Genomic DNA, 55939 nt, shown 5'->3' on the forward strand with positions numbered 1-55939 from the left:
AGCAGATGATGTACCTCAGCTCCGATCTGCACCTGAGCGGCGACCTCAAACTCGACGAGCTGCGCTCCGGCGGAACGAACGTCACCTACGACGACAGCAAACTGCACCTGGCCACCCTTGCCACGGGGTTGGCCCGGCGGCGTCCCGAGCTGCGCGTCAACGCGGTCGCCCCCGGCTGGGTACCCACGCTCATGGGAGTTCACAACGGCCCTCACGCCCCGACAACCTCCGCGAGAGCTACATGACCCAGGTTCTTCTGACCGAAGACACCTACCCGGGAGGCCAGGTCACCGGGCAATTCCTCTTCCAGAGAAAACCGGAGGACCGCGTTCACCCCACCGTGTACGACGAGGCGGCGCAGGACGCCCTGGTCTCCGCCTTCACCGAACGCACGGGGGTACCGCTCAGCTGAGCGCGATCCAACCCCTGCAGAAGAAGACGTCCCTGTCCGGCCTCTGCCGCATGGACTCCTGTTCCCCAGCGAGATGGGGTCCGCGGCTGCGGATTCCCCGAACCTTCCCGAGAGGATCGACTTCACATGCGCTCCACCACACGCACCCGCCTCGGCAGGCTGGCGGCGGCGTCCCTCGCCGTCGCTGTGACGCTCATCGTGGCCCCCGCGACTCCCGCGCAGGCCCACCACGGATTCGACGACTTCGACACCGACCGCCTCTACTACATCTCGGGCACCGTCTCGGAGGTCCGCTGGGGCGACCCACATTCCTTCTTCAATCTCACTCTGGAAAGCGACCGCCCCGCGGACACGCCCGAACTGGCTCTGCCCGAGCAGCTTCAGGCCCCCGAAGACAGCGGCCCGATCAACGATGCCCCGTCGTACAGCGGCTCCCATGACGAGCTGGAGGTCGTCATCGCACCGCCGGCCTACACGGGACGGTGGGGTCTCGACCGCCCGCTCGCCGACGGCGAACGGGTCGAAGCGGTCGGCTACATCGGCAGGAGTCACGACGACGAGTTCCGTCCCGTCGTCTTCTGGTACGGCAACGGACAGCCGGTCAACCAGGTGCTCGGCAGCGAACTGCCGGCGCGGCCGCTGCCGGTCCCGTACCCCGACAGCGACGCGTCGACAGCCGACCGGAACCAGGATGCGACAGCTGCTGGGGAGAACTCCGACGGTACGTCGCCGATTCTGGTGTGGGGCACAGCCGGCATCGTCCTGCTGCTCGGCGTGGTGGGCGGAACGCTGTACCTGCGCTCACGCTCGCGCCGAGCGTGAGAGCGCTAGTCATGGACGACGTCTTCTCCTGGCTCCAGGATGGCCCGCTCGCCGAAGCCATCCGTGGCACGGCGTACCTGTATCCGGTGCTCGGGAGCCTCCACATCCTGGGTATCGCCCTGCTCATCGGCCCGGCTGCGGCCTTCGACCTTCGGCTGCTGGGGCTCGGGCAGCAGAAGTTGCCGGTGACTACCGTGGCCGGCTATCTCCTCCCGCTGTCCCGCTTCGGATTTGTGATAGCGGCCGTCACCGGCGTACTCATGTTCCTGCCAGGCGCGAGCGTCATGGCGGAACGTGGCAGCGCTCCGTTCAAGCTCGGCCTCCTGCTGATCGCCGGTCTGAACGTCCTGATCTTCCACCGGCGCACCTTCCGCAGTGTGTTCGACTGGGACCTGGGCAAGCCATCGCCTGCGGCCGCCCGAACCGCCGCGGTCGTCTCCCTGACGTCGTGGGCGGGTGTCACGGTCGCTGGCAGCCTTCTGGCCTACACATAACCGCGGCGCCCCGTGGCCCGGCACGAACCTGAAGTAAGAAGTCCTGGGCTTCGAAGGCGCCATCCCCCGACCACACCGAAGGCAAGTCCAGCCAATGACGCTGCGCGCGATCAGGACGCCGCTCTATCGGCCACACCACGTCTCCTGGCACACACGACGGATTCTCGACAGGACGAGCACCCCGCAACGCGAACAAATCAATAGCCCGATACGGTGCTCAACAACATCCTGGCCGAAAGGTACAACTCCATCGTGGCCACAGCGCACGACACCAGTGGCCTCGCCCGATGGCTCCAAGACCAGCCCAACCCTCGCCGCCGCGGCCTCAAGACGCCCCCGCCAGCACAAAGACGTCTACGGTTCGCCTTCTACGGCCGCGTTTCCACCGCCAACCACCAAGATCCCGTCGCCTCACACCAGTGGCAGCGCGAGGCCGCCACCCAGGCCATCGGCACCGCCGGCGTCATCGTGTGCGACTACTTCGACATCGGCTGTTCCCGTAGCCTCCCCTGGCACGACCGCCCTCAGGCCAGCCGCCTACTCGATGCCATCCGCAACCCGGAGCGCGAGTTCGACGCGATCATCGTCGGAGAATCCGACCGCGCCTTCAGCGGCAACCAACTTCAGCAACTCCTCCCCACCCTGACCCATAGCAACATCACACTCTGGCTCCCGGAACTCGGAGGCCCTCTCGACCCCGGCAACCCCACCCACAGAGCGCTCATCGCCCTCCTCGGCAACGACGCCCGCCGCGAGGTCCTGCGCGCCCGGCACCGAACCCTCACAGCGATGCGCGCTCTCGCCCGCGACGAAGGCCGGTTCCTCGGTGGCCGTCCGCCCTACGGCTACCACCTGGCCGACGCGGACCGCACCCCAACCCGGCACACGCCCGCTGGGGACGACGCCTCCAGCGCCTCGAACCCGACCCGGCCACCGCCCCGCACGTCCGCTGGATCTTCACCCAGCGCCTCGCCGGGAACAGCCCCGCCACGATCGCGGCCATGCTCACCCACCGCGGCGTCGCCTGCCCCTCCGCAGCCGACCCGGCCGTAACCCGCATCGCAACGGCAAGAGCTGGGCGACACGGGCGGTGGACGGCATCCTGGCAAATCCGCGCTACACCGGACGGCAGGTGTGGGACCGGCAGAAGATCCTCCACCATGAGACCCGGCCCGGCGGCGGTGACACCGGCGGAACGACCACCCGGCGGGCCAGCACCAAGGATCAGTGGGTGATCTCCGGTGTACTGGCACATCCGGCCCTGATCGACGAGGCGACTTTCGTCGCGGCACAACAGATCTCCTCCCTCGCTGTGCCAGCCGACGGGCAGGAACGTCACTACCTGATAACCGGTCTCATCATCTGCGATGTCTGCGAGCGCCGAGCGGAACCGCTGTGGGTACACGGCAAAGCCGCGTACCGCTGCCGGCACGGCTACCGAACCGCTCGTCCCGCCAACTCGCCACTGCCGTTCTACGCGCGCGAAGATGCACTGTTGGCCGCGGCCGCCAGCGAATTGGAGAGGGTGACCGGTGATGCCCAGACGCTATGGGACCGTGTGGCCTTGTCCGGCTTCCTGCGGGCACGGCAGGTGACATTGCGCTGTTCACGCGACATTGTCGCGCTGGTCGGACCTTTGCCTGAAAACGTACAGCTCGTCATTCCGGACGTCATCGGAATCAGCAGCGCAGATCTGGCAGGCGTGACAGGGGATGCGGGAGGCAACCCGATAGGCTTTGGTCGCATCCCGCCACCGAGAATAGGCCGCCCGACAAAAAGAAGACCTCGCCGTATAACGGCGAGGTCGTTCACTAAAAGAAATTTATAACCCCGTAGGGGTTAACGTGTCCGAGGGGGACTTGAACCCCCACGCCCGATAAAGGGCACTAGCACCTCAAGCTAGCGCGTCTGCCATTCCGCCACCCGGACCTGCTCCGTACAGCTTAGCGGGACCGTAACCCTGGCTTTCACCTGGGTTTTGGCTGCCCTCTCAGCGGCACGGACAGAACTATATACGGCCCCCGACCCGGGTCGAAGCGGGGGCCGGTCGTTACCGGGGGTGTGGCGCCGAGCGGGGGAAACAGGGAGCATGGCGGACGTGTCTCGGTCCCCTCTCACCCCCGCCATCGAACGTGCGCGTGCCCTGATCGCGTCCGGTGAGCTGGAGCCGGCTCAGGTGCTGCTGGAGCGGGCCGTCGAGCTGGGGCGGGAAAACCTGGGGGAGGACGAACCGGACGTTCTCACCGCTCAGCGGGAGCTCGCGGGGGTCTTCCTGCGGTCGGACGATCCGATGGCGGCCCGGCGCATGCTGGAGGACGCGTACGCGGCGGGGCAGTGGCGGCTCGGCGACGGCGATCCGCTCATGCTGCACATCTCTTACGATCTCGGGGTCGTCGCGCAGGAGCTGGGCAACCGGCACGAGGCGCGGAAGGCGTTCGGCCGGGTGGCCGCCAACGGGCCTGCGGCCCTCGGCGAGGGCCATGAGTTCGTGGTCCGGGCGCGGTCCTACCTGGGTGAGGATCCTTCCGGAGCTACCGTACGGCCGGAGCCCTCGCCCATCCAGCCGACGCCGACTCCCCGCGTGGTGACCACGCCGCCGCCGGTGACCCCGGTCGCTGATCCGCCGCCCGTGGCCCCCGTGCCTTCGCCCCTGCCGCCGGTCGCCGACGTGCCTCCGCCGGTGAGTCCGGTAGTAGACGTCATGCCGGTCGTCGCGCAGGACACCGGAATCGGCCCGGTGCTGAATCCGGTGCCGCAAGGGTCGGCTGTCGAGGCGGGCGCCCGGGCTGCTCTGGAGCTGCCGACCGATGTGCTTCCGGTCACCCGGCCGGCTCCGGTGCAGCGTGCTGAGACGACGTTCGTCGCGCAGCCGGAGGTGACGCAGCAGCGGTCCGGCGGTCCGTGGGACGCCGCCCCCGCGTTGCCGGAGCAGCGACCGGCCCTCGTCGAGCGGCAGGCCCTCCCGTCTCAGCCCGACCACCAGGGGCACACCCGGACCCACGGTGCCGCGCAGACCGGCTATCCGCCCGTTCAGCAAGGCGCGCAAACCGGCTATCCGCCCGTTCAGCAAGGCGCGCAAACCGGCTATCCGCCCGTTCAGCAAGGCGCGCAAACCGGCTATCCGCCCGTTCAGCAAGGCGGGGAGACCGGCTATCCGCCCGTTCAGCACAGTGGGCAGGACGGCTATCCGCCTGTCCAGGACGTGGGTTACGGGGCCGGGCAGAGCGCCTATCAGGGCGGATACGGCACTGTGGATAACCCGCACGCCGCCCACCAGGGTGAATATCCGCCACCGCACCACGGGACCGGGCACAGCACCGGGTGGCCGACGTCACCTCAGAGGGAATCGGGGGCGGGTGAACCGTACCGAAGGAAGGGTCGTGGTCCTGCCGTTGGTCTGACCGTTGTCGCGACGCTGGTCGCGCTGGTCGCGGTGGCCGCCCTCGTGGTGGTGCTGATCGGCCGGGAGGGTGACAAGCCGCCGACGCCGGTGGCCACCGCCTCGGCGAACGTGCCGCAGCTGGCGGGGGATCCGCCGACCGGGGTGAAGCTGAAGGATCGGGGCGCGTCGATCGATCTGAGCTGGCGTGACCCGAGTGACGGCAAGGCGCCATTCATGATCACGATGGCCCGCGACGGACAGCAGCACAAACCGGTCGCGCAGGTCGGCCTGGGCCGGACCAAGACGACCGTGTCGGGGCTGAATCCCAAGCTGGAGTACTGTTTCGCAGTCGTGGCCGTCTATTCGTCCGACAGGTATGCGAGCTCGAACCAGGTGTGCCTCGGACGGGGCTGACTTATCCACAGGCCGCGGGACACGGGTATCGACGGGGACCCCCGTTTCGCTATGGTGGCCAGCGTCCTTGAGGCGCCGACACGGGGAGGGCAGCCACAGTGACCAGCACTGACGCCACGACACCGGGGCGTAGGGGGCGGATGCCCAGCCGCGGCCAGATGGTGACGATGGCTACGGTGGCCGCGCTCGTGGCGGGTCTCGGGCTCACCGTTCGCGGCCTCGGCGCCGCCGACGACGCGCTGGCCAGCTTCGACGCCGCGTCCTGGGTGTGGAGCAAGGGGGCCGGCGAGCTGGCCCGGCTCAACGGGGTGAGCGCCCGCATCGACACCCGGGCCGACGTGCCACAGGCGCTACGGCATCAGGTGCAGGTCAGTCAGAGCGACCGATTCGTGCTGCTGCGTGACGTCAACACCGGCTCCATCGCCTCGATGGACCTCACCGACCTGCGGGTCTTCTGGAACGCGCCGTCCCAGCCGGGCATCGGGGTGAGCGTCGCCCTGCACGGCGACGACGCGTTCGTGGTGGATGCGGTGCAGGGCAAGGTTCAGCAGGTCGACCCGGCGAGCGTGCAGCCGGTGGGGGAGCCGTTGCAGTTCCCGCCGGGCATCAGCGGTGGCGTCTTCGACGGCGCGGGCCGACTATGGATCGCCGTGCCCAGCGAGGGCACCGTGACCGCGATCCAGGCCGCTGAGGCCGGGGCGTCGCGGCTGCGCACCGATCCGGTCGCCGCGCCCAGCCACGACCTCGCGGTCACCGCTCTGGACAAGGGCATCGCGGTGCTCGACCGGACGACGAACGCGCTGGTCCGGGTGGACGAGAAGGGCGCGGGCCAGCCGACCACGCTGCCGCTGAGCTCGCCGGGTGAGCTGCCGCCGCGCTCCGAGGGCGACGTGATCGCGGTGACCGTGCCGGACGAGCGGCGCGTCTACACCGTCACCGCCACCGGCGTGCGTGACGTCACCATCCCCGATGCGGGGGGCGAGCTTCGGCCGGCGGTCACCTACGACGGCTATCTGTATGTGCCGGAGAACGACGGCACGGTGCACGTCTTCGACGCCGAGGGCCGGCAGAAGCAGCCGATCGACATCGACCGGCCCGGCGGTGACCTGGAGCTGGAGGTGCGGGAGAACCGGCTGTTCATCAACGCGCCGGGCTCCTCGACCGCGCGGGTCGTCGACGACAACCACGAGGTCCACAGCGTCGACAAGTATGACGACAACGTCCTCGGTGGGGATCCGCCGCCGGTCAAGGCGCCGCCCGCCCCGCCAAAACAGGAGAAGCCGAAGAAGCCGCAGGCCGACAAGCCGGGCGCCCCGCGCAGTGTGCGGGCCGCGGCCGGGAACGCCGAGGTCCGGGTCTCCTGGCAGTCGGCGCCGGACAACGGCGCCGCGATCGGCAAGTACGTGGTGGCCGGCGCGGGCCGCACCTTCCAGGTCGGCGCCGACCAGCGGTCACTGGTGGTCGACGGGCTGACCAACGGCGAGAAATACCGGTTCGAGGTGCACGCGGTCAACCGCAAGGGTGACGGGCCGGGCCGCAGCAGCAACGAGGTCATGCCGACGGCCGAGGTCCCGGACCCGGCGGGCACGCCGGTGGCCGAGGCGAAACCGGACGGGACGATCGCGCTCACCTGGCCGGCCGCGAACGGGCAGGGCCACGACATCGCGCGGTACGCGGTGACGGCCGTGACCGAGGGCGGCACCTCCCCGATCGGTGAGGCGACCGGCACCGAGCTGACCATCGCCGCCAACCAGGTCGAGTTCGGCAAGGCGTATGCGTTCACGGTCGTCGCGATCAACGACATCGGCGCCGGGTCGAAGGCGTCGGCGGTCAGCAACAGCGTCGTTCCGTTCGCCGCCCCGGGCGCCCCGGAGAACCTGGCGGCGGCGACCGTCGCCGGGCAGGCCGGTGCGGTCTCCGTGACGTGGACGGCGCCGCCGGACAACGGGCGGCCGATCACGAAGTACGTGGTGAAGTCCGGCGACAAGGAGACCGAGGTCACCGCGACCGCGACCACTCTCACCGGGCTCGGCAACGGCGCGACGGTGCAGGTCACGGTGACGGCTGTCAACGAGGCCGGTCCCGGGACGGCGGCGACCGCGACGGCGCGCACCGTGGCGGCTCCCACGGTGACCGTCACCGGGGTGGACCCGACCTACAACACGGCGAAGGTGACGTTCACGGTCAACAACGGGGGTGGCACGACCACGTGCACGCTCGCCGTGTCCGGCGGCGGCAAGGGCTCCACCGGCAGCTGTTCGTCGCTGAACGCGACCGGGCTGAAGCCGAGCACGAGCTACACGTTCACGGTCACCGCCAAGAACGCGGCCGGCACCGTCTCCAAGCCGACGGCTAAGGCGACCGACGCCCTCTACGGCACCGCCACCTGTATCAACGGTGACGACGGCGACCAGAAGACGTACTGCAACAAAGACGTCGACGGTCGTAACGGCAACGAGATCTTCAAGGTCACCCGGCAGGACGACGGTCAGCAGGCCGGCTGGGTGAAGAACGGCACGAGGCTGAAGACGTATTGCAAGAAGACCGGTGAAGAGGTCTTCGCGTTCGTCTACAACAAGAACAAGAAGAGCACGTGGTGGATCCAGGTGGATTACGAGGGCAAGACGTACATCCCGTGGGCGTGGCTGAACCTCGACGGCGGGGACGACCTGGCGGACCTGTCGACGTGCTGACTCCCGCCCACATCCAGGGTTTCGCCGACGTGGCCGGCGAGCTCGCCGCCCGCATCGGCACCGTCGTGCTCGGCAAGCCCGAGGTCGTCCGGCTGACGCTGACCGCCATGTTCGCCCAGGGGCACGTGCTGCTCGAGGACGTGCCCGGAGTCGGCAAGACCACCCTGGCCCGCGCGTTGGCGGCGTCCATCCGCGGGCAGTGGCGGCGCATCCAGTTCACTCCCGACCTGCTGCCCTCCGACGTGTCCGGGGTGACCGTCTTCAACCAGGCCAACCGCGGGTTCGAGTTCCATCCGGGGCCGGTCTTCGCCAACCTGGTGATCGCCGACGAGATCAACCGGGCGTCGCCGAAGACCCAGTCGGCGCTGCTCGAGGTGATGGAGGAACGCCGCGTCACCGTGGACGGCGTGCCGCACCCGGTGCCGCAGCCGTTCCTCGTCGTCGCCACCCAGAACCCGGTCGAGATGGACGGCACCTACCGTCTGCCCGAGGCGCAGCTCGACCGCTTCCTGGTCAAACTGTCCGTCGGCTATCCGTCCGAGGACGTCGAGATCGAGGTGCTGCGCGGTGCGGCGGTCCGGTCACCGGACACCCTCGAACCGGTCACCGACACCGCCATGATCGGCGAGATGACACGGATGGTCGCGGCCGTTCACATCGCCGATCCCCTCTACGCGTACGCCGTGCGCCTGGCCGCCGCCACCCGCAACCACCCGCAGGTCCGTGTCGGGGTCAGCCCCCGCGGCGTGATCGCGCTGACCCGGGCCGTCTCGGCGTACGCGCTGATCAACGGCCGTGGCTACGTCCTGCCGGAGGACTTCAAGGACCTGGTCGAGCCGGTCTTCGCCCACCGCGTGCTGCTCTCCGCCGACGCTCAGCTCCGTGGCGTGACCCCGGCCGAGGTCCTCGCCGACGCGCTGCGCTCGGTGCCCGTCCCGCTGCCCGACCAGCACGTCCCGGCCTGATCCGGTGCGCCGCCCCGCCACCACACGTTCCGGGCTCACCGGCCGCGGTATCGGCCTGATCGCCGCGGCGGTCCTGCTCCTCGGCGGCGGTTTCCGGTACGGGTATCCGGATCTGGCGCTGCTCGGAGCGGCCGCGGGCATCGCGGTTCTCGCCGCGGTGGTGTTCGCGTTGTGGCGGCCGCGTCTCGGCGTCACTCGCGTGGCCGATCCGGATCGGGTCGCCCGTGGCGAGCCGGCGAACGTCACGCTCACGATCAGCAACACCAGCCGGATGCGGGCGGCCACCCTGGTCGCCACCGACCGGTGCGGTTCGGCCTCGGTCGAGGTGCCGCTGCTGCGGTTGCGGGCCGGCCACGACACCGTCGAGAGCTATCCGGTGCCCACCCACCGGCGCGGGCTCGTGCCGATCGGGCCGCTGCACGTCACCCGTCGTGACCCGCTCGGGCTGATCACCCTGGCCCGCGGCTACGGCGAGACGATCGTCGTGCGGGTCCACCCGAAGGTGCATCCGCTGCGTGCCACCCCGGCCGGGCTCACCCGTAGTCTGGACGGCAACGTCGACAAGGTGCCCCACGGGTCGGTCGCCTTCGACACGCTGCGTGAATACGTGCCGGGTGACGAGCTGCGGCGGGTGCACTGGCGCAGCAGCGCCAAAGTGGGCGAGCTGATGGTGCGCGAGCAGCTCGACACCGCGGAGCCGACGATCGTGGTGCTCCTCGACGACCGGGCCGCCGCCCATCACGGCGACAGCTTCGAGGACGCCTGTGAGGCCGCCGCGTCGATCGTGGTCGCGGCCGTCCGTGAGGATCTGCCGGTCAGCCTGCACCTCGTCGGGGGCAGCGCGACCGGGCCGCACCTCGACGTGCTCACCGAGGCGGCACTCGGCGACGGGGATCTCGCGGCCACCCTGCGCCGGCTGCGTGCGCAGAAGATCGGGGACACTCTGATCTTCCTGACCGGGCCCGGTGGGCGTGACGACCTCGGCGCCGTCAGTGGGCTGCGTAGCGCGTACCCCATCGCTCTCGCCGGGATCCTCGGCGACCGTGACTCGTCGCCGGCTGCGGCCACCGACCGCCTGCTGGTGATCGAGGCCGCCGACGGCGCCGAGTTCGCCGCCGCGTGGGACGGGATGCGCGGATGGTGACCCTGGACTCGTTGCCCGGTCACCGCACCGGCGGGGGTGCGTCATGGGCGTGACCGCATCGGTGCGCCGGGCCGTCGTCCCGGTGGCGCTCGCCGGGATGCTGGTGCTGGCCGGGGCCGTTCTCGGGCGCATCTACGCGGACGATCTGATGTTCCGGCTCGCGGCGGGCGCGGCGGCCGGGTCGGTCGGCGCCGGGGTCGCGATGCGGCGCCTGCCGTCGTGGGCCGTCGCGCCGATCTCCACCGTGCTCCTCGGCGGCTATCTGACGCTCGCCCTGCACCTCGCCGCCGGGCCCGCCGGACTGTCCGTCACGGTGGCCCGCGACGCCCTCGGCAACGGGATCCCACGCCTGCTCACCGCCATGATCCCGGTCGAGACCGCACCGGACACCGTGGTCGTCGCGGTCGCCGCGATCTGGATCGCCGGGCTCGCCGCCACCGAGGTCGCGGTGCGCAGCGGGCGGGTGCTGCTCGGCTGCGTGCCACCGGTGGCGGTGTATGCCGCGGCGCTCTACGTCGTCGGGCCCAACGCGTCGGCGGCGACCACGTTCACGCTGGCCCTCGCCGGGCTGGTGGTGGCCGCTCTCGCCGCGGCCTCCGGAACCGGTGCGGGCACGCCCGCGGTCGTGCGGGCGCGGGCGGTGGGTGGCGCCGTCGCCGGCCTGGTGGTGCTGCTCGCCGTGATCGCGGCGGCCGGACCATGGATCGGCGGTCGCGTCACCACGACACCGGTCGACCCTCGGCGGTACGTGCAGCCGCCCCGCGTGGACAGCCTGGACGAGAGCCCGCTGAACCGGATCTCCGGATGGGCCCTCGATCCGAGACAGCCGCTCCTGGAGTTCCACCCCGGCGACCCCGCAGCCGTCCCCACACCGGCCCCCTCGGCTTCCGCGTCGGGAAGACCCGCACCGGGGAAATCCGCGCCGGCGGGACCCGCCGCATCGGTGCCGAGCGTGCGGCTGCGCCTCGCGGTCCTCTCCGACTACGACGGGGTCACCTGGAAGGTCGGCGGCGTCTACCGCAACGCCGGCCGGGTGCTGCCGTCGCCCGATGTGCCCGCCGGAACCCGCGTCACCGAGGCCCAGCAGCAGATCACCATCACCGGGCTGACCGGGCGGCTGCTTCCGGCCGTGCCCACGCCGACACGGATCACCGGGGCACGGGTCGCCTTCGACGCGGCCAGCGGCACCCTGATCCGGCCCGAGGGACTCGCCGAAGGACTGCACTACACGGCCGTGTCCCAGGTGCAGAACCCGGATCTCAACCAGCTGCCGATCGCCAACGTGCCGTCCGGTGACGCGGTCCAGCGCTTTCTGGCGATCACCGCCGACACCCCCGACCAGGTGGAGAAACTCGCCGAGCATCTCTCCGAGGGCAACGGCGCGCCGTACGACCGGGCCGTCGCCATCGAGACGTTCCTCGCCGAGCACTACCAGCACGTCGCCGACGCCCCCAGCGGGCACGCCTATCCCAACCTGCGGCACTTCCTGTTCGGCCGGCGGGACATCGGCGGGCAGAAGGGCACGTCGGAGCAGTTCGCGGCGGCCTACGCGGTGCTCGCCCGGCTGACCGGCCTGCCCAGCCGGGTCGTCGTCGGCTTCACCGCGCCCGCCGCCGGTGGCGCGGTCACCGGCGGGGACGCGCTCGCCTGGCCGGAGGTCTACTTCGACGGGCTCGGCTGGGTGGCGTTCGACCCGATGCCCAAGACCGATGAGGTGCGCCCGGTCGAGGAGGACTTCACCCCGCCCACACCGAGCCCGCCGCCGTCGCAGTCCGAGCCGCCACCACCCACCGCCACCGACTCGGAGTCGGCGGCGGCGCAGATCGCGGCGCCACCCGCGCAGGCCGGGCCGTCGGCGGTGGTCGTCGCCTCGGGCACGTCCGGTGGGGTGCTGCTGCTGCTCCTCGGAGTGGCGGGGGCCGTGGCCGGGATGCGGGGTGGCCAGCGCAGACGACGGCTCACCGCCGGGAGCCCGGGGCAGCGGATCACGGGGGCGTGGCTGGAGTTCACCGACGCGTTGCGGCTGGCCGGGCGGCCGGTTCCGGCGCACCTGTCGGCGACCGAGGCGGTACGCCACGCGGCCGTCCTGCCACGGCCGGTGCAGCGTGCCGGCCTGCTGCGACGGGCGGTTCCGGCGGACACGCCGGCCGAGGACGAGGCGCCGCTGCCGGGGCTGGACGGGCTGGTGGACGCCGTCAACACGGCCGGGTTCGCGCCGGAGGCCGCCGATGCGGGGCAGGCGCAGCGGGCGGGGGACGAGGTGGTCGCCTACGCGGCGGCGCTACGGGAGCGGCGGTCGTGGTGGCGGCGGCTGTGGTGGTCCGTGCACCCGGGGCCGTTGCGGTGGAACCGGCGACCCGGCGCCGACCCACGACGCTGAGACCCGCGGCCGGCCGCGGCGATCAGGGCAGGGCGGCGGGCGTGATGCGGGCCTGGCCGAGCTCCGGCCCGACCGCCAGACGGGCTCCGGGTTTGCGGCCGCGTCCCCATCCGATCTCCCGTCGGTAGCTGCCGAGCATCCCGGACGCGGCCAGGTGGGCCTCGTCCCGCAGCGGCGAGTCCTCGGGTGCCGGATGGGTGAGCGGCGCCACGAACAGCGCGTCGGCCGGGCAGTGCGCCTCGCACATGAAGCAGGTCTGGCAGTCACCCTGGCGGGCGATCACCGGGATCCCGCCGGGCCCGGGGTCGAAGACGTTGGTGGGGCAGACCGCGATGCACACGTCGCAGGTGACGCAGCGTGACCCGGAGACCAGCTCGATCATCAGGCGGCCACCAGGTCACGGCCGGTGACGGCCTCGGGCCGGGTCCAGGGCTGGTCCAGGCCACCGACGGCGATGCGGTGGTACTGGTTCGGGTCCAGGTCCGGATACTCCTCGCGACGGGCCATACCCCGGCTCTCGGTACGGGCGATCGCGCTCGTGTACATCCACCGTGCGTGCGCGACCATGGCCGCCGCCTGCCGCAGTCCCGGAAGGTCGCCGCCGTGCGCGATCGCCCCGCCGCTCAGTCCCGCCCACACCGCGTCGAGGTGCGCGAGCGCCGGCCGTAGCCGCGACCCGTGGCGCAGATAGTTCTTGTCGTAGGGGTGCACCTGACGGCGGATCACGTCGAGCGCCTCGTCCCGCCCGGCGTGCGGTGTCCCGCCGGCCGGACGGATCCCCACCCGGCCGACCCCGGTGAGCTTTCGCCGCGCCGCCGAGGTCCCGAGCCCGCCGGCGAACGCCGCCGCCCCGCGCCCCGCGAACGTCCCCGACGACATCGCCCACGCCGAGTTGTGGCTGCCCCCGCCGGTGAACGCGCCACAGACCAGCTCGCGGGTGGCGGCGTCGCCGGCCGCGTACAGCCCCGGAACGGTGGTGGCGCAGTCGTCGGCGATGATCCGGATGCCGCCGGTGCCGCGGACCGTGCCTTCGAGCAGCAGCGTGACCGGGAACAGGTCGGTGAACGGGTCGACGCCGAGCCGGTCGAACGGCAGGAAGAAGTTCGGCTGCCCGAGCCGCATCTGCGCCTGCTGCTCCGGGGTGGCCTGGTCGATGCGGCACAGCACGGTCCCACTGCGCAGCAGCTCGCGGGCGATCAGCGTCCGGCCGCCCTGGCTGCCGGCGCCTTCCAGCGGCGTGCCGTCACCGTGGAAGAACGTCGCGAAGTTGTAGTACGCCGTCTTGGTCACGCTCGTGAACGCGGGCGCGATGCCGTACGCGTTGGAGAACTCCATGCCGGACATCTCGGCGCCCGCCTCGGCGGCGAACAGCGCGCCGTCCCCGGTCGCCACGTCACAGCCGAGCGCCTTGCTCAGGAACGCGCACCCGCCGGTCGCGAGCACCACCGCCCCGGCCCGTACCCGGTAGTCGGTGCCGTGCTGGCGCCGGTGCCCGCGGACCCCGGCGACCGTGCCGGTACCGTCGACGAGCAACTCGGTGACCGGACTGTGGTCGAGGATCCGCACTCCGGCCCGCTTGATCCACGAGCGCATCCGGCGCATGTACTCCGGACCCTGCACACCCCGCTTGTGCGGTGTGCCGTCGACGATCGGGAACGGGTAGCGGGCCTCGGCTTCGAGACGGTTCATGTTCTCGTACGTCTGGTCCAGCACCCTGGCCATCCATCGCCGGTCCTGCAGGAATCCGCCGAGCGCCTCCCGGCTGGCCATCGCCTTCTCCCGCTCGGCCGGGTCGGGCTGCACATACCAGACTCCGGTGCCGCCGGCCGCGGTCGGGCCGCTGGTCCCGCAGTATCCCTTGTCGAGCAGGATCACGTCGGCGCCGGACTCGGCGGCGGTCAGCGCGGCCCAGGTCCCGGCGGGCCCGCCGCCGACCACGACCACATCGGCGGTCAGGTCGAGAGGGACGAGGTCATATGAGGGCATGCCCTCAGCGTTAACCCTCAAATCCTATCTGTCAACTGGGGTATCAGAGAGCGGGAAGCTGCCGCGCGGCCGAAATCGCTCACCTCGAAGTCGCGGATCGTCACCGAGCCGCCCGCGCCCCGGGACGTCAGCGCGCTGTGCGCCCAAGACGGCCGGAGTCGCCGCCGGCAACAGGTGCGCCCGGAATATCGCGCCCGGGCCGGGGATTGGCAGGGACATGACCGACTCATCGTTCGACCCTCGTCAATTGATAGCGGACAGCAGGATCGGTGTGCTGGCCACGATCAAGGCCAACGGGTTGCCGCAGCTCTCCCCGGTGACACCGTGGTATGACCGGACCACCGAGACCATCTACGTGTCGATCACCGCGAACCGCGCGAAGACCGCCAACCTGCGCCGTGACCCGCGCGCCGCCTTCGAGGTGACGAGCCCCGACGGCTGGGCCTGGGCGACGGCGGAGGGCTCGGTGACGCTGATCGGCCCGGGCGACGACCCGGACGGCCCCGAGGTGCAGGCGCTGGTCGACTACTACCGGGCCGCGGCCGGGGAGCACCCCGACTGGGCCGAGTACCGGCAGGTGATGGTCGACGACCGGCGGGTCCTCATGGCGCTGAAGGTCGAGCACGTCTACGGCACCAAGTTGCGCTGACGATGCGAGAATCGCAGGCGTGCGGCTGGAGATCGAGGAAACCTCGGCGCTCACCTTCGACGACGGCACGCCGGTGCGGGCCGCTTCGGCGATCGCCCCGTTCGGTGACGGATGGCTGGTGGCCCAGGACGACGCCACCCACGCGGCCTGGCTGAGGCCCGTGTCCGGTGTGAGGCCGGGCCCCGGCGACCGGCCGGAGTCGATCACCCCGGTCCGGGTGATCGACCCGGTCGACGGGTGGGAGACCTTCAGTTCCGCCGCCGGCACCAAGCACCTCAAACCCGACTTCGAGGCGGCGTGCCCGATGCCCGGCGGCGAGGTCCTGCTGCTGGGCTCGGGCTCCTCGCCGGCCCGGATGCGCGCCTCGCTGGTCGGCGCCGGGGGCTTCACGGTCGCCGACCTGCGCCCGCTCTACCTGGCCGTGGCCGCTGCGCTCGGCCTGCACGAGGAGCAGCTCAACCTGGAGGGCGCCTGCCTGGCCGGCGGCCGGCTGCGCTGGTTCCAGCGCGCCAACCTGAAGGCCGGCGCGGCGACGGCATCGGCCGACATCGAGGTCTCCGCGCTGCTCGCGGCGGTGCGGGGCGAGGCTCACCCCGACACCGTCACGATCCATGGGGTACGCCGCTACGACCTCGGAACAGTCCGGGGAGTGGCACTGGCCGTGACCGACGCGGTCACGCTCGCCGACGGCCGGGTGCTGGTCAGCGCCGCCGCCGAGGACACGCCGAACGCGATCGACGACGGCCCCGTGGTGGCGTCCGGTCTGGCTCTGCTCGGGGCGGACGGCGAGCCACCGGCCTTCGCCGAGATCCCCGGCGCGGAGAAGGTGGAGGGGCTGGCGCTGCGGGAGACGACCGCCGACGGCGCCCGGCTGCTGGCCGTGATCGACGCCGACGACCACGAGATCCCGTCCCGCCGCCTCGCCCTCCGGTTGTACCGGTAAATGCGTTGCCCGCCGGCCGAATCGCGCTGAAGAATGGCGATCGGCCCCGGCGGTTGCAGAAGAAAGCGCGTAAGCAGCGGGCGCACAGGCGATCAAACCAGGCTTGTCCGCTGTCATCATCCGCGACCGATCCTTCCCATCGGAACCGCTACGGGGCCTCCCTTTCTTTCGGTATGAACGCATGTGAAAAACGTAATGAGGTGTACCCGATGACCGACGAGGTGATCGTTCGCAGCGGTTTCCGTGGCCTGCGCTATGTCGACGGCCGATTCGATCAGGTGCTGGAGCCGGGCCGCTACGAGCTGCCGCGGCGCCGCCTGCTGGGCGGCCGGGTGGCGACGGTCGACGTCGTCCAGGTCGACCTGCGCGAGCGTGAGCTCAACATCAAGGGCCAGGAGATCCTGACCGCCGACAAGGTGGCCGTCCGGGTCAACATCATCACGCACTTCCGGGTCACCGATCCGGTGGCCGCCGTCGAGCGCGTGTCCGACTACAGCGATCGTGTCTACAGCGATGTGCAGCTCGCCGCCCGCCGCTCGCTCGCGTCGATGAACCTGGAGGCCATCCTCACCAACCGCAACCAGCTCTCCGAGGACATCCTGCGGGACGTCGAGGGCGTGTCGGCGGGCTACGGCGTGCAGATCATCCGTGCCGACGTGAAGGACCTGGTGTTCCCGGGCAACCTGCAGGACGTGATGAACCGGGTGCTGACCGCCCAGCGGCTGGCCGAGGCGCAGATGGTCGAGGCCCGTACCAAAGCCGACCGGGAGCTGCTGGAGGCGACCTCCCGCGCCGACGCCGCACGTCTCGCGGCCGAGGCGGACGCCGAGGCCAAGCGCATCCGTGCCGACGCCGAGGTCGACGCGCTGCGCCGGCTCGCCGAGGCGGCCGAGGCGTACGCACAGCACCCGGCCCTGCTGCGGCTGCGTGAGCTGGAGACCCTGGGCGCGCTGGGCGCCAACGCGTCGGCCCGCCTGTACATCGGCTTCGACAAGCACGTGAACGAGTAGCAGGCAAGAGAACGACCAGGAAACCTCATCCGGGCGATGGCGCGGCCGATCTGACTGGTCGCGCCATTACCGGCGCCCGGACAGCGGAGGCCGACCCCGTGAGCGCCGACCACCCGGATGTGGGCAGCATGAGCCTGACCGACGATCCACCCCTGGCCGTCGTCATCGATCTCGACGACACCCTGTTCCCGCAGAGCAGTCATCTCTACGGCGCGGCTCGTGCCGTGGGACGCGCCGGTATGGCGGCCGGACTCGACCCGGTCCGGCTGAGCCGTGCGCTGCGCCGTCAGCTCCTGACCGGCTCGGACCGGGGCGGCACCATCGATCGCGCGCTGGCGGCCTACGGCATCGCCCCCGATCTCGCCGCCGACCTGATCCCGGCGCTGGTCGATGCGTTCACCGGCTACCGCCCGCGCCGCCTGCCCCGCTATCCGGGCGCGTGGGACGCGCTGCGGGCGATCAGCTCCCGCTATCCGGTGGCGTGCCTGACCGACGGCAACCCGGCGATCCAGCGGGCGAAACTGGCTGCCACCGGCCTGGCCGAAGCCTTCACCACGATCGTCATCACCGACGAGCTGGGCGGCCGCACGCTGCGCAAACCACACCCCGAGGGCCTGCGGCAGGCCGCCGAGACGCTGGGTGTCCGCCCGTCCGACCTGGTGATGATCGGTGACCGCCCGGCCAGGGACATGGCGGTGGCGGCAGCCTTGGGCGCACGCTCCATCCGGGTCCGCACCGGCGAATACGCGGACGTCCCCGACGGTCCGGCCCCCACCGCCGACGTCCCCGACCTCGCCTCGGCCGCGGCCCTCCTCGGCGTCTGACGAGCACCGAGGACCCACGCGCAAGCACCGAGGGCCCGTCTCCGGGCGACGACTGCGGGACCGTTTCTGATCAGCGGGGCAGCGAAGCGGCCTCCAGTCCGATCAGGGACGCGTGGCCCGTACCTCATCGGGTTGCAGGTCCAGAAGGGACGCGGCCAGGTCTCGCGCCGGCGACAGCGAGGCGGCTTCCAGGTCGCGGAAGAGGCTCTGCGCCCGCACCGCGGGCCAGCCGGGCGGCAGATGCTCGACCGGCAGCCGCGGATCGCGCCGGATGGCGCCGAGCCACTCGGCGACGAGGCTGAGCCGGGCCGCGAGCGGATCATCGAACGGCGGCCGGCCCTCCCACCGGGCGAGGAACGCGTGATAGCGCCCCGCGAGCTCCTCGAGGTCGTAGGCGTCGCGCACCATCGCGCCGACGTCGGTGAGCTCGGCCGCCCGGGCGTGGAACACCCGCGCGTGGGCGGCCAGTCCCAGCCCGGTGACGATCGACTGGGCCGGCACCCGGCCCGGCGCGATCCACAGCCCGCCCTGCAACGGCCCGAACCCCGACCATGCCAGCTGGACCCGCAGATCGTGGCGTTGCCGCTGCCACGACTCGGGAAGCGAGAAGCAGAGCAGCGTCCACGTCCCGTCCCAGTCGTCGTTGACGGCACCGGTCTCCCAGATCCGGGACCGGCCGTCGTGGAGGATCGCCGCGGCCCGGCCGGTGAGGCCGAAGTACATCTTGCGGCCGTGCCGCTGCCGGCGCAGAAGTCCGCGATTGACCATGCGGGCCAGTGTGGAGCGGGTCGCGTGGGAGGAGACGCCGAGCCGGCCGAGGACGTCGATGGCGCTGCCGGAGAACACGCACACGTCCCGGTCCAGCACGAAGTCACCGAGCAGCATGAGCAGCAGGGTCGAGGGATTCGGCGGCATGCGCTAGATGTTAGGCACATTCTTGACGGCCGTTGAAGACAGAGCCTAACTTCGATGAACCTCAGCGAGGAGGTTCCTCATGCGCAGAACCGGGCCGCTCCTGCTGGCCCTCACCCTGGCCCTGACCGCCTGCGGCAACGAGACAGCCGACGGCGACGACCCGATCCGGGTCGGGCAGATCGTCTCGCTCACCGGTAACTACTCGCCGCTCGGCACCGAGAACCAGAAGTCCGTGGCCCTGGCCGTCGACAAGATCAACGCCGCCGGAGGGATCGGGGGCCGGCGCATCGAACTGTCCGTCCGCGACGACAAGAGCCTTCCCGACCAGGCCGTTCTGGCGTTCAACGAGCTGAAGGACGACTCCGACGCCATCATCGGGTCGCCGTTCAGCAACTCGGCGCTCGCCACCATCCCGCTGGTGGACCGGGAGGAGATCCCCTATGTCTCCCTCACCCCGGCCGACGAGCAGGTCAACCCCATCCATCCGTACGTCTTCGTCGTCCCCGCCCTGTCCGGCACCTACGCCGAGGCCGCCCTGCAGTACCTCCAGTCGGCGAAGCTGACCAGGATCGCCGTCGCCTACGACACCAAGAGCAGCTACGCGGTCGCCGGCTTCAAGGGCATGCAGGCCAAGGCCGCTCAGTACGGCGTGACCCTCGACCCGGTCGAGGAGTTCCAGACCACGGCCACCGAGTTCAGCGCGATCTTCACGCACGTCCGCTCGTCGGGCGCGCAGGCGCTGATGCTGTGGGGGACCGGCGCCCCGGCCGTCGCGATCACCAAGGGCTACGCCGCGTCCGGCCTGACCATTCCGCTGGTGCTGACCGGCTCGCAGGCCAGCAAGCTGTTCCTGGACCCGGCCGGCCCGGCCGCCGAGGGCGCGATCATCGCGAGCTCGGTCGGTGTGGTCGGCGAGCACCTGCCGGCCGGTCCGCTGAAGACCGCCGTCGACGAGCTGACCACCTCGTTCACCACCAAGTACGGATACCCGCCACCGCAGTTCGCCCAGGACGGCTGGAGTGGCGTCCACCTGCTGGCCGCCGCGATCGAGAAGGCCGGCGGCCCCGACCGCAAGAAGATCCGTGACGCCCTGGAGGGCCTGACCCTGACCACCCCGAACGGCGCCTACGCCTATTCGGCGACCGACCACTCCGGCCTGACCACCGACTTCATCGCGGTCAACAGGATCGAGGGCGGCAAGTTCGTGCCCACCGACTTCACCAAGGGCCGATTCAAGTGACCGTGGAGCTGGCCGTCGACGGTGTCTCCCGCGCGTTCGGTGGCGTCTACGCCGTCCGCGACGTGAGCCTGACGGTCCCCGCCGGCGAGCTGAGGGCTGTCATCGGCCCGAACGGCGCCGGCAAATCCACCCTGTTCGCCCTGATCGGCGGCCAGCTGGCGGTCGATTCCGGCACCGTGGCGCTCGACGGCATGCGCGTCGAGCGCCGCCCCGCCCACCGGCGGCACATCGGCGTCGTCTTCCAGTCGGCCCGCGTCTTCCACGGCATGACCGTCCAGGAGAACGTCATGGTCGGCGCGCACGCCATCACCCGGGCCGGTTTCCTCGCCGCCGCGCTGCGGCTGCCACGGCATCACCGCGACGAACGCCGCATCCACGAACGCGCCATGACCTGCCTCGACCGGGTCGGCATCGCCGACTGGGCGGACCGTCCCGCCGAGGAGCTGCCGCTCGGTCGCCAGCGGTCGCTGCAACTGGCCCGCGCGCTCTGCGGCGAGCCCCGCCTGCTGCTGCTCGACGAGCCGGCCTCCGGCCTCCGCGCCGCCGAACGCGAGCACCTCGCCGATCTGATCACCCGCCTGCGCGCCGAGGGCCTCACGATCCTGCTGGTGGAGCACGACGTCGCGTTCGTCATGCGCCTCGCCGACCGGATCACCGTCCTGGACCTCGGCCGCGTCATCGCCGACGGCACCCCCGCCGAGGTCCGGGCAAACCCCAAGGTCAAATCCGCATATCTGGGAGTACGCCCGAACGAGCCCCACCCCGACGCAAAAGGCGTCGTCGCGTGACCGGTGCCGTCGAAATCCGCAACCTGACCGTCCGGTATGCCGGCGCCACCGCTCTGGACGACGTGAGCCTGACCGTGCCGCCCCACGGGCTGACCGCCCTGATCGGGGCCAACGGGGCGGGCAAGTCCACCCTGGTCAAAGCCCTGTGCGGCCTGATCCGCCCGGACCGCGGCACGATCACCGTGGGCGGTCGGATCGCCCACGTCCCCGAGGGCCGCGAGATGTTCGGGGACATGACCGTCGACGACAACCTGCGTCTCGGCGCCTGGCGCAGCCGCCGCCGCGACACCGCCGCCGTGTACGACCTGTTTCCCGATCTGACCGCCCTCCGCGCCCGCCGGGCCGGAAACCTCTCCGGCGGCCAGCAGCAGATGGTCGCGATCGGCCGTGCCCTGATGGCCGACCCCGACATCCTCGTCATCGACGAGCTGAGCCTCGGCCTGGCCCCATGATCGTCACATCGCTGGTCGACCACCTCGTGCACCTGCACACCACACGGGACCTGTCGGTGCTGCTCATCGAACAGAACGCCCGCCTGGCCCTGGACCTGTGCCACCACGCCTACGTCCTGGAGTCCGGCCGGATCGCCCTGCAGGGCCCGGCCGGCATCCTGGCCCGCGACCCCCGCGTGACCGCCGCCTACCTGGGCGGCCACGTGGAGGTGACCCCATGAGTGACCTGATCGGATACCTGCTGACCGGGCTCGGCATCGGAGCCGGGTTCGCGCTCGTCGGCAGCGGCCTGGTCGCCATCCACCGGGTTACCCGGGTCGTCAACTTCGCGCAGGGCGGGTTCGCGGTCCTCGCCGCCCTGCTCACCTCCACCCTGCTCGGCGCGGGGCTCCCGCACGGCGTGGCCGAGCTCGGCGGCGTGGCCCTGGGCGCGCTCGCCGGCCTGGTCGTCGGCGTCATCGCGATCGGCCGCCCCGGCACCAGCCCCGGCACCTCGTTGATCATCACTCTCGGGCTCGGCGTCCTGGCGTACGCCGTCGAGGTCCTGATCTGGGGCGACCAGCCCCGCTCCTTCCGGGCGTGCCCGGGGTCGCCGAGGTCGGAGGCGCCCGCGTTCCCGCCCACTACCTGCTGATCCTCGCCGTGACCGCCGTGGTCTTCGCGCTGATGGCGTGGTTCTTCGCCCGCACCGACCCGGGCCGTGCGCTGACCGCGTGCGCCTCCAACCGCTACGCCGCGCAGGTCGTCGGCATCGACGTGCGCCGGATGGGCCTGCTCGCGTTCACTCTCGGCGGTGCGCTCGGTGGCCTGGCCGGCGTCCTCACCACCCCGGTCCAGCAGGTCACCTTCGACAGCGACGTCACCCTGATCGTCAACGGGTTCGCCGCGGCGATCCTCGGCGGCCTGTCCCGCCCGATGGTCACCCTGGCCGGCGGTCTGCTGCTCGGCGTCACCCAGACCGTCGTCGCGGGTTACGGCGGCGGCGCGTACCAGATGGAGGTCGCCCTGGTGCTGATGCTCACCGTCATGATCGTCCAGGCCGCCCGCACCGGCCCGGTCCCGGAGCCGGCCCGATGAGCCGGCCCCAGGAGCCGGCCCCGGTGAGCGAGCCCCCAGGATCCGGCCGGGTGAGCGAGCCTTCCGGCGCCGGCCGGGTGAGCGAGTCCTCCGGCGCCGGCTCGGAGAGCCAGCCTTCCGGCGCCGGCTCGGTCATCGAGCCGGCCGGCTCGCGGGGAGTGGGATCCCTCGCGATGCCGGGACGCGGTGGCGCGAGGAGCCGGTGGCTGCTCGCCGGGGTCGCCGTGGTCACGCTGGCGCTGCCGCCGCTCCTGCCGGAGCGCCATCTCGCGACGTTCGTGCTGCTCCTGCTGGCCGCCACGGTCACCGTCGGCGTCTCGCTGCTGATGGGGTACGCCGGACAGGTCTCGCTGGGACAGGCGTCCTTCTACGCGATCGGCGCGTACGCGGCGGCGCTGCCCGCGGTCCACGGCCTGCCCACGCTGCTCGGCCTGGCCCTGGCCCCGGTGGCGGCGGCCGTCGCGGCGGTGCTGCTCGGCGCCCCGCTGCTGCGGCTGCGCGGACACCACCTGGCGTTCGCGACGCTGGCCGTCCAGTTGATCCTGCTGTCGCTGCTGGCCCAGGCCGACTGGGCGGGCGGCGCCATCGGGCTCCAGGCCATCCCACGGCTCACGATCCTCGGTGTCGAGCTCCGCGATGTCGGATACGCGTACACCGCCTGGCTGGTCCTGGCCGCCGCCCTGCTGATCGCGCGCAACGTCGTCGACTCCCGCCCCGGCCGCGCCCTCCGCGCCGCCGCGACCAGCGAGACCGCGGCCGCCGCCAGCGGTGTGGCGGTCGGCCGGCACCGCCTCGCCGTCTTCACCCTGTCCGCCGCGATGGCCGGCCTCGCCGGTGGCGTCTACGCCTTCTACCTGGGCTATCTCTCCCCGGGCTCGTTTCCGGTCCTGCTCTCCATCGAGTTCGTGGTGATGGCCGTGGTCGGCGGCCTGGCCACGATCGCCGGCCCGGTCGTGGGCGCCACCGTGATCGTCCTGCTGGTCCAGCTCCTGAACACTCTCGGCACCCGACCGGGCATGCCGGACTACGCCCCGAGCGTCCTCTCCTACGCCGTCTACGCCGTGCTCCTGATCGTCTGCGTCCTCTACCTGCCCCGAGGCCTCGCTCCCGCCCTCCGCCTCACCAGCGGTGACGGCCGGCGGGCGCCTCACCAGCGGTGACGGTGGGCGGGCGCCTCATCGGCGGTGACGGCCGGCCAGCGGCTCGCCGCGGATGAGGACCTCGACGTACGCGCCGAGCTCGTGCTGGACCGCGTACGCCAGATCGAGCAGCCGCCGGTCGAGGCGGGCATCCTCGGCCCGGGTCTCGTCGGTCTCGGGCTCTCCGCGGACCACATGACCCGACGCGGCCTCCTGGTCGTCCAGCCAGGCCTCCAGCCGACGGGCCAGGGCCGGGGACAGGCCGAGGCCGGCCGGCGGCAGGCAGACGACCGCGTCGATGCCCGGTGAGCGGTCGACCAGGGCCGACTCGTAGCAGTGGTCCCACTCCAGCGAGATCACCGTCGGCCGTGGCACGGGCTCAGCCGGCGAGGACCTGGCGCAGGGTGGCGGCGAACGGGACCGGGTCGCCGTGCTGGCCGTACTCGCCGCCCAGGAAACCGGCGTGGTTGCTCGGGAAGACGGTGGGGGACAGGCCCAGCCGCTCGGCGACTCCCCGGCCGCTGCGGTGGGCCAGCTCGTCCTCCGACTCGGCGCCGACCCCGACGACGATCCGGGTCGGTGCGGCACGCAGGGCGTCGAAGTCGGGCTCGAACAGGCAGCACGTCACCAGGTTCTGGCCGAGCAGCCCGTCGTCGCGGGCGCCGTCGTCCTCGGCGGGCAGGCCGAACGCGGCCGGGTCGGGGCCGGGCTCGTCGGCGAACCCGGGTGGGACCGGGCCCTTCAACGAGACGATCTGGATGAACTTCACCATCGCCGGACCGAGGCCGACCCGCTCGTACAGCGCACGGATGCCCAGCACGGCGGCCTCCGCCTCCTTGTGGTCGGGCGTGAACCGGACCGCCGGCGGCTCGTGGGCGACCAGCGTGCGCACCAGGCCGGGATGGGTGGCGACCAGGGCCAGCGCGTTGACCGCCCCGCCGCTGCTGGCGAACAGGTCGACCGGCCCGCCCACCGCCTCGATCACCCGGCGGACGTCGTCGGCGTGCTGCCCGGGCGTGGTCTCCGGGGCCGGGTCGGTGCGCTCGCTGCGGCCGATGCCCCGCGGGTCGTAGGTGATCACGGTCCGGTCGGCGAGGTGGCCGGCCAGAGTGACGAAACCAGTGGCGTCCATCGGTGAGCCGATCAGCATCAGCGGCGCCTCGGTGGACGGCGCCGACGCCGGGCGCACGTCGTAGGTGACGACGGCCCCGGGAACGTCCAGGGTGCGGGTCTCCGGCTGGGTCATGAACCACCCTAACCCGGTGCGCGGGGCCCGGTGGGCCCCGCGCGGTCTCAGCTCTCGGCGGGCCGGGTGGCGGGCCAGCTCAGCACGTCGTCGGGGATGGTGGTACGCCGCAGCGCACGCTCGTCCCGGCCGGGGATCCCGCGGCCGTGCGCCACCACGAGACGGGCCAGCTCGATCGCCCCGTGCGCCTGGAAGTGCGTGTTGTCCTGCACGCCGTCCGGGTAGTTCGGCGACTCGCCGGCGGCCAGCCACAGGAACTCGTCCTTGGTGGCCTCCGGGCCGAGCGCGCTCCACCGCTCGAACGACAGCGCTGTCAGATCGATCAGCGGAGTCCGGGTCTCGGCAGCCAGGGCCCGCATCGCGTCGGGGTATTCACCGTGCGACGCATAGGCCGTGCCGTCCGCGGTGAACCGCCGCCGCTCGACCGGCGTGACCAGGATCGGCCGGGCCCGGGCGGCACGTGCCCCGTCCAGGTAGAGCCGCAGGTAATCCTGGAAGGTGGTCCACGGGAGAGTGCCGCGGGCCGGGTCGGTGGTCTTCTCGTCGTTGTGGCCGAACGACACGAGGAGCACGTCGCCGGGCCGGATCGCGGCGAGGATCCGGTCGAGGCGGCCCAGGTCGGCGAAGCTCTTGGAGCTGGCCCCGGACAGCGCCTCGTTGACCACCCGCACGTGGTGGCGCAGGAAGACGTGCAGGGCCTGTCCCCAGCCGGCCCGGGGATGGTCGGCGACCGCGTAGGTGGCGGCGGTCGAGTCCCCGGCGACGAAGACGGTGGGCCGGCGCCCGCCGGCGAGGGCGGGCTCGGTGACGGCCAGGGCTCCGGCGATCGCCCCGCCGGCGGTCGCGCGGAGCAACGTTCTCCGTTGAATCTGCATGACGACACATTGAATCAAGCAACATCGATGTAGGCAAGCGCTTTCCTGCTGGTGGAATGCGATCCGTCAGACGTCGTCCAAAGAGAGCCGCGAGGGGATCGAATCATGTAACACGAACGATGTAGGTTACGGTCGCCGAGAACGAGTCAGAGGAGTGGTAAACGTGACGACATCCGTGGAACGGGCACGGCCCACGGAGGACGCGGGGGCGTCGTTCACCGCACGCGAGCGATGGGTGCTACTGGTCGCCAGCGCATGGCTCGTCATCGGGCTGCAGCTCGATGCGTATGCGCACGCCACCACACCCGAGCTGGAGACGTTCTGGACCCCGTGGCACGGCGTCCTCTACTCCGGCATCGCCGCCTCCGGGTTCACCCTGCTCTGGATCATGCGGTCGAGGCTGCCCGGCATCCCGACCTACCGCTCCGTGCTCGCCCTGCCCAACGCTCTGCGGCTGCCCCTGGCCGGCATGGCGTTCCTGCTGGTCGGCGGCGGTGTCGACACGCTGTGGCACAACATCTGGGGCATCGAGCGCGACATGGAGATCTTCGTCAGCCCCAGCCACGAGTTCATCATCCTGGGCATGGCCCTGGTCGCGATGGGCCCGACGCTGATGCTCGCCGCCGTCCCCGGTGAGCGCCTCGGCGTGAGCGGCGGCTTCCTGGTCGGCGTCTCCACCCTGTTCGCCGTGCTGCCGGTGCACATCTACTCGCTGCACGCCTCGTCGATCGGCTTCCGTCACCTGGGCAGCGGCAACGAGGAGATCCCGATCTTCTCGCCGGACGCCCAGCTCGTCCACGGCTACATCGTCAGCACGATCCTGCTGCTCCTGCCGTTCATCGTGATCGGCCGCCGCTGGCCTCTGCCGCTCGGCCTGCCGTCCGTCCTCGTCGCGATCATCGCCGTGCTCATGCACCTGATGTTCGACTCCCGCGACGACTGGTGGCCGGCCCTGACCCTGGCCGCCGTCTCCTTCGCCATCGAGGCCGTCTGGCGCCTGGTCACCCCGCTGCTGAAGCTGCCCGCCAACGGCCGCTGGGTCCTCTTCGGACTGCTCACCCCGCCCGTCGCCTGGGGCACGGTGCTGCTGGTCGGCAAGATCCAGACGGGCAGCACTGGCTTCAACATCCACATGACCTCCGGCCTGCTGACCCTGACCGCCCTGACCGGCGTCGCCACCGTGCTCGTCGCCCGCAGCGTCCAGCACCTCCCCAGGTGACCCGTCTCCTCCCGCGCCGCCCTACCCCGGCCGCCGGCCGCCCTACCCCGGCCGCCGGCCGCCCCACGCCGATCGCCGGCCGCCCCACGCCGGTCGGTCGCCGTTCCGCCCCGGCGGGCGGCGGTTCCGCGCTGGCCGGCCTCTGCTTCGCCGGGGCCCGCCTCCGTTTCGTCCTGGAGGGTCGTCGCCTCCTCCGGGTCGGCGGGCGGGCCGTTCGGCTGCTGTCGCTGCTCGTCGTCGTCGCCGGGGCGCTCGCCGTCACCGGTGGGCCGGCGGCGGCGCACGCCGGAGGCCTGACGGCCACCGACGCACGGGGGCGGGTGGTGGCGGTGACTCCGGCGGTTCCCGGTCTGGAGATCACCGCGATCGAGGACGGCGCCCGGTTGCGGTTGCGCAACGGCACATCGGGTCCGGTGACGATCAAACCCGGTGGGGGTACGCCCACACCCGCCGTGATCCCGCCGGGCGGCGAGCTGACCTGGATCGACGAACGTGCCACCCCTGACGGCCGGTCGATCGCCGCCGGTGAGACCGTCCCGTGGACGATCCCCCTGGACGTCGGCGGAACGGACGTGGCCGTCACCGGCACCCTGATCGGCGAGCAACGCCCGCCCGCGGCGCTGTGGTGGGCGGCCGCCGCCGTCACCGGCCTGCTGATCGTCACGGCCGCCCGACGGGTCCGGCGGGCCGACCTGCTCCTGGCCGCCGCCGGAGCGATCGCGGCCGCCGCCTCGGTAGCGCACGTCATCGGCTCCACCCTGGCCGTCGAGTCCGCCCCGCCAGTGGGCACGTTTCTCAGCGCCGCCGGCATCAACCTGCTCGCGTGGCCGCTGATCGCCGGGGGAGCGGTGACCGCCTTCCGCGGCCGGGCGGCCGGTGTCCTCGCCGTCTGCGGCGGAGCGGCCCTCACCGCCGTCTTCGTACTGCCCGACGTCACGTCGTTCCACCGGGCGGTCCTCCCGTTCGAGGGTCCGGCCGTCCTCGAGCGCATCCTGGTCGTCCTGGCCCTCGGCCTGGGCGCGGGCGTGGCGGTGGCCGGCGCCGGAGTTCTCCGTGACCTGGCACAGAAGGCGACGGCCGCCGGTGACGGCGCTCGGGAGCAGCCGCCCACGGCCGGTGCGGCATGACGCTCCCGGCGCTGCGGGAGGGGTGGTTGCGGTGGGGGACGGCCGACGGCGTACCCCCTCGTGGGTTGTGAGAGAGGCTGACCGTGACCGGACCGGCGGCGTCGCTCGCGCATGGGGTGGGAAGCGCCGAAGGGCTGCCGCTGCCGCTCGATCTGGTGTTGCAGGCCGGCGCCGCGACCGTCGTGATGTCGTTTCTGATCGCCGCGTTCCGGTGGCGGACGCCGCGTCTGAAGCCGTCCGAGCCGCGCCGGTCCGGTGTGGCCCGATGGCTGCGCTACCCGGTGCTGGCCCTGGCGTTGTATGTCACGGGGTTTGCTCTGGTCGGCCCGCGCAACGAGAACCCGGCAGCTCACGCCCTCTTCGTCTGGCTCTGGGTCGGACTGATTCCGATCAGTGTCGTCTTCGGGCCGGTGTGGCGGGCGGTCAACCCGCTGCGCACGATTTTCACGCTGCTGGAGCTGCCCCGCCATGGTTTGCGCCCGCTTCCCGCCGGCCGTCCGCGGTCGTCGTGGCCGGCGGCGGCGTTCCTGCTGGCGTTCGTCTGGTTCGAGCTGCTGGCGCCTCATCGCGGCGATCCTGTCGCGATCGGTCTCTGGATCCTGGGGTATGCGCTCAGCCAGATGATCTTCGCGCTCTACCGTGGCGAGGAGTGGTTCGCGCGCGGTGACTGTTTCGAGGTCTACTCCGCTCTGGCGGGGCGCCTGAGCCCGCTCCGTCATCGTCGGCTGCTCTCCGGTCTGGCCGCCGACCCGGTCCCGGCGCTCTCGCCCGCCCTCGGTATCCCAGCCCCCGTCGGAGCTTTCCCGGTGCCGGGTGCCGCGGCGGCCGCAGGTCAGGGGCGCGCACGTCCGCCGCTGACCAGCGTCGGGGTTGCCGGCTTCATCGCGGTCTGGTGGGGTTCGACCGTCTTCGACAGTGTCTCGTCGTCGCCGTTCTGGACCGGCTTCACCGAGCGCGCCGGCCATTCCCCGCTACCGGGTTCGGTCGCCCTGATCCTGCTCTGCGTCCTCGTCTTCCTGGCCCTCCGCTGGACCATGGGCACCGTCGACGTGACCCTTTCGCTGATCCCGATCGCGGTCGGCTACACGCTCGCCCACTACCTGTCCCTGCTGATCGTCGAGGCCCCGCGCGGCGTCCTGCTGCTGGCCGGCGCAGCCGCCGGGGGCTGGGATCCGCGGCCGGCGCCCGTCGCGATTGCCACGGCGCAGATCGCCCTGATCCTGATCGGACATGCGATCGGGGTGGTCGTCGCTCACGACCACTCCCTGAGGTCCGCGGGGCAGCGCCCGGCGCTGGCGGTGCTCGCCGACGAGTTGCCGCTGGTCCTGTTCATGATCGCCTGTACCTGGGCCGGCCTGTTCCTGCTGTTCGTCCGCTGATCGCGGCGAGATCGTCAGTGACTTCTCATTGACAGTCATCTTGAGAAGAAAGCTTTGCATAGATATCTTCTCACTCATGCGTCGCAACCTGACCGACATCGACTCGCTGAAGGCGCTCGCGCACCCGCTGAGGCAGCAGATGTTCACCCATCTCAATCGCTTCGGCCCGGCCACCTCCGCCGACCTCGCCGCCCGGTTCGACGCCGACCGCGGCGCGACCAGCTACCACCTGCGCCAACTGGAGCGGTTCGGCTTCATCGAGGAGGACACCGACCGGTCCGCCGGCCGCCGCCGCTACTGGAAGGCGATCCCGCTCGACCTGCGCCTGCCGTACGAGTCGGACGATCCGGTGATCGCCGCCGCCGCCGACGCCATCGGGCGGCAGTGGATGGACCAGGCCCAGCGGGACCTGCACACCTACCTGGCCGACCGGGAGTCGTTCGGCGCCTTCGGCGAGGCGGCGATGCACTCGTTCAGCAACACCACCCTCACCGCCGACGAACTGGCGCAATTCTCCGAGGAGTACGTCGCTTTCATGAGCCGCTGGCATCGCTACCCGGCCGAGGCCTCCGAGGGGGCCCGCCCGATCACCGTCCTGTTCAACGCCTTCCCCACGCCGTCATGACCTCGCTCTGGCGCAACCGCGACTTCACCGTGCTCTGGAGTGGCCAGGTCATCTCCAGCCTGGGCGCCGCGATCAGCAGCACGGCCACACCGCTGCTGGTCCTGGCCACCACCGGCTCCCCACTCGACGCGGGCCTGGTCGGCGCCGCGGGCACCCTGCCGCACCTGATCGCCAACCTGCCCGCCGGCCCGCTCGTCGACCGGTGGAACCGCCGCCTCATCCTGCTGATCAGCGAGCTCGTCGCCGCCGTGGCGCTGCTGAGCGTCCCGCTGGCGATCTGGTCCGGCGTGTTCACGATCGCCCAGTTGTGTGTGGTCGCGTTCGTCCAGGGCCTGTGCTTCGTCTTCTTCGGCCTCGCCCAGGACGCCGCCCTGCCGATCGTCGTCCCGGCGGCGCAACTCGCGACGGCGATCGCCGCCAACGAGGCCCGCGGCCGGGGCGCGACGCTGGCCGGTCCACCGATCGGCGGTCTGCTGTTCGGCCTCGACCGGGCCGCCCCGTTCCTCATCGACGGCATCTCCTATCTGATCGCCGCCGTCGGCCTGCTGTTTCTCCGCCGCGACCTGCAGAAACCGGTGGAGGGCCCGGCCGAGTCGCTGTGGCGGTCCGCCGTCACCGGCATCCGCTACGTGTGGAGCCAGCCCCTGATCCGGGTGTCGATGCTGTTGATCGCGGTCAGCAACCTGGTCTTCCAGGCGCTGATCCTGGTTCTCGTCGTGCTGGCCGGCGATCAGGGCGCCACGTCGTCCGGCATCGGGTTGATGCTCGGGCTGTACAGCGCCGGCGGTCTGCTGGGCGCGCTGGTGGCGGGCCGACTCCACCGGCGACTGTCGTTCCGCACGGTCCTGGTCGGCATCAACTGGGTGTGGGCCGTCCTGCTACCCCTGAACCTGCTGGCCACCGACCCGTTGCAGATCGGCGTGATCGGCGCGCTCTGCGCCTTCGTCGGCCCGCTGTGGAACGTGGTGATCTTCACCTACGCCGGCGTGATGGTCCCCAACGAGCTGCTCGGCCGCGTGATGAGCGCCGCCGGCACCCTGACCTGGGGCGTCATGCCGATCGCGTCCCTGGCGGCCGGATTCATGCTGACCTGGACCGGCACGACCGGATCACTGTGGTCCCTGTCCGCGATCATGTTGGCCGCCGCGATCGCGGCGACCCTCAGCCCTTCGGTACGCCGTGCGCCCACCCTCCCGGAGGCGGCCGGCCAGTCGAGTGGCGCTCTCACCGAGGGTGCAGATCGACCGAGTGGCGCTGAAACGTCCACGGTCCCTCGGTGATCGTCTCCGGCCACGGATCGACGTTGCCCAGCCGCACGCCCCACGTGTACATCGGATCGAACACGATCCGGTGACCGTGATCGAGGACCAACTCGACGGCGCGCACGACACCCCGATCCGGATCCGACTCCTCATTGGTCACGTACTCCACCCGGACACAGCGGGTCTCCCACGACTCGCCCATGAAGTGGCTGCCGACCCGGACCGGCACGACGACGTCGCCCGGGAACTCGTCGCGAAAGGTCTGCAGATCGATGGTCGCGACGTGCTCGGCGAGGAGGCCGCCGTGACTGTTCACCGAGGACAGCTTCAGGAATCCGTCGTCGAGCCGCAGGTAGATCTCACCCATCATGGCCGCGGGTTCCGCCGGATCCGCGGCATCCTGGATCGCCACGACGACGATGTCGTGGATCCGTTCCCGGCCGAGCAGGTCAAGGGTCCGAGACCAGGACTGGGACATGTGTCCGCTCCTCCATAGGAGAACTCGCTACCGGCTTCGTGCCAGCCGTCGCGCCGGGCCGATCAAGGGCCCGGCAGCTTCGGAAGAGTAGCCACCATGACACGGAACAGCCCGCGCTCCCTCGCCCTCCGGACGTTCATGGCCCTCACCCCGGCCCTGCTCGTCACCGGCGTAGCCGTCGCACTCGTCGGCGGCACCCGCGCCACCGAGGCCGCCGCGGACGCCGTGTCCACCGGCCCCTCCGCGAGCGCGGTGTCCGCCGACCCGGCCGCGAGCGCGGGGCCTGCCGAACCCGCCGCGAGCGCCGTGCCCGACGGCGGGTCGAGCCCGGCCTGCCTCACCGACGACCTGGCCGGAACCGTCACCGGCCGGTCCGGCTCCGGGGCGCGGCAGGCCGTACTCAGCCTCACCAACACCTCCGGACACGCCTGCGAGATCCGGGGCTGGGCCGACGTAGCCCTGGTCACCCCGCCCGGCGAGGTCGTCCACGTACCCACCCTCAAGATCGGTTCCGCCGGCCCGGCGATCGTCCTGGCACCGGACGCCACCGCCTGGTCCGTCCTGCAGTGGGACGTCTGCGAAGCGGCCCGCACCGGTTGCGGCGTCGGAGTGGGCCTCCAGTACATCGCCGACCCCGACTCCACCGGCATCGCAGCCGACCTGGCCGAGCTCCCCGAGGCCGACCGGAGCGGCATCACCATGAAGGCCCTGCGCGTCGGCCCGTACCAGTCCACCCGGGCCGCCGCCCTCGCCTGAGCAGCCGATCGATGCGGCCCCTGACTCCGAAAGCTCACCAATAGCCGCTCGGAATCAGGGCGTACGGCCCCCTACCCGAGTCTCGTAGACGTCGGGTGATGACGTCGGTTCGCGGCCTTGGCGGCGGGGGCGGCTGAGGCGGCGAGTCGCGGCTGAGGCGGAGGTGGGCGGCCGCCGCGTACCTCGGGCTCTGGCTTCACAAGTGCTTAGAAAGCTTTCGGAATCAGGGTCTGCGCCGGCGTCGGCTGGCCATAGCTCAGCCAGGTCATGACGTGGCCGGAAGCCTGTTCACGCCGCGGTTCACGGACTGGTCGCCGAGACGTCCGCTGCCCTCGGCCCTCGGGACTGGCCACCAGGACGTCTCCGGCCCATTGCCCCGAGGGACTGGTCGCCGAGGCGTCCGCTGCCCTTGCCCCGGGGGACTCGTCACCAGGACGTTCCCTGCCTTCGCCGAGGCCTTCGCCGAGCACGAGCACGAGGACAGGCGCACACGTACGCCGATCGTGCGACCCCAGCCACGCCCCCACGACCACCAGCGCACACGAAACCCCGATCGTGGGCTCTCACCAACGCCAGGGCGACGACCAGCGCACACGCAACCGTTACGTGTGCGCCCATCACCGCCGGCGACCACAGAGAAGATCGACTACACGGACTACCGACACGCGTGGGCCGGGTCGCCGATGCTGGTACGGACTACCGACACGCGGGGGCCGGGTCGCCGACGCTGGTGTCGCGCCGCAGTCGCATCCGAGCAGCGGTTCGGGTGGGCACGAGGCCCATCGCCGGAGCCGTCCGGTGCACCCGGTAGGGGAAACCCGGGCTCGGTCACCGACCGTAGACGGCGGCGAGAACACCCGAACCCGGCAGGTGGGCCGGCCGGGGCGGCGGTGACCTGGCACAGACCCTGACCTCGGAAGCTCCCTAGCGGTGGTTTGTCGGCTAGACGATGGCGGGGCCGAAGGTGTCGGACATGGCCGCCACGCCCAGGCAGAGCAACGGACCGGGGAACGCGTCGTCGACGTCCGTCAGGTCGTGCCACTGCTGGATCACCGGGTCCAGGGAATGCCGGCGCAGGGAGCGGAGTCCGGGGTCGGGCACCTGGTGGCCGGCGGTGCGGAGCATTCCGGCGACCGTGTCCAGCAGGCGGCGGACGGCGGCCGCGATGTTGCCGGGGGCCGTGTCGGGCGCGGGCAGGGCGTGTTCGGTTACCCAGGCCGCGAGTTCGGGGCCGGAGACGATGTGGCCGGCGGCGCGGACGCCGAAGGTGCGGCCGTAGACGATCAGGGACGTCGTCTGTACGAGGACCTGGTGCACCGGGACCCGCCGGGGCAGGGTGATCACGGGGTGTGTCGGGGCGAGCAGGATGGCGGCGCGCCGGGTGGCGACCAGCCAGGAACCGGTGTCACCCGCCGCGACCTGGTCCGCGTACTCCCAGATGGTCGGCATCGGATGATCTTGGCTAGTGGTGGGCCGAAGGGCATCGGTCGTCGGGCCGGGCCGGGCGTCCCCCGAACGTGCGGTTTCCCGCTCACGATTAGTACATCTGATCTAATCATGGGGTAAGGTGCGGCAATGAGCATCGACAGCGGTGCAGGTCATCCCCGTCCGCCCCTCACCGGCCGGCAGTTGCGCATCCTCGCGGTGATCGAGGAGTGGATCCGGGAGCGGGGCTACCCACCGACGGTTCGGGAGATCGGCGCGGCGGTCGGGCTCGTCTCGCCGTCGTCCGTTTCCTATCAGCTCGGTGTGCTGGAGAAACATGGTCTGATCCGCCGGCAGCCCAACAACTCGCGGGCCGTCGAGCTGTGCAAGCCGCCGCCCGGTCCGGAGGTCGACGAGGCGCGGCTGGTGAGGATTCCGCTGCTGGGCGCCATCGCCGCCGGCGCGCCGATCCTGGCCGAGGAGCACGTCGAGGACCATCTGACCCTCTCGGCCGCCATGGTCGGTGGGGGCACGCTGTTCGCCCTCAGCGTCAAGGGTGACTCGATGATCGACGCCGCGATCTGTGACGGCGACATCGTCGTGATCCGGCAGCAGCCGGTCGCCGAGACCGGGGAGATCGTCGCCGCGATGATCGGTGACGAGGCCACGGTCAAGGTCTTCCGCCGGCGCGACGGTCACACCGAGCTGGTTCCCCGCAACCCGGCCTACCAGCCGATCCCAGCCGACGACGCGGTCATCCTGGGCAAGGTCGTCAACGTCTTCCGCCGGCTCTGACGACCGTCTCCCGGAGCCGGTCCGGCACCGCGGGGTCCGCTCGTCCGCACCACCGAAGGACCGCGAACCCGGCCGATGGGAGCCCTGTTCGCGGCGGCGGTGGCTGGTGTGGGTGGGGGCGGGTGGGGCGGTGACCGTCGCATCTGCCCGGCGCCCGCGCTGCGACCGGGAGTCGAGACTGCGTCGCGGTGTAGGGGACGGTTCCCGGCGTGGCCGTACCGCATAGGGGTCAGCGAGGGTGAGGCCACGCGCTGTGGAAGGCGCCGACGCAGCCGGTCGACGGGCGGACCTCGATGCCGGAGGCGTCCGCGGTGACCGACGGGATGGTGGTGATCTTGCGAATCTCCTCGAGGTAGGCCTCGAAGGTGAGCCGGAAAGCCGCCGGGCCGCCGGCGAACGAGGCGGTGAACGAAGCCGCGTCGGAGGCGGTGAACGGTCCGGCAGGCGAAGCCGTGTGCGAGGCGGTGAATGGACCAGCGCTGGAGGCGGTGAAGGAGCCGGCGGTCGGCGCCGCGTGTGAGGCGGCGGGTGAAGCCGAGCGGGAGGTGGGCGAGGCGGGGGACGAGGTGGCTGGTCCGGGCGAGGGTGCGGCGGAGGTGGTCGCGAAGCGGGCCTGTATGGACTCCCAGGTGAAGTGGCGGGCGTCGTCGAGGGACGTGCCGATGGAGGTCAGCCACGCGTAGATGTCGAGGGCCGTGCACGAGTGGCGGCTCAGGATGCGGACGATCTCGCTGTCGAGGGGGATCCAGCGCAGCGCCGACTTGGCGAACTCGGCGTCCAGGGTGATCGCCGGTGGGCGGGAGGTGGAGTCGAGCAGGCCGTGGCTTCGGTGGTTTCGGCTGGCGATGAGGGTTCCGGCGGTGCCGGGGTGTTCGCCGATCCAGCCGTGGCGCAGAGTGCGCTGGAGTTGACCCTCGAGCTCGGTGAACCAGCCGCCGCGGACGGTCTGCTCGGAGAGGGAGCCGAGGCCGGCCAGGAAGGCGTAGACGCGGTGCGGGTGCAGGGTGATCGTGCGGGTGCGGCAGCGGAACGCCTCGGTGCACAGGAACATCACCAGGTGGCGGCCGAGCAGGCCGTACGGGATGCCCGCCCAGCGACTGAACTCGCCCTCGCCGGGGCCGGACCGCCAGCTGCCGAGCCCGGCCCGGTAGTGCAGCTCGACGTCGCCGGGGTCGGTGACGGGCAGGACCAGGTCGGCGTGCGCCGGCGGGTAGAGGATCGTCTCACCTCCGGACGGGCCGGCCGCCGGACGGCAGGCGCTCGGCCCGTCCGCCGCGTCGACGGTGATGTGCACGGCCACGTCGCCGTGCCGGAACGAGAAACTCACGTCGACAGCAACGACTGATCATGAAGAATGTGTCAGGCCGTCAGCATGCTGTGGTCGTAGCGCATCCAGGTGCCCTTGCCGTCGTGCTTGGCCGCGTACATGGCGGTGTCGGCGGCGTGCAGCAGCGTGCGCAGGTCGTCGTCGGCCTCGCAGCTGGCGACGCCGATGCTGGCGTTGGCGCACACCGGAGACCCGTCGATCATGATGGGTACGGTCATCGCCTGCAGGATCCGCTGGGCGGTGCGATCGGCGTCCCGGGTGTCGCAGCCGCGCAGCAGCACCGCGAACTCGTCACCGCCGAGCCGGGCCGGCAGGTCCTCGGCGCGGACCGAGGCGCGCAGCTTGTCGGCCACCCCGGCGAGCAGGGCGTCACCGGCCGCGTGCCCGAGCGTGTCGTTCACGCCCTTGAACCCGTCCAGGTCGATGAGCAGCACCGACACGGTGCCGGGTTCGGCGTCGGCGAGGACCGCGTCGACCTCCTCGCGGAAGTGGGTGCGGTTGGCCAGTCCGGTCAGGTCGTCGAAGAGCGCCTGCTGCCGGAGCCGGGTCTCGTGTTCGCGCAGTTCGCTGAGGGTGGTGTCGAGCTGCCCGATGAGCGTCTTGTTGTCGTGGAAGGCGAGCAGCTGCCGGGCCACGACGAGGCCGACGATGACGCCGAGGCCGCCGACGGTGCCCCACAGGCGGGCGTCCTTCTGATCGTGTTGCGACAGCATGATGAGCAGGGCGGAGAAGACGACCGCGATCGACCCGTACGGCAGGAGGCTGTACGGCTTGCGGCGCCGGGACCCGAAGGCGGACTCGTCGAACTGGGCGAGTATCTCCTGGACGCGGGGTCCGACGGCGATGAACAGCGACGGCAGGAATCGGATGGCGTACGCGTAGGCCGGTAGTGACCCGTCGGCCTCGGGGGCGGCGAACAGGCCGCCCGCGTTGACGACCGCGGCGAGGATCAGCGGGATGGCGGCGTTGCGGTGCATCGGCGCGTTGCCGCTGAGGATCATCTTGACGGCGGCGAACGCCGAGGTGAGCACGAGCGCGGCGCCGGCCAGAGCGCCGATCAGGTTGGCCCGGCTGTCCTCCGAGTTGATCGCGAAGCACCAGGCGACGACGGCGCCGCCGACCAGGACGGTCGCCGAGTCGAGCCAGAACGCCAGCCGGTCCTTGCCGCTGCGGCCGGCGTGCGGGTGGATCAGCATGCCGATGACGATCAGGCCGATGCCGATGCCGAAACAGGTCGACTGGACGGTGCCGCCGGCGGTCGACCACTGGCCGCCCTCCCAGAACGACTGGACGACCTGAACCGTGTCCCCTGCCGTGAAGAGCGTGCCCGCGATGGTCATGAACCGCCAGAAGCGCCGGGTCGCGCCGGTGGCGATGCGGAAGACCCGCCACGAGGAGTACGCCAGCAGCAGATCCAAGGGTGGCTGGAAGGCCCAGTACACGTTGACCTGAGCGTCGGAGTGGCCCTGCAGGACGAAGAACAGCGCGGTCCCCAGAAGTGTCCACGCCGTGGCCACGGCGAGCACCGGGTCGTGCCGTATCGATCCGTTCCCCATCACTCTGGGACTATCGGCTCTCGGCCCGCGAGGCTGAGGAAACCACTCGGAGCCACGTGACCTTCGTCCTTGGCTACGCTACGTGGTCTTGACAGTTTCACCTCCTCCCCGTCAGAGTGCCAGCCTGACCTGCTGTTTTCGCTCTCCGGGAAGGGGTTGCCGCACATGGAGCTGCATCCAGACGATCACGAAGAGTTACTGAACGGTGGCTCGGTGGTGGAGGAGTGGCGGCGCAGCGACCACGCCTTCGCGGTGGCCGAGGAGCTGATGCGGATGCACGGCGGCACGGTCCCGATGAGCGACCTGCTCTGGCTGGGCGCCGAGTCGTTCCTGCCCCGCCCGTGGAAGGCCGGTCGCGTACCGGAGCCGGTGGAGGCCGCCGTTGAGGTCTACAACCGCTGGCGCCGGCTGGAGCAGCTGCGGCTGAAGCGCCGTCAGCGGGCCGGCGAGGACGCGGCGTAACCGAGCGCCGCGGCGGCGGTCGCCTCGGCGGCCCGGCAGGCTTCCGGCAGGTCCTGGGCCGGAACCGGTGGCGCGAGCACGAACCCCTGCGCGTAGTCACAGGTCATCCCGGCCAGGTGGATCAGCGTCGCGACGTCCTCCACGCCCTCGGCCACCACCTCGAGGCCCAGGTTGTGCCCCAGGTCGATCGAGCTGCGGACCATCACCTCGTCGGGCGTTCCCGGCGTCAGGTTCCCGAGGAAGATCCGGTCGATCTTCAGCTCGTCGGCCGGCACGTCCCGCAGCTGCACCAGCGAGCTGAACCCGGTGCCGAAGTCGTCGACGGACACGGTCACGCCGGACTGGCTGATGCGCCGCAGCGTCTCCGGGGCGGCGCCGGAGTCGGCCATGATGCCGGTCTCGGACAGCTCCAGGCGCAGCATCCAGGGCGGCATCCCGGCCGCGCTGATCGTGGCGAGCACGTTCTCGGCGAATCTCTCGTCGTCGAGCGCGCCGGGTGACACGTTGAACGACACCCGGCCCTGCCAGCCGCCGGCCAGCCAGCCCGCGGCCTGGCGGGCCACCACCGCCAGCAGGTGATAGGTGAGCGTGGTCTCCAGGCCGCCGCGCTCGGCGATCGGCAGCAGGCCGGCCGGCATGACCAGTCCGTGGACCGGGTGGTGCCAGCGGACCAGAGCCTCGACCCCGGTGACCCGCCCGTCGCGCAGGCGCACCTGCGGCTGGTAGTACAGCTGGATCTGGCCGTGCGGGTCGCCGGTCTCCAACAGCAGCCGCAGGTCGGCGAAGAGCTGCATCCGGTCGTCCGGCTGGTCGGCGTCGGCGGTGGGGTCGTACACCGTGACGCCGCCACCGTGCCGTTTCGCCCGGTACATCGCGGCGTCGGCATGCCGGAACAGCTCGTCGGCGTCCCGGGGGCCCTCCTCCGGGCTGAGCGCCACGCCGAGGCTGCCGCTGATCGCGGCCGGCCGCTCGTCCAGCACGAAATCCCGGTTGAGCTCGGCGACGAGCCGGTCCGCCAGCGTGGTCGCCTCGGCCAGGCCGGACACCTGGGGCAGCAGGACCGCGAACTCGTCACCGCCGAGCCGGGCCACCACGGCGGGCGCCTGGACGTGCGCGGCCAGCCGCTGCCCGGACTCGATCAGCACCTGGTCGCCGGCGTGGTGGCCGATCGTGTCGTTGACGGCCTTGAACCCGTCCAGGTCGATGATCATGAGGGCGGTCCGGCCGTCGCGGGCCAGCGCCTTCTGCAGGTCCTGCTGGAAGAGCGCCCGGTTCGGCAGACCCGTCAGCGGGTCGTGCAGGGCCTGGTGGCGGCTGTCGGCGGCCTGCGTGACGAGCCGGCGCTGGTAGCCGAGGACCATCCGCATGATCATGGCGACCAGGGTCAGGCCGACGGCGAACCCCAGCGCGGTGCCGACCAGCAGCCGCCCCTGGCGCTTGCCGAGCTCGATCACCTGCTGCTGGGCGTATTCGTGGTAGGCCCGGGACACGTCGTCCACGTCGTTCTGCAACGAGTAGAACGACGGTGTCACCTCGAGGCGGTCGAACGACATGAAGTCCGGGTCGCTGTCGGCCACCTTCGCGATCAGGTCGTCGGCCAGCTTCCGGTAGGCGATCTGGCCCGCGAGCAGGCGCTCCGCGTCCTGACGGGCACGCGCGGACGTCTTGGCGATGTCCGCGAGGTTCCGCTCCGCCTCGACGGCCACCTGGTCGAAACGCGCCCGTACGGCCACCGACGGCTCGACCTGGTAGTGGCGCAGGTTCACCTCCTGCATGGCCACGGCGATCCGCGCCTCGGTGAACTTCATGTCCACGATCAGGGCGTCGCTCTGCATCTCGGTCGCCCGGGTCGTGTTGACCATCGCTTGCAGCACGAAACCGGCGAGCGCCAGCAGGACGACGGCCAGCGCCGCCGTCATCAGCAAGCTGCGGCCCCGGCCTCGTATCTGCCCCAACACATCCTGTCTGTCGGCAGCCGGATCGGGTGTTCAAGGAAACCCGTTCAGGTTTGGCGCGTCGACGTCGATCGGACCGTAGAGACCACCGAACGGAGCCGCTCGTGTCACGCCCCGCAAGTGCCGCTTTACTGACCGCTCTCCTGCTGCTGGCCGGCCTGTCCGGCTGCGGCGAAGAGGACGCCACACCGCAGGCCGGCGGGGGGTCCTCGGCGGCGGCCGGTGAAACCATCCGGCTCGGCAGCCTCGCGCCCATCAGTGGCCGTAACAGTTCCTCCGGCGAGGCGATGATCAACGCCGCGAAACTCGCGGTCGCCGAGGTCAACGCGGCCGGCGGGGTGCTCGGCCGGCAGGTCGAGCTGGTGGCCGAGGACGACGCCTGTGACCCCGGTACCGCCGTCACCGCCGCCCAGACCGTGGTCAAGAAGGACGTGGCGGCCTTCGCCGGCGGCTACTGCAGCAGCGCCATGGTGCCCACTCTGAAGATCTTCCACGACGCCGGCATCCCGATGATCATCGCGCTGGCCAACTCCACCGACCTGCTGGAACCCGGCTACAACGGCCTGTTCCTGATCTGTGGCACGGTCATCGCCGAGGCCGAGTTCGCGGTCGACTGGATGAAGAAGCTCGGCGGGACCCGACTGTCGGTGGTCCACGACGGCACCAGCTTCCCGCTCACGCTGGCCGACTCCACCGCCGAGTACGCCCGCAAGACCGGCAAGCTGAAGATGGCCGGCGAGCTGAAGCTGAGCCAGGGCGCCGGCGACTACCGGCGCACCGCGCTGTCGATCATCGGCAGCAAGGCCGACATCGTCTACTACACCGGCTACTACGGCGAGGCCAACCAGCTGATCAAGGACCTGCGGGGCCAGGGCTTCACCGGGAAGATCGTCGTCGGCGACGGCGCCACCGACGGGCCGCTGCTGGAGAACCTGACCGCGGCCGAGAGCAAGGAGGTCTACGGGACCGCGCTGCTCGTGCCTCAGTTCATGCCGGAGCTGAAGGAATGGGCGCAGCGGTACAAGGCGGCCTACGGCGCCGACCCCGGCCCGTCGACCGCGGAGTCCTACGACGCCGTGATGGTGGCGGTGGAGGCGATCAAACGGGCCGGGAGCACCGACCACGAGGCGATCCGCACCGCGCTCGGCGACACCGACTACACCGGGCTGTCCGGCCCGATGACCTTCAACGACGACGGCACCCGCAAGATCCCGAAGTTCCTGCTGCTCAAGGCCGACGGCAAGGACCTCAAGCTGGTGTCGTAGACAGCGGGTACGGCAGGGTGCCGGGCACGAGCACCGCCGGGGCGCTCCGCAGCGCCGTCGCCGTGCCGAGCGGGTTGCGCCGGTAGAGGCGGCCACCGAACCGGAACCAGCCCACCGAGCCGTCCGGGTCGCGCACGAAGTCGCCCCGGCTGTAGGTGTCGGCGCCGTCCGGAGTCCACGCCAGCACCCGGTCACGGCGGTAGAACGGCAGCACCAGCGCCTCCTGCCCGCCGGCCCGCGCGCTCAGCCGCCCACCGGCGCCGACCAGCTCCAACTCCACCGACACCAGCGTCCCGTCGGTGCCGACCTGCTGCCCGGCGTAGCGCCCCTCATACGGCGCCAGCTCCGCCGGGGTCAGTGCCCGCGGCCGGGCCGGCAGATTGTGCAGCCCGGCGAAACGGCTCAGTGCCCAGTCGTCGGCGAACAGCTCGGACAGCAGCTGCGGGCCGCCCTCCGAGTTGGTCAGCACCGTCAGCGCGAAGTCCCGCTCCGGCACGAACAAGAAACCGGAATGCTGTCCGCCCAGGTCACCGCCGTGCTGCACGATCCGCGGCCCCTCGGCGCTCGGCCGCAGCATCCACGTCACCCCGGCCCCGTCGATCTCCACGAACAGCACGCCGGCCGGCCCGGGCCGCCAGCGCATCGCCCGCACCGACCGCCGCTGCAACAGCGGCGAGCCGTCACCGAGGTGGAAACGCGCCCACCGCAGCTGATCCCGTGCGCTGGAGAACAACCCACCGAAGGAGTGCAGGCTGCGCGGGATGGCCAGCGCCTCCGGCACGGCCACGACCTTACCTTCAAGATCAAATCCATGGGGTACGGCCACGCGCGCGCCCGGAACGCCCTGAGGCGCGAACGCGCTCTGCCGCAAGCTCAGCGGGTCGAGCACCAGTGACCGCAGGGCCTCCTCGTAGACCCGCCCGGTCGCCACCTCCAGGATCCGCCCCGCCACGCCGATCGCTGCGTTGTTGTAGGCGAACACCCGCCCCGGCTCGGTGAGCTGCGGCAGCGTGGCCATCGCCGCCACATACCGCTCCAGCGCGTCGTCGCCGTCGCCGGTGTCCACGAACGAGTCACCGAGCCACCCCGGGCTGTGGTTCAGCGCCTGTCGCAGGGTGACCCGCCGCGACGCCGCCTCGTCCGCCGTCCGGAAGCCGGGCAGATAGCTGCGCACCGTCCGGTCCAGATCCAGGCGGCCCCGCTCGACCAGGCGCATCACCGCCGTACCCGTGAAGGTCTTGGTGGTCGAGGCGATCCGGAAGAGGGTGTCGCCGTCGACCGGCGCCGGGGCGGACACATCGGTCACCCCGAAGCCGCCCACATGATCCCGGCCGCGGTGGCGGAGCCCGTAGGACACACCCGGGATCCCGTAGGCGGCCATCCCGGCCCGGATCTTCTCCTCCAGCTCCCGCACGAGGCGGGGCACCGGCCCGCCGGCGGCGGTGGCCGGCGATCCGGCGGCGGTCGCCGTCACACCGGCCGCCACCCCTCCCGCCGCGCCGAGCAGCAGGGACCTTCGCGTTACCGGCTCGCTCATCGCTCCACTGTATCCATCGCCGTCACTCGTCCGAAGATTTCGTTGACGTTGCCCGATGCCTGCCCTAACGTGCTGAGGAAAGCGCTTTCCCCCAGCGCAATCCCCCTCGTCAGGTAGGAGAGTGGTATGCGTCGGCGTACCTTCCTCGGTATGTCCTCAGGCCTCGGCATCGTGGCCACCGGCCTGGTGCCCGCGCCCGCCTCCGCCGGCGGCCGGCGACCGGATCTGATCGTGGCGGCGGCCGGCGGCGGTGACCACACCGGGATCCAGGCCGCCATCGACGCCGCACCCACCGCCGCGACCGAGCCGTTCGTCATCGGCGTGCGGCCCGGCACCTATCTCGGCCAGGTGATCGTCCCGTCCAGCAAGCCACTGATCGAGCTGCGCGGGCTGGGCCGTCGCCCGGACGACGTGGTGATCGCCGATGACCGGGCCAACGGCACGCCCAAGCCCGGCGGTGGCACCTGGGGCACCTCGGGCAGCGCGTCGGTGACCGTCGACGGCGCCGGCTTCCGCGCGTCGAACCTGACCTTCGCCAACCTCTTCGACGAGGCCGCCCACCCGGAGATCACCAACCGGCAGGCGGTCGCCGTGCTCACCCGGGCCGACCGGCTGGTCTTCGACCGGGTGCGGTTCCTGGCCAACCAGGACACCCTCTACGTCAACAGCAGCGCCGCCGGCGTGATCGCCCGGGTCTACCTGCGCGACTGCCATGTGGAGGGTGACGTCGACTTCATCTTCGGCCGGGCCAGCGCCGTCTTCGACCGCTGCCGGATCCACTCGCTGAACCGGGGGAGCACCCCGAACGGGTACGTCACCGCCCCGAGCACCGACATCACCAACCCGCACGGGCTGCTCTTCGACCACTGCCGGTTCACCTCGGACGCCCCGGCCGGGACGGTGTTCCTGGGCCGGCCGTGGCATCCGAGCAACGATCCGAACGCGATCGGGCAGACGGTGATCCGGCAGTCGTGGATCGGCACGCACATCCCCGACCTCGCCTGGAGCGACTTCGGCACGTGGCCGTGGGAGGAGGCCCGGTTCGCCGAGTACCGCAACTTCGGCCCCGGTGCGCTGGTCTCCGAGAACCGTCCACAGCTGACCGCCGAGCAGGCCGCATCCAGCACCGTCGAGGCGTTCCTGCGCGGCTCGGACGGGTGGCGACCCGAGCGCTGTTAGAAAGCGGATAGACGCCCGTGCGGGTGACGACGGGAGGATCGGGCCGGGAACGCCACATATTCTCGGCCCGTGCCGGTCTCTCGTAAACGCAAGAAGTCCGCCAAGTCCACCTCCGCGGCCCGGGCCGAGCGCCGGCGCGCGCACACCCGGCAGGTGCGGCTGGCGCGATCACTCGCGGACGTCGCCGCGGGTTACGAGCAGGGCCAGGCGATGCGCCTCGAGTCGGCCCGCCCGCACGCCCTGGCGCTGGCCGCCGACCTGATGACGTCCCCGAGGGCCGGCACCGCCCTGGAGGACGAGCTGTGCGCCCGGCTCGGGCCGCTGCTCGCCGACCTGGACGAGCGGCCCCTCGAAGAGTATGTGGGGCCCGACCACCTGGTCGTCGCGCTCGCGGGAGTGTTGCACGACGCCGGCGACGACGAGCCGGCCCGGCGGGTGTCGGCCGCGCTGGCCGCGATCCTGCCGTCGCCGCTGCGGGACCGCACCGGACTCGACTCACCCGACCCGGAGGTGGCCGGCGAGGTCCGCTGGACCCGCGACCGGTACGGCAGCCGGTTCGCCGTGGCCGCCCCGTTCGCCACGCCGGAGGGCCCGGTCCGCTGGTACCTGTGGGACATCGACGCGTGCGCCTTCGTCCCGCTTCCGGTGCACGCCGGCTTCTACGCCTCGCCCGAGGAGGCGCTGGCCGCGTGGCAGGTCGGGGTGGGCCCGTTCGCGGCCGGTGGCACGTCGTGGCGCCGGGTCGACGACTCGGGCCTGCTCGCCGATCTGCTGCCGAAGCCGGAGGAGATCTCCGCGCTGGGCGGTGAGTCGGCCGAGCAGTTCACCGAGTACCACCGGTGCCGCCGCCTGGCCGAGGTGGTCCTGGACCTGCCGCCGGTGCTGAGACTCGACGTCAAGGAGACGGCACTGGATCTGGGCCCGGACCGGTTCGTCTCGTGGTGGCGCGGGCGTGCCGAGGGCCCCGAGCCGGGCAATCTGGAGGCGCTGGCCGAGGAGATGTTCGACTCCTGGCCGATGATCGCCCCCGCACTGTTCGACACCTGCTCCCCGCACCGGGTCGAGTCGGTGTCGCACCAGATCCGCGACGAGTACCGCAAGGACGCCGACGAACTGCTCGCCCTGCTGCCGGCCTGGGTGACCTGGCTGTCCGAGCGCACCGGGCTCCCGTCGGAGCTGCGCGAACGCGCCCTGGCCCGGACTGGCGCCGCCACCGTGCCCGACGACAGGCTGATGCAGCGCGTCGCCGAGTAGGCCGGCTCGTCACCGGGCCCCGGCAGCCGGGCGGACCCGGCTGCCACCGGGAACCGGCGTGGTCAGCCTGTCACCGGGGCCCGGCAGCCGCCGGGAACCGGCGTGGTCAGCCCATCACCGGGCCGAAGAGGCGCTGCGCCTGCTCGGCCCGCAGTGCCACGAACACCCCGGTCGCCTCGACGAGCACCCGGCCGGGCTCGTCGGCGGTGGTGATCGTGCCGGTCGCGGTGACCCTCCGCCCGTCGATCCCGGCCACCCGGCCGATGAGCCGCAGCGGCGTGTAGAGCGGCACCGGCCCGCGGTAGCCCGTGTCGAGGCGGACGGTCATGCCCGGATGGCCGGACATGCCGCACGCGTAGCCGAGCATCTGGTCGAGCAGCATCGCGCTGACCCCGCCGTGCGCGAAGCTGGGCGGTCCCTCGAAGGCCCGGCCGAGCGTGCACGAGCCGACCGCGACGTCACCGTCGCGACGGATCTCCAACGGCGGGGCGAACGCGCTGCCGCCGCCGGTCACCGGGTTGTAGAGGCGCACCCCGCCGAGCAGGTCGTCGGCGGACGCGGTCTCGAAGCGGCCCCGCACCCGCTCGCCCAGGGGCCTGCCGCCCGCCGGATCAGCTCGGCGGCCCGGAGCAGCTCAGCGGCCGGCGCCTCGGTGGCCGTCGCCTGCTCGACCAGCAGCCGCAGCGCGTCGCCCAGCTCGGCGATGGCGTCCCGGCGGTGCTGGAGTCCATGGCCGTTCTCGATCTCGCTCACAGCAACAGGCTGCTATACGCCGCGCCATCGGACCTAGTGAATCTCATCACACTGCTATAACCTGTTCTAGTTGTTGCGGAGGGGTAAACGACACGGCGGATGGGGATGCCATGGCGGTCACCGTGGAGTACGACGTGGTCGTGGTGGGTGCCGGCGCCGCCGGCATGACAGCCGCGCTCACTACGGCCCGCTCCGGGCTGAACACGGTTCTCATCGAAAAAGCGTCCGTCTACGGTGGATCGTCGGCCCGCTCCGGCGCCGGGATCTGGGTGCCGAACAACGACGTGCTGCTCGCCGCCGGAGTCCCCGACACGCCCGGCAAGGCCGACACCTACCTGGCCGCCGTGGTCGGACCCGAGGTGCCCGCCGCCCGCCGTCAGGCCTTCCTCACCTACGGCCCGCGCGCCATCGCCTACCTGCAGAAGTGGACACCACTGCGGTTCGCGTGGATGGAGGGCTACCCGGACTACTATCCCGAGCTGCCCGGCGGCATGCCCAAGGGCCGCTCGATCGAGCCGAAGGCCCTCGACGCCAACGTCCTCGGCGACGAGCTGGCCCACCTCAACGGCCCCTACCAGGCGAGCCCGGCCGGCACCGTGGTCTACACGGTCGACTACCGGTGGCTGTCGCTGATCGCCCGGCACCCACGCGGCCTGGTCGTCGCCTCCGAGATCGTCTGGCGCTACCTGCAGGCGGCCGCGCAGGGACAGAAGCCGGTCACCATGGGCCAGGCGCTGGCCGGCGGTCTGCGGGCCGGGCTGATCGCGGCTGGCGTGCCGGTCTGGCTGGACACCCCGCTGCTCGACCTGCACGTGGAGAACGGCCGGGTCGCCGGAGTGCTGGCCCGCCACGACGGCGCCGAGACGCTGATCCGGGCCCGGCGCGGCGTGGTCGTGGCCAGCGGCGGGTTCGAGCACAACGAGCGGATGCGCAAACAGTTCCAGGCCGCGCCGATCGGCACCGACTGGACGATCGGCGCCGACTCCAACACCGGTGACGGCATCGAGGCGGGGGAGCGGGCCGGCGCCGCCCTCGGCCTGATGGACGACGCGTGGTGGGGGCCGATGATCCCGCTGCCCGGCGAGCCGTGGTTCTGCCTGTCCGAGCGCACCCTGCCCGGCACCATCTTCGTGAACCAGGCCGGGAAACGGTTCGTCAACGAGGCGGCGCCCTACAGCGACGTGGTGCACACCATGTACAACAAGGGCCACGTGCCCTGCTGGATGATCACCGACCAGGACTACCGCAACCGGTACCTGTTCAAGGACCTGGCCCCGCTGCTGCCCTACCCCGACGACTGGTACTCGTCCGGCGCGCTGGTCAAGGACTGGACGATCAGCGGGCTGGCCGCGAAGATCGGCGTGCCGGCGGCGGCCCTGAGCGCGACGATCAGCCGGTTCAACTCCCAGGCGCGAGCCGGCCGTGACCCGGACTTCCACCGTGGTGACAGCGTGTACGACGCCTACTTCGCCGACCCGACCAACCTGCCGAGCCCGTGCCTCGCGCCGATCTGGCTGCCGCCGTACTACGCCTTCAAGATCGTCCCCGGTGACCTGGGCACCAAGGGCGGCCTCGTCACCGACGCCCGTGCCCGGGTGGTGCGGCCGGACGGCGCGGTCATCCCCGGCCTGTACGCGGCCGGCAACGCCAGCGCCGCCGTCATGGGCCACAGCTATGCCGGCGCCGGATCCACCCTCGGACCGGCGATGACCTTCGGACACGTGGCCGGCCTCGACCTCGCGGCCGGCTGACGAACGAGAAGCGCGTGACCGGCCTTCGCCCCGCGGCCACGCCCTGATCAGGAGGAGACAACATGCCCAAGGTGAGCGTCTCGGCGAACTCCCCGGCCGAGCCCGACAAGGTGTGGCAGGTCGTCACCGACCTGCCCCGGACCCCCGAGTGGAACAGCATGCACCAGGGCTTCACCGGTGACCTGCCGGCGGCGGTGACGGAGGGCGCCACGTACAAGCAGAAGGTGAAGCTCATGGGCATGCCCGCCGAGATGGCATGGAAGGTCGTCTCGGCCGACGCCCCGAACCGTCTGGAGATGGCCGGTGACGGCCCGATGGGTGTGAAGGCCAAGAACCGCTTCATCATCGAGCCCGACGGCGCCGGCTCGCGGATCACCTACGAGATGGAGTTCGCCGGGCCCGCCCTCAACGGCCCGATGGCCGCCATGCTGGAGAAGCAGGCCGGCCCCGCCGCCAAGCAGGCCCTGGAGAAGCTGACCGCCCTCGTCGCGTGACCCCGTGCGGTGACCTGCGGTGCGATGCGCGCCGCAGGTCACCACGCGATGCGCATCGCACCGGCACGTGCGGTCAGTGCAGCAGCAGGCGGGTGGCCAGCTCCAGGTGGTTGACGACGTCGTTGGCGGAGGCGCGACGGGTCACCCAGGCCACCAGGTTGGACAGCCACACGTCGCCGATCACCCGTGCCTTCGCCCGGTCGTCGGCCGTCGGCTCGACGTCGCCGTCGGCGTGCATGGCCCGGGTGAACATCTCCTCCATCAGCCGCGCCACCGCGTTGACCTCGGCCGAAGCCGACGGGTCGGCGAACATGAAGGCCCTCGTCATGGCCTCGGCGAGCAGCGGCTCCCGCTGCATGGCGCGGGTCATCCGGCCCAGGACGAAGATCATCCGATCATACGGAGTGTCGCCCGGAATGGGTTTGCGCCCGAGCTTCTCCTGGATCGTCTCGAACTCGGAGGCGAGTGCCGACACGAGCAGGTGGATCTTCGACGGGAAGTAGCGGTAGAGCGTACCCAGGGCGACCCCGGCCCGCTCCGCGACCGTGCGCATCTGCACGGCGTCGTAACCGCCCTTGGAGGCCAGCGCGAGCGTCGCCTCGAGGATCCGCCGCCGTCGATCGCGCTGTGCGGCCGAACCCTGCTCGACGTCAGTGCCCGCAAGAGCACTGCGCGTAGTGGTACTCGTTCTCGCTGCTGCCATGGCCACTCCTTCCCGGTGAATCAAGCCTAGCAACGGCACGTTGCGTCGCTGTGTCACCCGGTGGTGGCGGGTCCAAACTGAAACGTGTTCTAATCAGTCTCATGGATTTCCGGCTGGACGAGACGCACGACGCGATCGCCCGTCTGGCGGCCGAGGTGCTGGCCGGGAGCGACAAGCCGTGGACCGATCTCGGCCGGGCCGGGCTCCTCACTCTCGCCGTCCCGGAGCGTCTCGGCGGGGCCGGTCTCGGTGCCCTGGAGACCGCTCTCGTGCTCACCGAGATCGGCCGCCGCGCCGTCGACGTCCCCGCCCTGCAGCACCTGGCGCTCGGTGTCCTGACCGTCGCCCGCTGGGGCACCGAGGCGCAGCAGGACGAGTTGCTGACCGGCCGCACGCTCGGCGCCGCGATCGCCGAGCCGGGCGACCCGCTGCCGGCCGCACCCCGCACCGCGATCACCGCCGGCGGCACGGTCACCGGCGTCAAGACCGGTGTCATCGCCGCCGACCGCCTGCTGGTCACGGTCGCCGGCCCGGCCGTCGTGATCATCGACCCGGCCGGTCCGGGCGCCACCCTGACCAACGGCATCCTCTACCTGAACGAGGCCCCGTCACGGCTCCTGGGCGGCGGCGCGGCGGTGGACGGGGCGGGGGGCGCCGACTGCCATGCCGGCCTGCTGCGGTTCGCGATCGCCGGAGCCTGTGCGCTCGGGGACGGGGCGCTGGCCGGCGCCCTCGCACTGACCGCCGAGCACGTGCGGACCCGGCAGCAGTTCGGGAGGCCACTGGCCACCTTCCAGGCCGTCGCGCAGCAGGTCGCCGACGTCTACGTGGCGAGTCGCACCCTGCATCTGGTGGTGACCAGCGCGGTCTGGCGACTCGGCACCGGCCGGAACGCCGGCGACGACCTCGACATCGCCGCGCAGTGGTTGACCGCCGAGGCCCCTCCGGCCGCCCGCACCTGCCACCACCTGCACGGCGGGCTCGGCCTGTCGATCGACTACCCGCTGCACCGGCACACGGCGCTGATCCGGGACCTGGTCCGGTTCCTCGGCGGCGGCGAGCACCGGCTGACCGTCCTGGGGGAGCGCGTGTGCTCATCGAACTGACCGACGGCCAGCGGGAGCTGCGCGACGAGCTCCGGGCGTACCTCCGCGAGGTCTTGACGCCCGCGGAGCGTGGGGTGCTGCTGCGGGAACGGCATGGCGCCGCGTTCCGCGACCTGGTGGCCCGCCTCGGCCGCGACGGGTGGCTGGGGCTCGGATTCCCTCGGGAGTACGGCGGACGCGGCCTCGGCCATGCCGAGCAGCAGATCTTCGTCGACGAGGCGGCCCGCGCCGACGTGCCGCTGCCCGCCGTGACCCTGCAGACCGTGGCGCCGACGCTGCTCGCGCACGGGTCGCCGGAGCAGCGGCGCGAGTTCCTGCCCCGGATCCTGGCCGGGGAGCTGCATTTCGCGATCGGCTACACCGAGCCGGAGGCGGGCACCGATCTCGCCGCGCTGCGGACCCGGGCCTTCCGTGACGGTGACGACTATGTCGTGGACGGCCAGAAGACGTTCACCACCGGGGCGCACGAGGCCGACTTCCTGTGGCTGGCCTGCCGGACCGACCCGTCGGCGCAACGGCACCGGGGCCTGTCGATCCTGATCGTGGACACGCGCGACCCGGGCTATTCGTGGACGCCGATCATCACCTGCGACGGGACGCACCACGTCAATGCGACCTATCTCAGCGGGGTACGGGTGCCGGTGGCGCGCCGGGTCGGTGGTGAGGGCGACGGGTGGCGGCTGATCACCACGCAGCTCAACCACGAGCGCGTCATGCTGGGGCCGGCCGGGCGGATGGGCGCCCTGTTCGATCGGGTGCGCGATTGGGCGTACGCCGCGGGGGTGGAGAAGAACGCGGACGTCCGTCGCGCCCTGGCCCGCACCCACGCCGCACGCCGCGTGAACGAGCTGCTCAACTGGCAGGTGGCCGGGGAGGCGCCGGGCCCGGCGGACGCCTCGGCGACCAAGGTCTTCTCCTCGGAGCGGCTGCTGCGGCTCGGGCAGGAGCTGTCCGAGGTCGTCGCGCGCCACGGCGATCCGGGTAATCCGGCGACCGCCGAGCTGCTCGACTGGCTCGACGTGCACGAGCGGCGGGATCTGGTGCTGACGTTCGGCGGCGGGGTCAACGAGATCCAGCGGGAGATCATCGCGAGCGCGGGCCTGGGCCTGCCGAGAGTCCCGAGGTAGGTGCGGATGATCACGGAAGCGGCGCGACGGCTGATCGAGGCGGGGGAGACGCCGGCGAAGCCCGGGCGGGATCCGGTCAACCTGCCGATGATCCGGTCCTGGCTGGAGGCGATGGGTGACCCGAATCCGGTCTACGAGAGCACCGGGACCGCGCCGCCCGCAATGATCCAGGTCTGGACGATGCGCGGTCTGGCGCCCGCGTCTCTCGACGATCCGTTGCAGGCGGTGTCCGAGTTGTGCGAGCAATCGGGGTTCAGTGCCGTGGTGGCCACCGACTCCGCGCAGACGTATCACCGGTACCTGCGCGTCGGCGAGGAGGTGACCGTTCGCAGCCGCCTCGAATCCGTTGCCGGACCCAAGCGGACCGCGCTCGGGGAGGGCTGGTTCATCACGACCGCGACCACGTGGCTGGTCGGCGAGGAGCCGGTCGCCGAGATGACGTTCCGGATCCTGCGTTACCGGCCGGAGCCGCGACCGGAAGCACCGCCGGCCGAGCCCCTCCAGCCGGTGATCACCGCGGACAACGCCTTCTTCTGGGACGGCGTCACCGGCGGCGAGCTGCGGATCCAGCGCTGCGGCGAGTGCCACGCGCTGCGCCATCCGCCCGGCCCGGCCTGCCCCGCCTGCGGCTCCTTCAAGCAGGAGCACACCGTGGCCACGGGCGCCGGCACGATCCACAGCTACACCGTGCATCATCATCCGCCGGTTCCGGGGCGGCGGGCGCCGTACACCGTCGGGCTCGTCGATCTGGCCGAAGGCGTCCGGATGGTCGCCGAGTATCGTGGCCCGCGCCCGGCGATCGGCGACCCGGTGCGCGTCACGTTCGACGGGGGCCTGCCGGTCTGGCGCCCCGACGTGCCCACCCTCGACCCGTGGGAGCTGCACGTCACCCCCACGCTGATCGTCAGCACCGCGCTGGCGACCCGCGACTTCCAGAACGTCCACCACGACCGGGACGCGGCCGTCCGCCTCGGCGGCACGGACATCTTCGTCAACATCCTCACCACGACCGGCATGGTCCAGCGCTTCGTCACCGACCGGCTCGGCCCGACGACCACGATCAAGGGCATCAGGATCCGCTTGGGTACGCCGTGCCTCGCCTACGACACGCTGACCTTCACCGGCCAGGTCTTCGGTGACCGGGTCGACGTGATCGGCCGCACCGCCACCGGTGTGCACGTCACCGGAACCGTGGAGGTGGCCTCGTGACCGCCGCGATCACCGGGATCGTGGCGGTGGCCTCGTGACCGCCGCGATCGCCGGGATCGGCGCCACCGAGTTCTCCAAGGACTCCGGCCGCAGCGAGCTGCGCCTGGCCGTCGAGGCCATCCGCGCCGCCCTGGACGACGCCGGCCTGCGCCCCGCCGACGTCTCCGGCCTGGTCACCTTCACCATGGACAACAGCAGCGAGATCGCCGTCGCCCGCGAGCTGGGCCTGGCCGAGCTGACGTTCCTGACCCGGATCGGGTATGGCGGAGGCGCCGCGTGCGCGGTCGTCCAGCAGGCCGTCCTCGCCGTCGACGCGGGCCTGGCCGACGTGGTGGTCTGCTACCGCGCGCTCAACGAGCGGTCCGGCCGCCGGTTCGGGCGGGCCTACGCGTCCCCCGATCCGGACACCGGCTGGCACGCGCCGATGGGCCTGGCCACCCCGGCCGCGCAGGTCGCCATGATCGCCCAGCGCTACCTGCACGACTCGGGGGCGAGCGCCGACGACTTCGGCCGGGTCACGGTCGCGGCGCGGCGGCATGCGGCGACCAACCCGTACGCGTGGTTCCACGGCCGCCCGATCACCCTCGACGACCATCGTGCGTCCCGGTGGATCGCCGAGCCGCTGCGGCTCCTCGACTGCTGCCAGGAGAGCGACGGGGCGGTGGCCGTCGTCGTCACGTCCGTCGAGCGCGCGCGCGACCTGGCCCGGCCGCCCGCCGTGGTGGCCGCGTCGGCGCAGGGCAGCGGCCCCGGCCAGTACGTGATGACCAGCTACTACCGGCCGGAGATGGGCGCGCTGCCGGAGATGGGCGTGGTGGCCCGGCAACTGTGGCGGCGATCCGGCTACCGGCCGGGCGACATCCGCACCGCCGTGCTCTACGACCACTTCACCCCGTACGTCCTCATGCAGCTGGAGGAGCTCGGTTTCTGTGACCGTGGTGAGGCCCGGCACCTGATCGCCGACGGCGGGATCGAGCTGGGCGGGCGGCTGCCGGTGAACCCGCACGGCGGGCAGCTGGGGGAGGCCTACATCCACGGTATGAACGGCATCGCCGAGGCGGTCCGCCAGATCCGCGGCACCGCCGTCAACCAGGTGCCCGGGGACGGCCCGGTGCTGGTCACCGCGGGCACCGGCGTCCCGACGAGCGGTCTGGTCCTCGCCCCCTGAGATGGGCTCCCCCGCGGAGTGCGGAGGAGCCCATCGCCGTTAGGCGGGACCCGCGGCCTGAAGGAGGTCGAAGTCGAAGCGGGCGACCACCTCGTCCGACGCCACGAATCCGGACAGGCTCTCACTGAACGAGAACCCGTCGACGACCGTCGGCTCCCGCATGGCGCTCGCGACCTCGTCCCGGACGAAGCGCCAGGGCTGGAGATCGTCCAGTGAGCGGATCTCCGGAACCGGCGTGTCCCGCGAGCGGGCCAGGCCCTGACCCCAGACGATGCCGTGGGGCGTCACGTTGAGCACGAAATCGAACCCACGGAACACCGGAAGGTGGAAGGCCAGGGCCCGTGAGCCCTCGAATCCGGCGGTCTCCGGCGGGTGGAACTCGTACAGGGGATCGCCCAGCATCGCGGCCTCGACGGTCACCCGGTGACCCGCCTGGAACAGGCCGGCTTCCCGGGCGGCCACAAGTGCCTGTTTCGCGTCGTCCTCGCCGGCCTCCAGTTCCGTCAGCGCCTCGTCCCGGCGCGGGGACGGCGGCATGGTGGCGAGCATGTGGAGCTGGAACTCCCTGATCCCGAACGAAGGCATCATCACCCTTACCGTGTCCGCACGTTCTTGACCGTGATGCCGTTGGCGTCCACGCCGAACTCGGCTTTGCCCGCCTTGACGGCACCGGCGGCGTCCACTACGAGAATCGGCGCGTTCGGGTTGAGCATGGCAGGCAGCACGACGATCCGGCCGTCGTCCAGCCTGTGCAGTCCACCGGTGCCGCCGAACGCGGCCTCGGCTGCGGCATTGGCCGCCGTCGCGGCGTCCTCCTGGCTGAGTCCCTTGGCGGTGATCCGGCTCGTGATGGCGTCCGTCCGGCCGCTCGGCAGCGCGCGAACCTCCGCGCCCAGATCCGATCCGAACTTCGCCGGGTCACAGTTGTGGACCAGGATCGGCGTCCGTTCGGCCAGCACGTAGTAGGTGTGGAAGCCGGCGACGGTGAGGTTGTACGCCCGGGTCACCTCGGTGCGCTCGGTGATCCGGTTGACCCGTACCGCGTCGCCCTCGTCGTCGACCAGTTCGGTGCCGGCGGTCAGGTCCCCGGCGGGAATCCACGCTCGGCGCGCGGGAACCCAGAACGGGTGGCCCTCGGTGGCCGAGACGGTCGCCGTGCCGCTGTCGTCGCCTACCTCGATGTCGACGATGTGCTTGGTCCCGGAACCGGCGATGGTGGCGGTCACCGCACGGGCGCCGGTGCGGCCCCGAACCGGATCGGTGGCCAGAACGGAGTCGCCCACCTCCAGATCCTCGATCTTCTCGCTGCGACCGTCGGCGAGGAGGACCCGGGTGCCGGGAACGAAGCTGTTGGGGCACCTGCCCTTCCGGATCTTGTCGATGAACTGCTTGATGCTGCGCAGCTTGTCGGAGTTCTTCCAGGCCTTGGCGCCGGTGGTGAGGTAGCCGAGCCCCGGGACCGCGGAGCCGAGCGAGAGCAGGCCACCGGCCCAGTCGCCCCGGCTGAACGAGATGCCCGCGTCGATGCCGTCGCAGGCCTCGCCGGCCACCGGCACCAGGCCGCAGGCCATCAGGACGAACTGGAGCATGTCCAGCATGACCTCGTCGTTCTCGCCGACGAACTGCTTGAGGTCGGCGAGCATCCGGCAGCCCGGCGTGTTCTGGTTGGCCGGGGTCGCGCACTTCGGCTGGTCGATCAGGGCGCCGGCGAAGTCCTTGTAGACCTTGAGGCACTCCATCGAGACCGCCGACGGGTCGAGCTCCAGGCAACCCCACGTCTTGTGGTCGTCGGCGGCGCTGCCCGTACCACCGATGTCCACCCCGGTGCCCGGCGCCGTGTTGCGCTGCTGCGCCTCGTATTCCTTCAGCTTCGTGGTGTAGATGGCGGCGGCTTCCTTGGCCGCGGCATCGGCGGCGGCCGCGTCCTTGCCGGCCGCGTTGGCCGCGTTGCGCGCGTCCCGCTTGGCGGCGTAGGCGTTGTTGGCGTCGGACCGCGCCTGCCGGGCCGCGGCGGACGCGGTGGCGGCGGACTGTGCGGCACTGTTCGCGCTGGCCTGAGCCGAGGCAGCGGCCTGCTTGGCCTTGGTCGCCGACTGTGCCGCGCTGTCGGCCGAGGCCTTCGCCGCGACGGCGGAGGCACGGGCGTCACCGGCGTAACCGGCCGCCTTGTTCGCGGC

Annotated in this window: 54 protein-coding genes, 1 tRNA gene and 2 pseudogenes (2 of these 57 cut by a window edge); 40 read left to right on the forward strand and 17 right to left on the reverse strand. The window is 71.6% G+C overall.

What is annotated here, in order from left to right; all coding sequences use genetic code 11:
- From ACQPZW_RS11555 to ACQPZW_RS11580, 6 genes are all read left to right on the forward strand, one after another.
- On the forward strand, positions 1 to 245 hold the 3' end of the coding sequence (locus ACQPZW_RS11555; protein WP_433794844.1) for an SDR family NAD(P)-dependent oxidoreductase. The gene continues 568 nt to the left of window position 1, outside the view; the window shows 245 of its 813 coding nt (coding positions 569-813); its start codon lies beyond the left edge, outside the window; its stop codon occupies positions 243 to 245.
- Positions 242 to 412, forward strand: coding sequence for a hypothetical protein (locus tag ACQPZW_RS11560; protein WP_433794845.1), 171 nt, complete (start codon positions 242 to 244; stop codon positions 410 to 412). The genes ACQPZW_RS11555 and ACQPZW_RS11560 overlap by 4 nt, the downstream gene beginning before the upstream one ends.
- Before the next feature lie 126 nt (positions 413 to 538).
- A complete protein-coding gene (locus ACQPZW_RS11565; protein ID WP_433794846.1) occupies positions 539 to 1234 on the forward strand; it encodes a DUF6152 family protein in 696 nt (231 codons plus the stop codon).
- An 11-nt stretch (positions 1235 to 1245) separates the two neighbouring features.
- A complete protein-coding gene (locus ACQPZW_RS11570) occupies positions 1246 to 1728 on the forward strand; it encodes a hypothetical protein (protein WP_433794847.1) in 483 nt (160 codons plus the stop codon).
- Between the two features lie 213 nt (positions 1729 to 1941).
- Positions 1942 to 2781: a recombinase family protein gene (locus ACQPZW_RS11575; RefSeq protein ID WP_433794848.1), complete on the forward strand. Its 840-nt coding sequence runs from the start codon at positions 1942 to 1944 to the stop codon at positions 2779 to 2781.
- Positions 2782 to 2818: 37 nt separating this feature from the next.
- Positions 2819 to 3556 (forward strand): recombinase family protein, encoded by a 738-nt coding sequence (locus tag ACQPZW_RS11580; RefSeq protein WP_433794849.1) that lies wholly within the window; start codon positions 2819 to 2821, stop codon positions 3554 to 3556.
- A gap of 15 nt (positions 3557 to 3571) precedes the next feature.
- On the opposite strand, the gene ACQPZW_RS11585 is transcribed toward ACQPZW_RS11580, so the two are convergent.
- Positions 3572 to 3658 (reverse strand) — tRNA-Leu (locus ACQPZW_RS11585).
- Positions 3659 to 3904: 246 nt separating this feature from the next.
- Between ACQPZW_RS11585 and ACQPZW_RS11590 the strand changes: the two genes are divergently transcribed.
- From ACQPZW_RS11590 to ACQPZW_RS11610, 5 genes are all read left to right on the forward strand, one after another.
- Positions 3905 to 5524 carry a hypothetical protein gene (locus ACQPZW_RS11590; protein ID WP_433794850.1) on the forward strand — a complete coding sequence of 540 codons (1620 nt, stop codon included), beginning with the start codon at positions 3905 to 3907 and terminating at the stop codon, positions 5522 to 5524.
- 140 nt (positions 5525 to 5664) lie between these two features.
- Entirely contained in the window at positions 5665 to 8217 is a 2553-nt protein-coding gene (locus tag ACQPZW_RS11595; RefSeq protein ID WP_433797510.1) for a fibronectin type III domain-containing protein, read from the forward strand.
- Positions 8211 to 9182: an AAA family ATPase gene (locus tag ACQPZW_RS11600; protein WP_433794851.1), complete on the forward strand. Its 972-nt coding sequence runs from the start codon at positions 8211 to 8213 to the stop codon at positions 9180 to 9182. The genes ACQPZW_RS11595 and ACQPZW_RS11600 overlap by 7 nt, the downstream gene beginning before the upstream one ends.
- A 4-nt stretch (positions 9183 to 9186) precedes the next feature.
- Complete coding sequence (locus ACQPZW_RS11605; protein WP_433794852.1) at positions 9187 to 10326, forward strand: DUF58 domain-containing protein; 1140 nt, start codon at positions 9187 to 9189, stop codon at positions 10324 to 10326.
- 43 nt (positions 10327 to 10369) lie between these two features.
- On the forward strand, positions 10370 to 12706 hold the full coding sequence (locus ACQPZW_RS11610) for a DUF3488 and transglutaminase-like domain-containing protein (RefSeq protein WP_433794853.1): 2337 nt from the start codon (positions 10370 to 10372) through the stop codon (positions 12704 to 12706).
- 22 nt (positions 12707 to 12728) lie between these two features.
- Here ACQPZW_RS11610 and ACQPZW_RS11615 read toward each other — a convergent pair whose 3' ends face one another.
- Both ACQPZW_RS11615 and ACQPZW_RS11620 read right to left on the reverse strand, forming a co-directional pair.
- Positions 12729 to 13088: a 4Fe-4S dicluster domain-containing protein gene (locus ACQPZW_RS11615; RefSeq protein WP_433794854.1), complete on the reverse strand. Its 360-nt coding sequence runs from the start codon at positions 13086 to 13088 to the stop codon at positions 12729 to 12731.
- Positions 13088 to 14692: an FAD-dependent oxidoreductase gene (locus ACQPZW_RS11620; protein WP_433794855.1), complete on the reverse strand. Its 1605-nt coding sequence runs from the start codon at positions 14690 to 14692 to the stop codon at positions 13088 to 13090. The genes ACQPZW_RS11615 and ACQPZW_RS11620 overlap by 1 nt, the downstream gene beginning before the upstream one ends.
- A gap of 217 nt (positions 14693 to 14909) precedes the next feature.
- Between ACQPZW_RS11620 and ACQPZW_RS11625 the strand changes: the two genes are divergently transcribed.
- The 4 genes from ACQPZW_RS11625 to ACQPZW_RS11640 all read left to right on the forward strand — a co-directional run bounded on the left by ACQPZW_RS11625 (position 14910) and on the right by ACQPZW_RS11640 (position 18118).
- Entirely contained in the window at positions 14910 to 15341 is a 432-nt protein-coding gene (locus ACQPZW_RS11625) for a PPOX class F420-dependent oxidoreductase (protein WP_433794856.1), read from the forward strand.
- A 19-nt stretch (positions 15342 to 15360) separates the two neighbouring features.
- The gene (locus ACQPZW_RS11630; protein ID WP_433794857.1) at positions 15361 to 16284 is read left to right on the forward strand and encodes a DUF6910 family protein; all 924 of its coding nucleotides are present in this window, start codon (positions 15361 to 15363) and stop codon (positions 16282 to 16284) included.
- 209 nt (positions 16285 to 16493) lie between these two features.
- Positions 16494 to 17294 carry a slipin family protein gene (locus tag ACQPZW_RS11635; RefSeq protein WP_433794858.1) on the forward strand — a complete coding sequence of 267 codons (801 nt, stop codon included), beginning with the start codon at positions 16494 to 16496 and terminating at the stop codon, positions 17292 to 17294.
- Positions 17295 to 17392: 98 nt separating this feature from the next.
- Positions 17393 to 18118 (forward strand): HAD family hydrolase, encoded by a 726-nt coding sequence (locus tag ACQPZW_RS11640; RefSeq protein ID WP_433794859.1) that lies wholly within the window; start codon positions 17393 to 17395, stop codon positions 18116 to 18118.
- A 102-nt stretch (positions 18119 to 18220) separates the two neighbouring features.
- On the opposite strand, the gene ACQPZW_RS11645 is transcribed toward ACQPZW_RS11640, so the two are convergent.
- The gene (locus ACQPZW_RS11645; protein ID WP_433794860.1) at positions 18221 to 19033 is read right to left on the reverse strand and encodes a PaaX family transcriptional regulator; all 813 of its coding nucleotides are present in this window, start codon (positions 19031 to 19033) and stop codon (positions 18221 to 18223) included.
- A 79-nt stretch (positions 19034 to 19112) separates the two neighbouring features.
- Between ACQPZW_RS11645 and ACQPZW_RS11650 the strand changes: the two genes are divergently transcribed.
- From ACQPZW_RS11650 to ACQPZW_RS11680, 7 genes are read left to right on the forward strand one after another with little or no spacing between them, the layout of a single operon-like run.
- The gene (locus ACQPZW_RS11650) at positions 19113 to 20273 is read left to right on the forward strand and encodes an ABC transporter substrate-binding protein (protein ID WP_433794861.1); all 1161 of its coding nucleotides are present in this window, start codon (positions 19113 to 19115) and stop codon (positions 20271 to 20273) included.
- Entirely contained in the window at positions 20270 to 21061 is a 792-nt protein-coding gene (locus ACQPZW_RS11655) for an ABC transporter ATP-binding protein (protein WP_433794862.1), read from the forward strand. Before ACQPZW_RS11650 ends, ACQPZW_RS11655 begins: the two co-directional genes overlap by 4 nt.
- Complete coding sequence (locus ACQPZW_RS11660; RefSeq protein ID WP_433794863.1) at positions 21058 to 21513, forward strand: ABC transporter ATP-binding protein; 456 nt, start codon at positions 21058 to 21060, stop codon at positions 21511 to 21513. Before ACQPZW_RS11655 ends, ACQPZW_RS11660 begins: the two co-directional genes overlap by 4 nt.
- Complete coding sequence (locus tag ACQPZW_RS11665; protein WP_433794864.1) at positions 21510 to 21734, forward strand: hypothetical protein; 225 nt, start codon at positions 21510 to 21512, stop codon at positions 21732 to 21734. Before ACQPZW_RS11660 ends, ACQPZW_RS11665 begins: the two co-directional genes overlap by 4 nt.
- Entirely contained in the window at positions 21731 to 22147 is a 417-nt protein-coding gene (locus ACQPZW_RS11670; protein ID WP_433794865.1) for a hypothetical protein, read from the forward strand. Before ACQPZW_RS11665 ends, ACQPZW_RS11670 begins: the two co-directional genes overlap by 4 nt.
- Entirely contained in the window at positions 22093 to 22590 is a 498-nt protein-coding gene (locus tag ACQPZW_RS11675; RefSeq protein ID WP_433794866.1) for a branched-chain amino acid ABC transporter permease, read from the forward strand. The genes ACQPZW_RS11670 and ACQPZW_RS11675 overlap by 55 nt, the downstream gene beginning before the upstream one ends.
- Before the next feature lie 50 nt (positions 22591 to 22640).
- Positions 22641 to 23750: a branched-chain amino acid ABC transporter permease gene (locus ACQPZW_RS11680; RefSeq protein WP_433794867.1), complete on the forward strand. Its 1110-nt coding sequence runs from the start codon at positions 22641 to 22643 to the stop codon at positions 23748 to 23750.
- A gap of 15 nt (positions 23751 to 23765) precedes the next feature.
- On the opposite strand, the gene ACQPZW_RS11685 is transcribed toward ACQPZW_RS11680, so the two are convergent.
- Genes ACQPZW_RS11685 through ACQPZW_RS11695 form a run of 3 tightly spaced genes read right to left on the reverse strand, consistent with a single transcriptional unit; the run spans position 23766 to position 25850 of the window.
- Entirely contained in the window at positions 23766 to 24104 is a 339-nt protein-coding gene (locus tag ACQPZW_RS11685; protein ID WP_433794868.1) for a hypothetical protein, read from the reverse strand.
- A gap of 4 nt (positions 24105 to 24108) precedes the next feature.
- A complete protein-coding gene (locus tag ACQPZW_RS11690) occupies positions 24109 to 24975 on the reverse strand; it encodes an alpha/beta fold hydrolase (protein WP_433794869.1) in 867 nt (288 codons plus the stop codon).
- 47 nt (positions 24976 to 25022) lie between these two features.
- Positions 25023 to 25850, reverse strand: coding sequence for a rhamnogalacturonan acetylesterase (locus ACQPZW_RS11695; protein ID WP_433794870.1), 828 nt, complete (start codon positions 25848 to 25850; stop codon positions 25023 to 25025).
- A 163-nt stretch (positions 25851 to 26013) separates the two neighbouring features.
- Here ACQPZW_RS11695 and ACQPZW_RS11700 point away from each other — a divergent pair, with 163 nt between their 5' ends.
- The 5 genes from ACQPZW_RS11700 to ACQPZW_RS11720 all read left to right on the forward strand — a co-directional run bounded on the left by ACQPZW_RS11700 (position 26014) and on the right by ACQPZW_RS11720 (position 31480).
- The gene (locus ACQPZW_RS11700; protein WP_433794871.1) at positions 26014 to 27069 is read left to right on the forward strand and encodes a hypothetical protein; all 1056 of its coding nucleotides are present in this window, start codon (positions 26014 to 26016) and stop codon (positions 27067 to 27069) included.
- Positions 27066 to 28196: a hypothetical protein gene (locus ACQPZW_RS11705; protein WP_433794872.1), complete on the forward strand. Its 1131-nt coding sequence runs from the start codon at positions 27066 to 27068 to the stop codon at positions 28194 to 28196. The genes ACQPZW_RS11700 and ACQPZW_RS11705 overlap by 4 nt, the downstream gene beginning before the upstream one ends.
- An 83-nt stretch (positions 28197 to 28279) precedes the next feature.
- Positions 28280 to 29575: a hypothetical protein gene (locus ACQPZW_RS11710; RefSeq protein WP_433794873.1), complete on the forward strand. Its 1296-nt coding sequence runs from the start codon at positions 28280 to 28282 to the stop codon at positions 29573 to 29575.
- Between the two features lie 76 nt (positions 29576 to 29651).
- Positions 29652 to 30200 (forward strand): ArsR/SmtB family transcription factor, encoded by a 549-nt coding sequence (locus tag ACQPZW_RS11715; protein WP_433794874.1) that lies wholly within the window; start codon positions 29652 to 29654, stop codon positions 30198 to 30200.
- Positions 30197 to 31480, forward strand: coding sequence for an MFS transporter (locus tag ACQPZW_RS11720; protein WP_433794875.1), 1284 nt, complete (start codon positions 30197 to 30199; stop codon positions 31478 to 31480). The genes ACQPZW_RS11715 and ACQPZW_RS11720 overlap by 4 nt, the downstream gene beginning before the upstream one ends.
- Here ACQPZW_RS11720 and ACQPZW_RS11725 read toward each other — a convergent pair.
- Positions 31425 to 31940, reverse strand: coding sequence for a hypothetical protein (locus ACQPZW_RS11725; RefSeq protein ID WP_433794876.1), 516 nt, complete (start codon positions 31938 to 31940; stop codon positions 31425 to 31427). The two genes, ACQPZW_RS11720 and ACQPZW_RS11725, sit on opposite strands and share 56 nt — an antisense overlap.
- Positions 31941 to 32036: 96 nt before the next feature.
- On the opposite strand from ACQPZW_RS11725, the gene ACQPZW_RS11730 reads away from it, so the two are divergent.
- Positions 32037 to 32696 (forward strand): DUF4232 domain-containing protein, encoded by a 660-nt coding sequence (locus ACQPZW_RS11730; protein ID WP_433794877.1) that lies wholly within the window; start codon positions 32037 to 32039, stop codon positions 32694 to 32696.
- A gap of 942 nt (positions 32697 to 33638) precedes the next feature.
- Here ACQPZW_RS11730 and ACQPZW_RS11735 read toward each other — a convergent pair.
- Positions 33639 to 34145: a hypothetical protein gene (locus ACQPZW_RS11735; protein WP_433794878.1), complete on the reverse strand. Its 507-nt coding sequence runs from the start codon at positions 34143 to 34145 to the stop codon at positions 33639 to 33641.
- A gap of 126 nt (positions 34146 to 34271) precedes the next feature.
- On the opposite strand from ACQPZW_RS11735, the gene lexA reads away from it, so the two are divergent.
- Positions 34272 to 34916: a transcriptional repressor LexA gene (gene lexA / locus ACQPZW_RS11740; RefSeq protein WP_433794879.1), complete on the forward strand. Its 645-nt coding sequence runs from the start codon at positions 34272 to 34274 to the stop codon at positions 34914 to 34916.
- A gap of 229 nt (positions 34917 to 35145) precedes the next feature.
- On the opposite strand, the gene ACQPZW_RS11745 is transcribed toward lexA, so the two are convergent.
- Entirely contained in the window at positions 35146 to 36243 is a 1098-nt protein-coding gene (locus ACQPZW_RS11745) for a hypothetical protein (protein WP_433794880.1), read from the reverse strand.
- 32 nt (positions 36244 to 36275) lie between these two features.
- On the reverse strand, positions 36276 to 37799 hold the full coding sequence (locus ACQPZW_RS11750; RefSeq protein ID WP_433797511.1) for a diguanylate cyclase domain-containing protein: 1524 nt from the start codon (positions 37797 to 37799) through the stop codon (positions 36276 to 36278).
- A gap of 165 nt (positions 37800 to 37964) precedes the next feature.
- Here ACQPZW_RS11750 and ACQPZW_RS11755 point away from each other — a divergent pair, with 165 nt between their 5' ends.
- Entirely contained in the window at positions 37965 to 38261 is a 297-nt protein-coding gene (locus ACQPZW_RS11755) for a hypothetical protein (RefSeq protein ID WP_433794881.1), read from the forward strand.
- On the opposite strand, the gene ACQPZW_RS11760 is transcribed toward ACQPZW_RS11755, so the two are convergent.
- On the reverse strand, positions 38234 to 40180 hold the full coding sequence (locus tag ACQPZW_RS11760) for a putative bifunctional diguanylate cyclase/phosphodiesterase (protein ID WP_433794882.1): 1947 nt from the start codon (positions 40178 to 40180) through the stop codon (positions 38234 to 38236). The two genes, ACQPZW_RS11755 and ACQPZW_RS11760, sit on opposite strands and share 28 nt — an antisense overlap.
- A 140-nt stretch (positions 40181 to 40320) precedes the next feature.
- Between ACQPZW_RS11760 and ACQPZW_RS11765 the strand changes: the two genes are divergently transcribed.
- Positions 40321 to 41481, forward strand: coding sequence for a branched-chain amino acid ABC transporter substrate-binding protein (locus ACQPZW_RS11765; protein ID WP_433794883.1), 1161 nt, complete (start codon positions 40321 to 40323; stop codon positions 41479 to 41481).
- On the opposite strand, the gene ACQPZW_RS11770 is transcribed toward ACQPZW_RS11765, so the two are convergent.
- The gene (locus tag ACQPZW_RS11770; protein WP_433794884.1) at positions 41465 to 43018 is read right to left on the reverse strand and encodes a serine hydrolase domain-containing protein; all 1554 of its coding nucleotides are present in this window, start codon (positions 43016 to 43018) and stop codon (positions 41465 to 41467) included. The genes ACQPZW_RS11765 and ACQPZW_RS11770 overlap by 17 nt on opposite strands.
- A 150-nt stretch (positions 43019 to 43168) precedes the next feature.
- Between ACQPZW_RS11770 and ACQPZW_RS11775 the strand changes: the two genes are divergently transcribed.
- Positions 43169 to 44197 (forward strand): pectinesterase family protein, encoded by a 1029-nt coding sequence (locus ACQPZW_RS11775; RefSeq protein WP_433794885.1) that lies wholly within the window; start codon positions 43169 to 43171, stop codon positions 44195 to 44197.
- A gap of 69 nt (positions 44198 to 44266) precedes the next feature.
- Entirely contained in the window at positions 44267 to 45451 is a 1185-nt protein-coding gene (locus tag ACQPZW_RS11780; RefSeq protein WP_433794886.1) for a hypothetical protein, read from the forward strand.
- Positions 45452 to 45557: 106 nt separating this feature from the next.
- On the opposite strand, the pseudogene ACQPZW_RS11785 reads toward ACQPZW_RS11780, so the two are convergent.
- Positions 45558 to 46204 (reverse strand): annotated as a pseudogene (locus ACQPZW_RS11785) (PaaI family thioesterase).
- A gap of 110 nt (positions 46205 to 46314) precedes the next feature.
- Here ACQPZW_RS11785 and kstD point away from each other — a divergent pair.
- Positions 46315 to 47955 (forward strand): 3-oxosteroid 1-dehydrogenase, encoded by a 1641-nt coding sequence (gene kstD / locus ACQPZW_RS11790; protein WP_433794887.1) that lies wholly within the window; start codon positions 46315 to 46317, stop codon positions 47953 to 47955.
- A gap of 62 nt (positions 47956 to 48017) precedes the next feature.
- Complete coding sequence (locus ACQPZW_RS11795) at positions 48018 to 48449, forward strand: type II toxin-antitoxin system Rv0910 family toxin (protein WP_433794888.1); 432 nt, start codon at positions 48018 to 48020, stop codon at positions 48447 to 48449.
- Between the two features lie 73 nt (positions 48450 to 48522).
- Here ACQPZW_RS11795 and kstR read toward each other — a convergent pair whose 3' ends face one another.
- Positions 48523 to 49152, reverse strand: coding sequence for a cholesterol catabolism transcriptional regulator KstR (gene kstR, locus ACQPZW_RS11800; protein WP_433794889.1), 630 nt, complete (start codon positions 49150 to 49152; stop codon positions 48523 to 48525).
- A 101-nt stretch (positions 49153 to 49253) separates the two neighbouring features.
- On the opposite strand from kstR, the gene ACQPZW_RS11805 reads away from it, so the two are divergent.
- The 5 genes and pseudogenes from ACQPZW_RS11805 to ACQPZW_RS11825 all read left to right on the forward strand — a co-directional run bounded on the left by ACQPZW_RS11805 (position 49254) and on the right by ACQPZW_RS11825 (position 53762).
- Positions 49254 to 50258, forward strand: coding sequence for an acyl-CoA dehydrogenase family protein (locus tag ACQPZW_RS11805; protein WP_433794890.1), 1005 nt, complete (start codon positions 49254 to 49256; stop codon positions 50256 to 50258).
- The gene (locus ACQPZW_RS11810; protein ID WP_433794891.1) at positions 50243 to 51385 is read left to right on the forward strand and encodes an acyl-CoA dehydrogenase family protein; all 1143 of its coding nucleotides are present in this window, start codon (positions 50243 to 50245) and stop codon (positions 51383 to 51385) included. The genes ACQPZW_RS11805 and ACQPZW_RS11810 overlap by 16 nt, the downstream gene beginning before the upstream one ends.
- Before the next feature lie 6 nt (positions 51386 to 51391).
- Positions 51392 to 52234: pseudogene (locus ACQPZW_RS11815) on the forward strand (bifunctional MaoC family dehydratase N-terminal/OB-fold nucleic acid binding domain-containing protein); the annotation flags it as partial.
- 6 nt (positions 52235 to 52240) lie between these two features.
- Positions 52241 to 52594 (forward strand): acyl dehydratase, encoded by a 354-nt coding sequence (locus ACQPZW_RS11820; RefSeq protein WP_433797512.1) that lies wholly within the window; start codon positions 52241 to 52243, stop codon positions 52592 to 52594.
- Positions 52595 to 52628: 34 nt separating this feature from the next.
- Positions 52629 to 53762 (forward strand): lipid-transfer protein, encoded by a 1134-nt coding sequence (locus ACQPZW_RS11825; protein WP_433794892.1) that lies wholly within the window; start codon positions 52629 to 52631, stop codon positions 53760 to 53762.
- Between the two features lie 39 nt (positions 53763 to 53801).
- Here the strand turns inward: ACQPZW_RS11825 and ACQPZW_RS11830 are convergent, their stop codons facing one another.
- Positions 53802 to 54350, reverse strand: a complete 549-nt coding sequence (locus ACQPZW_RS11830; protein WP_433794893.1) for a hypothetical protein — start codon at positions 54348 to 54350, stop codon at positions 53802 to 53804.
- 5 nt (positions 54351 to 54355) lie between these two features.
- Positions 54356 to 55939, reverse strand: the final stretch of a protein-coding gene (locus ACQPZW_RS11835) for a polymorphic toxin-type HINT domain-containing protein (RefSeq protein WP_433794894.1). Its footprint extends 2532 nt past the window's final position; 1584 of the gene's 4116 nt are visible here — the last part of the coding sequence; its start codon lies beyond the right edge, outside the window — the gene reads right to left on this strand; it ends in the stop codon at positions 54356 to 54358.

The sequence above is a fragment of the Actinoplanes sp. CA-252034 genome (assembly GCF_050956125.1).
Lineage (GTDB): Bacteria > Actinomycetota > Actinomycetes > Mycobacteriales > Micromonosporaceae > Actinoplanes.

Excerpts from the sequence above, each read along its gene's own strand:
- ACQPZW_RS11750 (WP_433797511.1), bottom strand. The coding sequence starts at position 37,799 with ATGGGGAACGGATCGATACGGCACGACCCGGTGCTCGCCGTGGCCACG.
- ACQPZW_RS11690 (WP_433794869.1), bottom strand. The coding sequence starts at position 24,975 with ATGACCCAGCCGGAGACCCGCACCCTGGACGTTCCCGGGGCCGTCGTC.
- ACQPZW_RS11755 (WP_433794881.1), top strand. The coding sequence starts at position 37,965 with ATGGAGCTGCATCCAGACGATCACGAAGAGTTACTGAACGGTGGCTCG.
- ACQPZW_RS11665 (WP_433794864.1), top strand. The coding sequence starts at position 21,510 with ATGATCGTCACATCGCTGGTCGACCACCTCGTGCACCTGCACACCACA.
- ACQPZW_RS11830 (WP_433794893.1), bottom strand. The coding sequence starts at position 54,350 with ATGATGCCTTCGTTCGGGATCAGGGAGTTCCAGCTCCACATGCTCGCC.
- ACQPZW_RS11635 (WP_433794858.1), top strand. The coding sequence starts at position 16,494 with ATGACCGACGAGGTGATCGTTCGCAGCGGTTTCCGTGGCCTGCGCTAT.
- ACQPZW_RS11560 (WP_433794845.1), top strand. The coding sequence starts at position 242 with ATGACCCAGGTTCTTCTGACCGAAGACACCTACCCGGGAGGCCAGGTC.
- ACQPZW_RS11715 (WP_433794874.1), top strand. The coding sequence starts at position 29,652 with ATGCGTCGCAACCTGACCGACATCGACTCGCTGAAGGCGCTCGCGCAC.
- ACQPZW_RS11695 (WP_433794870.1), bottom strand. The coding sequence starts at position 25,850 with ATGCAGATTCAACGGAGAACGTTGCTCCGCGCGACCGCCGGCGGGGCG.
- ACQPZW_RS11625 (WP_433794856.1), top strand. The coding sequence starts at position 14,910 with ATGACCGACTCATCGTTCGACCCTCGTCAATTGATAGCGGACAGCAGG.
- ACQPZW_RS11720 (WP_433794875.1), top strand. The coding sequence starts at position 30,197 with ATGACCTCGCTCTGGCGCAACCGCGACTTCACCGTGCTCTGGAGTGGC.
- kstD (WP_433794887.1), top strand. The coding sequence starts at position 46,315 with ATGGCGGTCACCGTGGAGTACGACGTGGTCGTGGTGGGTGCCGGCGCC.
- ACQPZW_RS11570 (WP_433794847.1), top strand. The coding sequence starts at position 1,246 with ATGGACGACGTCTTCTCCTGGCTCCAGGATGGCCCGCTCGCCGAAGCC.
- ACQPZW_RS11760 (WP_433794882.1), bottom strand. The coding sequence starts at position 40,180 with ATGACGGCGGCGCTGGCCGTCGTCCTGCTGGCGCTCGCCGGTTTCGTG.
- ACQPZW_RS11650 (WP_433794861.1), top strand. The coding sequence starts at position 19,113 with ATGCGCAGAACCGGGCCGCTCCTGCTGGCCCTCACCCTGGCCCTGACC.
- ACQPZW_RS11795 (WP_433794888.1), top strand. The coding sequence starts at position 48,018 with ATGCCCAAGGTGAGCGTCTCGGCGAACTCCCCGGCCGAGCCCGACAAG.
- ACQPZW_RS11775 (WP_433794885.1), top strand. The coding sequence starts at position 43,169 with ATGTCCTCAGGCCTCGGCATCGTGGCCACCGGCCTGGTGCCCGCGCCC.
- ACQPZW_RS11595 (WP_433797510.1), top strand. The coding sequence starts at position 5,665 with ATGCCCAGCCGCGGCCAGATGGTGACGATGGCTACGGTGGCCGCGCTC.
- ACQPZW_RS11725 (WP_433794876.1), bottom strand. The coding sequence starts at position 31,940 with ATGTCCCAGTCCTGGTCTCGGACCCTTGACCTGCTCGGCCGGGAACGG.
- ACQPZW_RS11670 (WP_433794865.1), top strand. The coding sequence starts at position 21,731 with ATGAGTGACCTGATCGGATACCTGCTGACCGGGCTCGGCATCGGAGCC.
- ACQPZW_RS11620 (WP_433794855.1), bottom strand. The coding sequence starts at position 14,692 with ATGCCCTCATATGACCTCGTCCCTCTCGACCTGACCGCCGATGTGGTC.
- ACQPZW_RS11805 (WP_433794890.1), top strand. The coding sequence starts at position 49,254 with ATGGATTTCCGGCTGGACGAGACGCACGACGCGATCGCCCGTCTGGCG.
- ACQPZW_RS11770 (WP_433794884.1), bottom strand. The coding sequence starts at position 43,018 with ATGAGCGAGCCGGTAACGCGAAGGTCCCTGCTGCTCGGCGCGGCGGGA.
- lexA (WP_433794879.1), top strand. The coding sequence starts at position 34,272 with ATGAGCATCGACAGCGGTGCAGGTCATCCCCGTCCGCCCCTCACCGGC.
- ACQPZW_RS11730 (WP_433794877.1), top strand. The coding sequence starts at position 32,037 with ATGACACGGAACAGCCCGCGCTCCCTCGCCCTCCGGACGTTCATGGCC.
- kstR (WP_433794889.1), bottom strand. The coding sequence starts at position 49,152 with ATGGCAGCAGCGAGAACGAGTACCACTACGCGCAGTGCTCTTGCGGGC.
- ACQPZW_RS11610 (WP_433794853.1), top strand. The coding sequence starts at position 10,370 with ATGGGCGTGACCGCATCGGTGCGCCGGGCCGTCGTCCCGGTGGCGCTC.
- ACQPZW_RS11645 (WP_433794860.1), bottom strand. The coding sequence starts at position 19,033 with ATGCCGCCGAATCCCTCGACCCTGCTGCTCATGCTGCTCGGTGACTTC.
- ACQPZW_RS11615 (WP_433794854.1), bottom strand. The coding sequence starts at position 13,088 with ATGATCGAGCTGGTCTCCGGGTCACGCTGCGTCACCTGCGACGTGTGC.
- ACQPZW_RS11565 (WP_433794846.1), top strand. The coding sequence starts at position 539 with ATGCGCTCCACCACACGCACCCGCCTCGGCAGGCTGGCGGCGGCGTCC.
- ACQPZW_RS11735 (WP_433794878.1), bottom strand. The coding sequence starts at position 34,145 with ATGCCGACCATCTGGGAGTACGCGGACCAGGTCGCGGCGGGTGACACC.